Genomic DNA, 56082 nt, shown 5'->3' with positions numbered 1-56082 from the left:
GCGCTTCGAGGAGCATCACGGCGTCAAGTATTCGTCGGGTGCGCTGTCGGCCGCGGCCGAGTTGTCGGCACGCTTCATCACCGACCGTCACCTGCCCGACAAGGCGATCGACGTGATCGACGAAGCGGGCGCCGCGCAGCGCATCCTGCCGAAGTCGAAGCAGAAGAAGACGATCGGCAAGAGCGAGATCGAGGAAATCATTTCGAAGATCGCGCGCGTGCCGGCGCAGAGCGTGTCGCAGGACGATCGCAGCAAGCTGCAGACGCTCGATCGCGACCTGAAGAGCGTCGTGTTCGGCCAGGATCCGGCGATCGACGCACTCGCGGCGTCGATCAAGATGGCGCGCGCGGGCCTCGGCAAGATGGACAAGCCGATCGGCGCGTTCCTGTTCTCCGGCCCGACGGGCGTCGGCAAGACCGAAGTGGCGCGCCAGCTCGCGTTCACGCTCGGCATCGAGCTGATCCGCTTCGACATGTCGGAATACATGGAGCGTCACGCGGTGAGCCGCCTGATCGGCGCGCCGCCGGGCTACGTCGGGTTCGACCAGGGCGGCCTCCTGACCGAAGCCGTCACGAAGAAGCCGCACTGCGTGCTGCTGCTCGACGAAATCGAGAAGGCGCATCCGGACATCTTCAACGTGCTGCTGCAGGTGATGGACCACGGCACGCTGACGGACAACAACGGCCGCAAGGCGGATTTCCGCAACGTCATCATCATCATGACGACGAATGCGGGCGCCGAGTCGATGCAGAAGGCGACGATCGGCTTCACGACGCGCCGCGAGACGGGCGACGAGATGACCGACATCAAGCGCCTGTTCACGCCGGAGTTCCGCAACCGTCTGGATGCGATCATCAGCTTCCGCTCGCTCGATGAGGAAATCATCATGCGCGTGGTCGACAAGTTCCTGATCCAGCTCGAGGAACAGCTGCACGAGAAGAAGGTCGACGCGCTCTTCACCGACGCGTTGCGCAAGCATCTCGCGAAGCATGGCTTCGACCCGCTGATGGGCGCGCGGCCGATGCAGCGGCTGATCCAGGACACGATCCGTCGCGCGCTGGCCGATGAACTGCTGTTCGGCAAGCTCGTCAATGGCGGTCACGTGACGGTCGACGTCGACGAAAACGACAAGGTGCAGTTGTCGTTCGACAAGCTGGCGAATCCGCCGCACAAGCCGAACGAAGAGACGGTCGAAGTCGAGTAAGCGATAATTCGTTGTTCATGCGAACGGCGCGGGAAGTTTTCCGCGCCGTTTCGCTTTATCTGGCGCCGGTGGCGCGATGGTGGTGCAGGGGAGTGGTAACGCGGTGACACAACAACAACGGTCGTTCGACAACATCGTCGCGCGCGAACAAGGATTGCGCCACGCGCTGACGTCGGGGCAGATGGCGATGATCGCGATCGGCGGTGCGATCGGCACGGGGCTGTTCCTCGGCAGCGGGTTCGCGATCGGGCTCGCGGGCCCGAGCGTGCTGGTTTCGTACGCGATCGGCGCGCTGATCGCGCTGCTGCTGATGGGCGCGCTCGCGGAAATGACGGTCGCGCATCCGACGGCCGGTTCGTTCGGTGCGTACGCCGAGCATTACGTCGGCCCGCTCGCGGGCTTTCTCGTGCGCTATGCGTACTGGTTCGCGGTCGTGTTCGCGATCGGCACCGAGATCAGCGCGATCGCCGTCTTCATGAAGTACTGGTTCCCCGCCGTCCCCGGCTGGTACTGGGTGATCGGCTTCTCCGCGCTGCTGATCGCGGTGAACCTCGCGAGCGTCACGCTGTACGGGGCGGTCGAATATGCGTTCTCGTTGCTGAAGATCGCGGCGATCGTCGTGTTCATCGCGCTCGGCGCGTACCTCGTGTGGTCGGCGCCGGCGGCTTCGGGCATCGGCTTCGCGAACTACACCGCGCACGACGGCTTCATGCCGAAAGGGCCGTGGGGCACCTGGGTCGCGGTGATCGTCGCGATCTTCAGCTACATGAGCATCGAGGCGGTCGCGATCGCGGCCGGCGAGGCGCGCGATCCGCAGCATGCGGTCACGCGCGCGTTCCGCTCGACGGTGTTCCGGCTCGTGCTGTTCTATCTGCTCACGCTGTCGCTGATGCTCGCGATCGTGCCCTGGACGCAGGCCGGCACCGACGAAAGCCCGTTCGTGAAGGTGATGGCCGCGACGCACGTGCCGTATGCGGCCGGCGTGATCAACTTCGTGTTGCTGATCGCGGCGCTGTCGGCGATGAACAGCCAGCTCTACGTGACGACGCGGATGATGTTCAGCCTGTCGCGCGCGCAGCTAGCGCCGGCCGTGTTCGGCCGGCTCGGCAACAACGGCGTGCCGCGTGCGGCGCTGTGGATCTCGACCAGCGGCGTCGCGGTCGCGGCGGTGCTGGTCGCGCTGTCGCCGGATACCGCGTTCACCGTGATGATGGCGATCGCGATGTTCGGCGCACTGTTCACATGGCTGATGATCTTCGTCACGCACCTGCGTTTTCGCGCGCAATATCGCGGCCCGGCGCTCGCGTTCCGGATGTGGGGGCACCCGTTCGGCAGCCTGCTCGGTGCGGGGCTCGTCGGCGCGATCCTGCTGACGACCGCTTTCACGCGCGAATTCCGGATGACGATGGTGGTCGGCGTCGTGTTCGTCGTGCTGCTGACGCTCGCGTACGCACTGCACTACCGGCACCGGCACGCGCGTTGACGCGTGGCTGCGCGCGCCGCGGCCGCGCGGCGCTGCCACACCGCTAAGGTTCCGTTAAGCCGGCGGCGACTACATTCGAACCTGTCCACGATCGGGCTGGCGCACGCCAGTCCGTCGCCATCTGTAAAAAGGGGTTCGAATGAACAAACTTCCTGAAATTACGCTCGCGTTCTGGATCATGAAGATCTGCGCGACGACGCTCGGCGAGACCGGTGGCGACCTGCTGTCGATGACGCTGAACGTCGGCTATGCGGTGAGCTCGATCCTGCTGTTCGGTTTCTTTCTCGTGACGCTGGGCGCCCAGCTCAGAACGACGCAGTATCGCCCGGCGATCTACTGGGCGGTGATCGTCGCGACGAGCACCGCCGGCACGACGATGTCCGATTTCATGGACCGGACGCTCGGCCTCGGCTATGCCGCCGGCTCGTCGATTCTCGTCGCGATCCTGCTGGCGATCTTCGCGGTATGGCGGCTGAGCGGCGAATCGCTGTCGGTCGACCTGATCCGCACGCGCAAGGTCGAACTGCTGTACTGGATCGCGATCCTGTTCTCGAACACGCTCGGCACCGCGCTCGGCGATTTTCTCGCGGACAGCTCGGGCCTCGGCTTCGGCGGCGGCGCGCTGCTGATCGGCGGGCTGCTCGCACTGATCGTGCTGGCCCACTATTTCACGCGCATTTCGGGCGTGCTGCTGTTCTGGGCCGCGTTCGTGCTCACGCGTCCGTTCGGGGCGACGGTCGGCGACCTGCTGACGAAACCGGTTGCCAAGGGCGGGCTCGCGCTCGGCACCGTCGGATCGTCGGCGGTGCTGCTCGGCGTACTCGTCGCGATGGTGATCTACGCGATCATCGTGCAGGCGCGGCGACGCGAGCTCGTGCCCGCGTGGATTGCGCAGACGGCCGATCGGTGAACGGTCGCGGAAAAAGGAAAGGGGCCGCGAGGCCCCTTTTTTTCACGGCGTCGTTCAGTGTCGGCCGGTGCTGCCGAAGCCGCCTTCGCCGCGATCGCTTTGCGCGAAGTCGTCGACGATGTTGAATTGCGCTTGCACGACCGGCACGATCACGAGTTGCGCGAGCCGCTCGAACGGGTTCAGCACGAACTCGGTTTGGCCGCGGTTCCACGTCGAGATCATCAGTTGGCCCTGGTAGTCGGAATCGATCAGGCCGACGAGGTTGCCGAGCACGATGCCGTGCTTGTGGCCGAGGCCCGAGCGCGGCAGGATCAGCGCCGCGTAGCCGGGATCCGCGAGGTGAATCGCGAGGCCGGTCGGCACGAGCGTCGTTTCGCCCGGCTGCAGCGTGACGGGCGCGTCGAGACACGCGCGCAGGTCGAGGCCCGCGCTGCCGGTGGTGGCGTAGGCGGGCAGGTAGTCGCGCATGCGCGTGTCGAGAATCTTCAGATCGAGTTTCATGCGGTCGTCGAATCGGTCGGGAAGGGCGCGGCGGCGCGGGCCGCCGCGCGGGTGATCAGATCAGGCGGTTGTCCGGCAGGCGCTTCGCGATTTCCGCGACGAGCACGTGCGCGAGTTCGTCCTTCGGGGCGCGCGGCAGGCGCGTGAGGCCGGCCGCCTCGAACAGCACGACTTCGTTGTCGTCGCGGCCGAACGTCAACGGGCCGAGATTGCCGACCAGGAGCGGCACGTTCTTGCGCTTGCGCTTCTCGTCGCCGTGCACGTCGAGGTCGCCGCTTTCGGCCGCGAACCCGACGCAATACGGCGGATCGGGCAGCGCCGCGACCGACGCGAGGATGTCCGGGTTCTCGACGAACGCGAGCGCCGGCATCTTGCGGTCGGCCGTCTTCTTCATCTTGTGCTCGGCCGGATGATCGACGCGCCAGTCGGCAACCGCGGCCACCGCGATGAAGATGTCGGCGTCGGACACGGCTTGCATCACCGCGTCGTACATCTGCTGTGCCGTCTGCACGTCCTGGCGGTAGACGCCCCACGGCGTGTCGAGCGCGACCGGCCCCGCGACGAGATGCACGTCGGCGCCGGCCTGCTGCGCGGCGCGCGCGAGCGCGAAGCCCATCTTGCCGCTCGAGCGGTTCGTGAGGCCGCGCACCGGATCGAGCGGCTCGAACGTCGGGCCGGCCGTGATCAGCACGCGACGGTGCGCGAGCACTTTCGGCGCGAAGTGCGCGACGATCGCTTCATAGATCGCCTCGGGTTCGAGCATGCGTCCGTCGCCGACTTCGCCGCACGCCTGCGCGCCCGAATCGGGGCCGAGCACCGTCACGCCGTCGGCGCGCAGTTGCGCGGCGTTGCGCTGCGTGGCCGGGTTCTGCCACATCTGGCGGTTCATTGCAGGCACGACGAGCAGCGGGCAGTCGCGCGCGATGCACAGCGTCGACAGCAGGTCGTCAGCGAATCCGTGCGCGAGCTTCGCGAGGAAATCCGTCGACGCGGGCGCGATCACGATCGCGTCGGCTTCGCGCGACAGGTCGATGTGCGCCATGTTGTTGTCGATGCGCGCATCCCACTGGCTCGTGTAGACGGGCCGGCCGGACAGCGCCTGCATCGTCACGGGCGTGATGAACTGCGTGGCGGCTTCGGTCATCGCGACCTGCACGGTCGCGCCCGCCTTCGTCAGCAGCCGGGTGAGCTCGGCGATCTTGTAGCAGGCGATGCCGCCCGTCAGGCCGAGAACGAGGTGTTTTCCTGCGAGTTCTGCGTGTGCCAACTCAGGCCTCCAAGGGTCAAACGGAACGGCCGGCGCGAAGCCGGCCGTCGACACCGAGTATGCGCGCTCAGCGCGAGCCGCGCACGCGACGCAGTTCGTCGTAGATCAGCAGCACCGCACCGATCGTGATCGCGGAATCGGCAAGGTTGAACGCCGGGAAGTGCCAGGCGCCGAGGTGGAAATCGAGAAAGTCGATCACGTGGCCGTAGATCAGCCGGTCGATCACGTTGCCGAGCGCGCCGCCGAGGATCAGCGCGAGCGACAGGCTGAACAGCCGCTGCTGGCCGTGACGGCGCAGCAGGAAGCAGATCACGAGCGTCGCGCCGATGCCGAGCGCGGTGAACGCCCAGCGTTGCCAGCCGCTCGCGGTCGACAGGAAGCCGAACGCGGCGCCGCGGTTGTACACCAGCACGAGGTTGAAGAACGACGTCAGCGCATGCTGCGCGCCGTACGCGAACGTTTTCAGGATCGCGATCTTCGACAGCTGGTCGAACAGGATCACGATCAGCGAAATGCCGAGCCAGGGCGCGAGCGCGCCGCTGGCCGGTTTCGACACAGTCTTCGCCATATTCAAGCAGCGCTCCGGTTTTCGCCGTTTTCAAACAGGTTCGAGAAGCAGCGGCCGCATAGCGTCGGGTGATCGGCGTGCGCGCCGACGTCCTCGCGGTAGTGCCAGCAGCGTTCGCACTTCTGGTACTTCGACGCCGCGACGTCGACGCTTTCCTGCGCTTCGTCGTCGACCTTCACGACCGTCGCCGCCGACGTGATCAGCACGAACTTCAGGTCTTCGCCGAGGCTCGCGAGGGCGTCGTAGCGCGCACCGCTCGCATGCACGGCCACTTCCGCCTGCAGCGACGAACCGATGCGGTTCGCGGTGCGTGCCTCCTCGAGCGCCTTCGTCACGTTGCCGCGCACGTCGCGCAGCAGCGCCCACTTCTCGATCAGCGCGGCCGCGCCGGCGACTTCCGGATACGTGTAGTAGGTTTCCGTGAACACGGTGTCGCTGGCCGGCTGGAACACCTTCCACGCTTCTTCCGCGGTGAACGACAGGAACGGCGCGAGCACGCGCAGCAGCCCGTGCGTCAGGTGGTACAGCGCGGTCTGCGCGGAGCGACGGGCGCGCGAATCGGGCGCGCTCGTGTACAGGCGGTCCTTCAGCACGTCGAGGTAGAAGCCGCCGAGGTCTTCCGAGCAGTACGTCTGCAGCTTCGCGACGACCGGATGGAACTCGTACTTCTCGTAGTGGCCGAGCAGTTCCGTCTGCAGTTGCGCGGAGAACGCGACCGCGTAGCGGTCGATCTCGAGCCATTCGCCGACCGGCACCGCGTGCTGCGCGAAGTCGAAATCCGACAGGTTCGCGAGCAGGAAGCGCAGCGTGTTGCGGATGCGGCGATAGCCTTCCGTCACGCGCTTCAGGATTTCCTCGGAGATCGCGAGCTCGCCCGAATAGTCGGTCGACGCGATCCACAGGCGGATGATTTCCGCGCCGAGACGGTTCGCGACTTCATGCGGATCGATGCCGTTGCCGAGCGACTTGCTCATCTTGCGGCCTTCGCCGTCGACCGTGAAGCCGTGCGTGAGCAGGCCCTTGTACGGCGCGCGGCCGTCGATCATCGACGCGGTCAGCAGCGACGAGTGGAACCAGCCGCGGTGCTGGTCCGAGCCTTCGAGGTACAGGTCGGCCGGGAACTGCAGCTGATCCTTGTGCGAGCCGCGCAGCACGTGCCAGTGCGTCGTGCCCGAGTCGAACCACACGTCGAGCGTGTCGCGGTTCTTTTCGTACAGGTTCGCGTCGTCGCCGATCAGCTCGCGCGGGTCGAGCGTCTGCCATGCCTCGATGCCCGACTGCTCGACGCGTTTCGCGACTTCCTCGAGCAGCTCGAGCGTGCGCGGGTGCAGCTCGCCGGTTTCCTTGTGCACGAAGAACGCCATCGGCACGCCCCATTGGCGCTGGCGCGACAGCGTCCAGTCGGGACGATTCGCGATCATGCTGAACAGGCGCTGCTTGCCCCACGACGGATAGAACGCGGTCGCCTCGACGCCTTCGAGCGCGGTTTCGCGCAGCGTCTTGCCGTCGTCGCGCGGCTTGACGTCCATGCCGGCGAACCACTGCGACGTCGCGCGATAGATGATCGGCGTCTTGTGGCGCCAGCAGTGCATGTAGCTGTGCGTGTACTTCTCGCTGCGCAGCAGCGAGCCGGCTGCGTTCAGCGCGTCGACGATCTTCGGGTTCGCGTCCCAGATCGACAGGCCGCCGAACAGCGGCAGCGATTCGATGTAGCGGCCGTCGCCCATCACCGGGTTGATGAAGTCCGAATCGGTCATCCCGTGCGCCTTGCACGACTGGAAGTCCTCGATGCCGTAGGCCGGCGACGAGTGCACGACGCCGGTACCCGTGTCGGTCGTCACGTAGTCGCCGAGGTAGACGGGCGCGGTGCGTTTGTAGCCGGGGTGGGCCGATGCGAGCGGGTGGTGGAAGCGCAGGTTCGCGAGCTTCACGCCGGGCGCGGTCGCGACGACGCGGCCCGCCAGCTTGAAGTCGGCCATGCAGGCTTCGACGCGTTCTTCCGCGATGATCAGCAGCCCGCGCTCGGTGTCGACCAGCGCGTAGACGATTTCCGGATGGAGGTTGAGCGCCTGGTTGGCGGGGATCGTCCACGGCGTGGTGGTCCAGATCACGATGCCGCCCTCGGCGCGCGGCAGCGCCGGCAGGCCGAACGCCTGCGCGGTCTTTTCCGGTTCCGCGAACGCGAACATCACGTCGATCGTCGGGTCGGTGCGGTCCTTGTACTCGACTTCCGCCTCGGCGAGTGCCGAGCCGCAGTCGAAGCACCAGTTCACCGGCTTCAGCCCGCGATACACGTAGCCCTTCTCGATGATCTTGCCGAGCGCGCGGATCTCTTCCGCCTCGTTGACGAAGTTCATCGTCTTGTACGGGTTCGACCAGTCGCCGAGCACGCCGAGGCGCTTGAAGCCGACCTTCTGCTTCTCGATCTGCTCGGTCGCGTACGCGCGCGCCTTGCTCATCACTTCGGCCGCCGGCAGCGACTTGCCGAACTGCTTCTCGATCTGGATCTCGATCGGCATCCCGTGGCAATCCCAGCCCGGCACGTACGGCGCGTCGAACCCGGCCATGTTGCGCGACTTCACGACGATGTCCTTCAGGATCTTGTTGACCGCGTGACCGAGGTGGATGTCGCCGTTCGCATACGGGGGGCCGTCGTGCAGGATGAACTTCGGCCGGCCCTGGCTGGCCGCGCGGATCTTGTCGTAGATGCCGCGCTCTTCCCATTCCTTGACCCACTGCGGTTCGCGCTTGGGCAGGTCGCCGCGCATCGGGAACGGCGTGTCGAGCAGGTTGACCGGATACTTGGCCTGCGGTTTCGAATCGGCTTTCTTGTTGCTCATGATGGGATCGCTATCTAAATCGGGGGACGCTCGTGCGTCGTGAATCGGGGATGCGCGCGTGTCGGCGGCGCGAGGGTGCGGCGCGGGGCGCCGCCGGCCGGATCAGCTAATTCGGTCGGTCGCCGATGTCGCGAAGCCGGTCGCGCGGCTGCCCGGCGCGCGGTCGCGCTCGATGAAGTACGCGCGCGCGTTCGCGACGTCCAGCGCGATCGCGCGCGACAGCGCCTCGAGATCGTCGAACTTCGCCTCGTCGCGCAGCTTCTTCAGGAATTCGACGCGGATGAGCTTGCCGTACGCGTCGCCGTGCCAGTCGAGCAGGTGGACTTCGAGCAGCACGCGGCCGGAATCGTCGACGGTCGGGCGCAGCCCGAGGCTCGCGACGCCCGGCAGCGGGGCGGGACCCAGGCCGTGCACCTGCACGACGAAGATGCCCGCGAGCGCCGGCCGCTTGTGTGCGATCGGCAGGTTCAGGGTCGGGAAGCCGAGGTCGCGGCCGAGCTTCAGCCCGTGCGCGACGTGGCCGCTGATCGCGTAGCCGTGGCCGAGCGCCTGCGCGGCCGCGTCGAGATCGCCCGCGGCGAGCGCGGCACGCACGCCCGAGCTGGAGATGCGCGTGCCGTCGCTGCCGGCGACCGTGCCCATCTGCTCGACCTCGAAGCCGTACTGCTCGCCGGCCGCCTTCAGTGTGTCGAAGGTGCCCGCGCGCTTCGCGCCGTAGCAGAAATCGTCGCCGACCATCATCCAGCGCGTGTGCAGCCCGCCGACCAGCGTGCGTTCGACGAACGCCTGCGGCGACTGGCTCGCGAACGTATGGTTGAAGTGCTCGACGACGACGCGGTCGACCCCGTGTTCGCGCAGCGCTTCCAGCTTGTCGCGCAGCATCGCGATGCGCGGCGGCGCGCCGGCCGGGTTGAAGAATTCGCGCGGATGCGGCTCGAAGGTCATCACGCACACGGGCAGGCCGCGCGCGTCCGCTGCCGCGCGCACGCGCGCGAGCAGGGCCTGGTGGCCGCGATGGACACCGTCGAAGTTGCCGATCGTCAGCGCGCACGGCGCGCGGCTCTCGGCGTTGGGCAGGCCGCGGAAGACTTTCACGATAGCGGATGCAGCGTCGGGGGAATGGGCGGTGGGATGCCGCAAAGCAGAAGATTATAAACGTTCGGGCGGCCCGGCGGCCGAGAAGGGGGGGAAACGCGGGGGCGAATGGTAAAATTCGCGGATGAAAAAACTCGTGATCCTGATTTCCGGTCGCGGCAGCAACATGGAGGCCATCGTCCGCGCGTGCGCGCAGGAGCGCTGGCCGGCCGAGGTCGCCGCCGTGATCGCCAACCGGCCCGACGCGGCCGGCCTGGCTTTTGCCGCGTCGCACGGGGTGGCGACCGCGGTGGTCGACCACCGGTCGTTCGACAGCCGCGACAGCTTCGACGCGGCACTCGCCGCCGAAATCGACCGCTTCGCGCCCGATCTCGTCGTGCTCGCCGGCTTCATGCGCATCCTCACGCCCGATTTCGTCAGACGATATGAAGGCCGGCTGCTGAACATCCACCCGTCGCTGCTGCCGAGCTTCAAGGGCATCCACACGCACCAGCAGGCGCTGGATGCCGGCGTCGCGCTGCATGGCGCGAGCGTGCATTTCGTGATTCCCGAACTCGACAGCGGCGCGATCGTCGCGCAGGGCGCGGTGCCCGTGCGCGCCGGCGACGACGCGGCCGCGCTCGCGCAGCGCGTGCTGACGGTCGAGCACGTGCTGTATCCGCGTGCGGTGCGCTGGTTCGTCGAGGGGCGCCTGCGCCTCGAGAACGGCCGGGCAGTGGTGGCGCCGGAAGAGGCGCGCTGGATTTTCGCGGATCAACCGCATACCGAAACGAGCGAGGGCGTATGAAGCTGCACGGATTCCTGATTGGCCAGACCGAGACCTTGCTGGCCGAGGTGCTGAAATTCACCGGCCCCGCCGACGCGACCACGAGCCGGTTCTTCCGCGCGCACCCGAAGCTCGGCCACGCCGAACGCGGCGTGATCGCCGAGGCGGTGTTCGCGGTGCTGCGCCGGAAGATGGAGTTTTCGCACCTGGCCGAGAGCGGCACGGGCAGCCCCGCGCGGCGCCTGACGTTGCTCGGCCTGATGCAGACGCTCGGCCGCAATGCGCTCAAGCCGTTCGTGTCCGACACCGAGGCCGCGTGGCTCGAGCACGTGTCGAAGATCGATCCGGCGAGCCTGCCGGTGCGCGTGCGCACGAACCTGCCGGACTGGATCTACCAGGCGCTGTCGGCCCGTTTCGACGCCGAGGAGCTCGCGCAGCTCGCCGCGGCGCTGAACTACCCGGCGCCGCTGGACCTGCGCGCCAACGCGCAGAAGGCGACGCGCGAACAGGTGATCGACGCGCTGCGCGCGAACGGCATCGACGCGGGCGAGACGCCGTTCGCGCCGCAGGGCGTGCGCGTCGTCGGCAAGCCGGCGCTCACGCGCCTGAAGCTGTTCGAGGAAGGCCAGATCGAGGTGCAGGACGAGGGCAGCCAGCTGCTGTGCTCGCTGGTCGCGCCGCGTCGCGGCGAGATGGTCGTCGATTTCTGCGCGGGCGCCGGCGGCAAGACGCTCGCGCTCGGCGCGATGATGCGCTCGACCGGGCGCCTGTATGCGTTCGACGTGTCGGAAAAGCGCCTCACGAAGCTGAAGCCGCGCCTCGCGCGCAGCGGGCTGTCGAACGTGAATCCGGTGCTGATCGACAGCGAGCACGACGCGAAGATCAAGCGGCTCGCCGGCAAGATCGACCGCGTGCTGGTCGACGCGCCGTGCAGCGGCCTCGGCACGCTGCGCCGCAACCCCGACCTCAAGTGGCGCCAGACGCGCACGTCGATCGAGGAGCTCACGCCGAAGCAGGCGTCGATCCTCTCGAGCGCGGCGCGTCTCGTGAAGAAGGGCGGCCGGCTCGTCTATGCGACCTGCAGCGTGCTCGACGCGGAGAACGAAGCGATCGTCGAGCAGTTCCTGGCTGACCATCCGGACTTCGTGCTGGTGCCCGCGCAGAAGGTGCTGGCCGACCAGCGCATCGCGCTCGAGACCGGCGACTACCTGTCGCTGTGGCCGCACCGCCATGCGACCGACGGCTTCTTCGCCGCGGTCCTCGAACGACGCGCGCAGTAACGGCAGGACCCACGGATGATGCAGAACCGCCTGCTGTCGCACCGGCTCGCGTCGGTGATCCGCGACTTCAACCAGCCCGTGATGATCTGGCAGGCGGCGATCCTCGTCGGCGCGCTGTGTTTCGCGTGGGTTGCCGCGCGCTTCGTGCACGGCCGCATCGACGCGCGCCGGCGCGCGGCCGGCCGGACGCCGGGCGCCGGTGCGCAAAGCCTGAAGCGCGCGCTGTTCCCGCTGTTCGGCGGCCTGTTCGTGCTGGCCGCGCAGCTTGGGTTCGACCCGTTCATGTCGACGTCGCTGCTGTCGCTCGCGCTCGTGCCGCTGTTCGGCATCGGGCTCATCTACGTGCTGTTCTTCTTCGCGCGGCGCGTGTTCGCGCGCGACGGCCATACGCATGCGTGGCTGTCGATCGTCGAGAAGATCGTGTCGGTGATCGTGTGGGCGGCGATGGTGCTGACGGTGCTCGGGATCCAGCGCGACGTGATCGCGTGGCTCGACAGCGTGCAGTTCCGCGTCGCGAATGCGCACCTGACGCTGCTGTCGGTGATTTCCGGCGCGTTGTGGGTGTGCGTGACGCTGATGGTCGCGATGTGGCTCGGCTCGGTGCTGGAGGAGCGCCTCGCGCGCGCCACCACGCTCGACGCGAACCTGAAGGTCGTGATGTCGCGGGTTGGCCGCGCGCTGCTCGTGTTCGCGGCGATCCTGATCGGGCTGTCGCTCGTCGGCATCGACGTGACGGTGCTCGGCGTGTTCGGCGGCGCGGTGGGCGTCGGCCTCGGCTTCGGGCTGCAGAAGATCGCCAGCAATTACGTGTCGGGCTTCATCATCCTGCTCGACCGCTCGCTGCGGCTCGGCGACGCGATCAGCGTCGGCGGGCTGCAGGGCGTCGTCACGCAGATCCGCACGCGTTATACGGTCGTGCGCGGCCTCGACGGCAACGAGACGCTGATCCCGAACGAGAAGCTGATCACCGACGTCGTGCAGAACCAGTCGTCATACCTGACGCGCGGCTACGCAAAGGTCGCCGTGCAGGTTGCCTATACCAGCGACGTCGAGCAGGCGCTCGCGGTGCTCGCGGAAGCCGCGAAGGACGTGCCGCGCGTGCTCGCGGACCCGGCGCCGGCCCCGTACCTGGTCAGCTTCGGCGCGGACGGGATCGATCTGGAGCTCGGCTTCTGGATCGAGGATGCGGCGAAAGGCACGTCGGGCGTGCGTTCGTCCGTGAACCGGAACATCTGGCGGCTTTTCAGCGAGCACGGAATCTCGATTCCGTTCCCGCAGCGCGAAGTGCGCGTGGTCGGCCTGCCGGACGGTCTGGGCGCGACCGGCGCGGTGGCGGACGGGATGCCCATGGCGGTGGTCGGCGGTGCGGCGGATGGGCGGGCGTCGGCGGCCTAGGCGCGAATCGGGCGAATCGGGCGAATCGGGCGGTCAGAACCGGATCGTGGCGCTTTCCCGGTCCGCCGATGGACTGTTTGCGTTGCGTCAAGACAAGAAAATATTCATTTTTTACAAAGACTTGGAACGGTTGAAGTAAAATTCCGGTCTACACGCGGTATGCTTTCATTTTTATGACGTCGGCTTGCGCCGGCATCGCTCTCACCACAGGTAACTGCCTTGTTGAATTCCCTGCTCGATTTTCTTTCCCACGGGCTCCTGCGCTTTTCGTGGTGGCAGGTCGCGTTGTTCGCGCTCGCCGTCACGCACGTCACGATCATCGGTGTGACGGTCTACCTGCACCGCTGCCAGGCGCACCGCGCGCTGGAGCTGCACCCGATCGCGAGTCACTTCTTCCGTGCCTGGCTGTGGATGACGACCGGCATGCTGACGGGCCAGTGGGCCGCGATCCATCGCAAGCACCACGCGAAGTGCGAAACCGAGGAAGATCCGCACAGCCCGCAGACGCGCGGCATCTGGAAGGTGTTCCTCGAAGGCGCCGAGCTGTATCGCGCGGAAGCGAAGAACGAAGAAACGATGCGCAAGTTCAGCCACGGCACGCCGAATGACTGGATCGAGCGCAATCTGTACTCGAAGTACCCGATCCTCGGCGTGAGCCTGATGATGGTGATCGACATCGCGCTGTTCGGCGTGCTCGGCCTGACCGTGTGGGCCGTGCAGATGGTCTGGATCCCGTTTTGGGCCGCGGGTGTCGTGAACGGCTTCGGCCACTTCTGGGGCTACCGCAACTTCAACTCGGCCGATGCGAGCACGAACCTGTTCCCGTGGGGCATCGTGATCGGCGGCGAAGAGCTGCACAACAACCACCACACGTTCGCGACGTCGGCGAAGCTGTCGAACAAGTGGTACGAGTTCGACATCGGCTGGATGTACATCCGCATCATGTCGGCATTCGGTCTCGCGAAGGTGAAGAAGGTTGCGCCGACGCCGCGTCTGAACAAGCCGAAGACGGTGCTCGACCAGGAAACGCTGCAGGCCGTGCTGTCGAACCGTTACGAAGTGATGGCGCGCTACGGCAAGGCCGTGAAGCGTGCGTACCGCCAGGAGCTCGCGCATCTGAAGGAACTCGGTTCGAGCGAGAAGTACCAGCTGATGCGCGGCGCGCGCAAGTGGTTCCACAAGGACGCCGACGGCCTCGACGAGCCGCAGAAGAAGCTGCTGCCGGAGATTTTCGCGAACAGCCAGAAGCTGCATACGTACTTCCAGCTGCGCCAGGATCTGGCCGCGATCTGGGATCGCTCGACCGCCTCGCGCGAACAACTGCTCGCGCAATTGCAGGATTGGTGCCATCGCGCGGAACAAAGCGGCATCAAGGCGCTGCAGGAATTTGCGACGCGCCTGCGTCGCTACGCCTGATTCGAAATCGATTAGAATCTCAGGACGTCACAAACCCCGCGTTGGCGGGGTTTTTTCATTTGGGCGGCCGGTTTTCGAAGGGCGACCCGACGTGCCGGAATTCGCATGAGGCTCGGGGCCGCGCCGACGTGGCGCCCCGGGGCAAGCGTAGAGGATGGGGCCAGAGCAGGTGCTCACGCGCTAGCTCTGGTCGACAGGAGATATGGAGATGCAATCGACGATCAAACCCGTCGAGTACGACCGGCCGGTCTCGGCAGGGACCGTCTGCGGCGTGGGCCAGGCGTGGGCCAAGGTGCCCGAGGCACCGTCCGCCGAAGAACGCACCGCACTGAAGACGCGCATCAAGGCGCTGCTCGCGCGTGAAAAGGCCGTGCTCGTCGCTCACTACTACGTGGATGCCGAGCTGCAGGAACTGGCCGACGAAACCGGCGGCTGCGTCGCCGATTCGCTCGAAATGGCCCGCTTCGGCCGCGACCACGACGCACAGACGCTCGTCGTCGCCGGCGTGCGCTTCATGGGCGAAACCGCGAAGATCCTGAGCCCCGGCAAGCGCGTACTGATGCCCGATCTCGACGCGACCTGCTCGCTCGATCTCGGCTGCCCGGTCGACGAATTCTCCGCGTTCTGCGATGCGCATCCCGACCGCACCGTCGTCGTCTACGCGAATACCAGCGCCGCCGTGAAGGCGCGCGCCGACTGGATGGTCACGTCGTCGATCGGCCTCGAGATCGTCGCCGACCTGCACGCACGGGGCGAGAAGATCATCTGGGCGCCCGATCGCCATCTCGGCAGCTACATCCAGAAGAAAACCGGCGCGGACATGCTGTTGTGGCAGGGTTCGTGCCTTGTCCACGACGAATTCAAGGGCATCGAGCTCGACCTGCTGCGCGCCGAGTATCCGGACGCGAAGGTGCTCGTGCATCCCGAGTCGCCGGAAAACGTCGTCGCGCAGGCGGACGTCGTCGGCTCGACGACGCAGCTGATCGACGCTGCCGTGAAGTTCGACGCGACGCACTTCATCGTCGCGACCGACCTCGGCATCCTGCACAAGATGCAGCTCGCGGCGCCCGGCAAGACCTTCATTGCCGCGCCGACGGCCGGCAACAGCGCGACCTGCAAGAGCTGCGCCCATTGCCCGTGGATGGCGATGAACGGCCTCGCGAACCTCGCCGACGTGCTCGAGCGCGGTCACAACGAGATCTTCGTCGATCCCGCGATCGGCGCGCGCGCGCGTCTGCCGATCGACCGGATGCTCGATTTCGCAGCGGCGCACAAGAAGCGCGTGCAGGCGAGCGGCGATCTGCAGCGCGATCAGCAACTGTTTGCGAACGTGGGGGCTGCATGACCAGCGCAGTCTCTCCGTTGTTCGAAGCCGTGCGCGCCCAATACGGCACGGCATTCGACGAAGCGATCGCGCGCAACGTCGCCGATGCGATCGCCGAAGACGTCGGCACCGGCGACCAGACCGGGCGGCTCGTGCCGGCAGGCGAGCGGCGCCGTGCGCGCATCATCGTGCGCGAGGAGGCGGTGTTGTGCGGCGTGCCGTGGTTCGAGGCCGTCGTCGCGCGGATCGATCCGTCGATCGTCGTGCAGTGGCAGTATCGCGAAGGCGACCGGATGACGCCGGATTCGACGGTCTGCGAACTCGAAGGGCCGGCGCGCGCGCTGTTGACGGCCGAGCGCAACGGGCTGAACTTCCTGCAACTGCTGTCGGGCGTCGCGAGCGCGACGCGTCGTTACGTCGATCGCGTCGAAGGCACGCGCGCGAAGATCCTCGATACGCGCAAGACCCTGCCGGGCCTGCGGCTCGCGCAGAAGTACGCGGTGCGCGTCGGAGGCGGCGAGAACCAGCGTCTCGCGCTGTACGACGGCATCCTGATCAAGGAAAACCATATCGCGGCGGCCGGCGGTGTCGGCGAGGCGCTCGATGCGGCGTTCGCACTCGATGCCGGCGTGCCGGTGCAGGTCGAAGTTGAGACGCTCGCGCAGCTCGACACGGCGCTCGCGCATGGCGCGCAGTCGGTACTGCTCGACAACTTCACACTCGACATGATGCGCGAGGCGGTGCGCGTCGCGTCCGGCAAGGCCGTGCTCGAGGTGTCGGGCGGTGTCAATTTCGATACGGTGCGCACGTTCGCGGAGACGGGCGTCGACCGCATCTCGATCGGCGCGCTGACGAAGGACGTGCACGCGACCGACTATTCGATGCGGATCGTCGACTGACCGCACGACATACCATCTGACGAAAAAACGCCGCTGGCGCTCAAACGCCAGCGGCTTTTTTTCGTGGGCTGCAAGCCGGAAGGGCGTGCCGCTCAGCGGCGCGAGCGGGGCGTGAGCACGCTCGGCAGCGCCTTCGGCAACGTGTGCGGCCAGTCGCGGCTGTAGTGCAGCCCGCGGCTTTCGCGGCGCGAATACGCGCTCTTCACGATCAGCGTCGCGACGTCGACAAGATTGCGCAGTTCGAGCAGGTCGCGCGTCACGCGGAAGTTCGCGTAGTACTCGTGGATCTCGTCGCGCAGCAGCGACAACCGGTGCTTCGCGCGCTCGAGACGCTTGTCGGTACGCACGATGCCGACGTAGTTCCACATCAGCCGGCGCAGTTCGTCCCAGTTGTGCGCGACGACGACTTCCTCGTCCGCATCCGACACGCGGCTTTCGTCCCATGCGGGCAGCGTGCCCGGCGTGTCGGCGTCGAAGCCGGCCGCCTCGATTGCCTCGGCCGCCGCGCGGCCGATCACGAGACATTCGAGCAGTGAATTGCTCGCAAGCCGGTTCGCGCCGTGCAGCCCCGTGTACGACGTCTCGCCGACCGCATACAGGCCCGCGAGATCGGTGCGTCCCGCGAGGTCGGTGACGACGCCGCCGCACGTGTAGTGCGCGGCCGGCACGACCGGAATCGGCTGCTTCGCGATGTCGATGCCGAATTCGAGGCAGCGCGCGTGGATCGTCGGGAAGTGTTCGCGCAGGAAGGCTTCCGGCTGGTGGCTGATGTCGAGGTACACGCAGTCGATCCCGCGCTTCTTGATCTCGAAGTCGATCGCGCGCGCGACGATGTCGCGCGGCGCGAGTTCCGCGCGCGGATCGTGCGCGGGCATGAAGCGCGTGCCGTCCGGCAGCTTCAGCAGGCCGCCTTCGCCGCGCACGGCTTCCGAAATCAGGAACGATTTCGCGTACGGATGGAACAGGCAGGTCGGGTGAAACTGGATGAATTCCATGTTCGACACGCGGCAGCCCGCGCGCCACGCCATCGCGATGCCGTCGCCGGTCGCGGTGTCGGGGTTCGTCGTGTACAGGTAGACCTTGCCGGCGCCGCCGGTCGCGAGCACCGTGTGCGGCGCCTCGATCGTGATCGTGCGATCGTTGTCGACGTCGAGCGCATACAGCCCGTGACAGCGGCGGCCGGGCAGCCCGAGCCGGTCCGACGTGATCAGGTCGATCGCATGGTGGTTTTCGAAGAACGTGATGTTCGGATGCTGGCGCGCGCGGTCGGAGAGCGTCGCGAGCACCGCATGGCCGGTCGCGTCGGCCGCGTGGATGATTCGACGGTGGCTGTGGCCGCCTTCGCGCGTCAGATGGAAACCGAGTTCGGCCGCATCGTCCTTCGTGAACGGCACACCCTGCGAGATCAGCCACTCGATCGCTTCGCGGCCGTGCTCGACGATGTAGCGCGTCGCGCCTTCGTCGCACAGGCCGCCGCCGGCGACCAGCGTGTCGTCGACGTGGTTCTCGATGCTGTCCGCCGAATCGAGGACGGCCGCGATGCCGCCTTGCGCGTTATCGCTTGCCCCCTCCATCATCGAACGTTTCGCGATCAGCGCGACACGTCGCGTGCTGGCCAGGTTGAGTGCGACCGACAGCCCTGCCAGGCCGCTGCCGACGATCGCCACGTCGAATTTCATGCTGCATCTCCATCGTTACGCTTTAGCTCTTGTGCGTTCCGTCGGCCGTGGCCGCGGAAAGGGGAGAGCATACCGCGTCGGGCCCGCGCGTGCGCGCAAAACAAAAAGCCCCGCATGTGCGGGGCTTTTTGGTCGCCGTCAGGCTGGCAGAAACCGGAGATTACTTGATCTTGGTTTCTTTGTATTCCACATGCTTGCGGACGACGGGATCGAACTTCTTGATCGCCATCTTTTCCGGCATGTTGCGCTTGTTCTTCGTGGTCGTGTAGAAGTGACCCGTACCAGCGGTCGACTCGAGCTTGATCTTGTCGCGTGCGCCTTTTGCCATGATTGTGCTCCTTGGGCTTAGGCTTCGCCGCGTGCGCGCAGGTCAGCGAGCACGGAATCGATGCCGTTCTTGTCGATCAGGCGCAGGCCGGCGTTCGAGACGCGCAGGCGCACCCAGCGGTTTTCGCTCTCCACCCAGAACCGGCGGTTTTGCAGGTTCGGCAGGAAGCGGCGCTTCGTCTTGTTGTTTGCGTGGGAAACGTTGTTGCCGCTCATCGGCGCTTTCCCAGTTACTTGGCATACGCGTGCCATGAGAGCACTCCTAATACGCTAAATTCGGGGTTCGATCGCCGATGAAGGTTCCATCGTACCGCCACGTGATCCATGGCTGCACTCAGAACGCCGAAGCCTTTACAGACAAGGCCCTTCGATGGCTAGAACTGGTTGGAAAAAAGACAGACGACGATTCTAGCAGAAAAAGTTCAGAAAAATCAAACCCAATTTCGCTTCGTCGTTGCGGCCACCCCGGGCGGGTCGCCGGGCCACAGTCTACAGCCAACCGGCGCGTGCGAACGAAAATGTATCGGCGGTGCCGACGACCACGTGATCGAGCAGCTTCGCGTCGACGAGCGTGAGCGCTTCGTGCAGCATGCGCGTCAGGCGGCGATCCTCCGCGCTCGGCTGCACCGCGCCCGACGGGTGATTGTGCGCGATGATCAGCGCGGCGGCATTCAGCATGAGCGCGCGCCGCACGATCTCGCGCGGATAGACGACCATTCGCGTCAGCGAGCCGCGGGCGCTCTCCTCCACGTCGATGAGGCCGTGACGGGCGTCCAGATACAGCGTGACGAACACCTCGTGCGGACGCGTGCCGATCCTGAGCCGCAGATAATCCTCGACCGCGCCTGGCGAGCCGATCTGCATCCGCTCGCGGGCTTTCTCGGCCAGCGCGCGCCGCACGATCTCGGTCACCGCGATCAGCACCGCCGAGCGCGCGGGGCCGATGCCGGGGTGCATGGCGAACGCGTCGGGCTCCGCGTCCAGCATGTCGCGCAGCGAATCGTCGAAACGTGCGAGCAGCGCGCGGGCGCTGGCGAACACGTCGTGGCCGCCGCCGCCCGTGCCGAGCAGCAGCGCGATCAGTTCCGCGTCGGTCAGCGCGGCCGGCCCGCGTTCCAGCAAGCGCTCGCGCGGCAGATGGGGTTTCCAGTTTCGCGGGCGGCGCTTGCCCGGCGGCCTGGCTGCGTCGACGAGGCGGGCCGGAGCGACGGGGGCATCGGCGGTGTCGCGACATTCGGTCGCCGGGGCGGCGGGACAGGGTGACAGCATGATCGAAACTCCATTGGCGGCGGGCGCGGGCGCGATGTCGTCGCACTTTCAGCCTTGCGCGCTCAGGTGACTTACAATATTGGCTTTGCGCCGGGCCTTTCGGCCAGTTCGGGCGCCGACGAACACGAGTCATTCATGAGCATCATCGATCTATCCGAAGTGAAGCCCGGTTCCCATGTCACGCTGCATTACCGGCTTGCATTGGCCGACGGCGCCGACATCGTCAACACCTTCTCCGACAAGCCTGCCACGCTGCTGCTCGGCGCGGGGCAACTGGCGCCCTCGCTGGAACAGATTCTGATCGGGCTCAGGGTGGGCGACCATTCGACTTATCAGCTAACGCCCGAGCAGGGGTTCGGTCCCCGCAATCCCGACATGCTCCAGCGCGTGACGCTGTCGACGCTGCGCGAGAACGGGATGGTCGGCGACGATTTCACGCCGGGCGACCTGATCGAGTTCAACGCGCCGGACGGCGGCCGCTATGCAGGGGTGCTGAAGGAAGTCAGCGAAACCTCGGCGCTGTTCGACTTCAATCATCCGCTCGCGGGCCAAGCGCTCACGTTCGAAGTGAAAATCATCGGAATCCTGTAATCATGAGCACCACCGATACGCTGTCCGGGCAGACCGTCGCCGCCGATGCCGAAATCCTGCTGGCCCAGCCGCGTGGCTTCTGCGCGGGCGTCGATCGCGCGATCGAGATCGTCGAGCGCGCGATCGCGATGCACGGTGCGCCGATCTACGTCCGTCACGAAATCGTCCACAACAAGTACGTGGTCGAGGATCTGAAGAAGAAAGGCGCGATCTTCGTCGAGGAACTCGAGGAAGTGCCGGCCGGCAACACCGTGATCTTCAGCGCGCACGGCGTGTCGAAGGCCGTGCGCGACGAGGCGGACGTGCGCGGGTTGCGCATTTACGACGCAACCTGCCCGCTCGTCACGAAGGTGCACGTCGAAGTGGCGAAGATGCGCCAGGACGGGGTCGACATCGTGATGATCGGCCACAAGGGCCACCCGGAAGTCGAAGGCACGATGGGGCAGGTCGAGCGCGGCATGCATCTCGTCGAAAGCGTCGAGGACGTGCAGAAGCTCGAGCTCGCCGATCCCGAGCGCATCGCGCTCGTCACGCAGACGACATTGTCCGTGGACGACGCCGCCGAGATCATCGGCGCGCTGAAGGCGAAGTATCCGAAGATTCGCGAACCGAAGAAGCAGGACATCTGCTACGCGACGCAGAACCGCCAGGATGCGGTGAAGTTCATGGCGCCGCAGTGCGACGTCGTGATCGTCGTCGGCAGCCCGAACAGCTCGAATTCGAGCCGCCTGCGTGAAGTGGCCGAGAAGCGCGGCGTGGCCGCGTACATGGTCGACGCACCCGATCAGATCGATCCGGCATGGGTCGCCGGCAAGCGCCGCATCGGCGTGACGGCCGGCGCATCGGCGCCGGAAGTGCTCGCCCAGGCCGTGATCGCGCGGCTGCGCGAGCTCGGCGTGCGCAACGTCCGCGCCCTCGACGGCATCGAGGAAAACGTGTCGTTTCCGCTGCCGCGCGGGCTGAACCTGCCGCCTGCCGCCTGATTGCCGCATCGCACCCGTGGTACCCCGAAGCGCGCCGTTTGGCGCGCTTTTTTTTGCGTTGCGAAAATGCGATCGCAACCATTATTCACACCAATGGTGCAACCCGGTTGCTATCGCCGCGCTTAACCGCCTCTCAAAAATGGTTGCAATGCAGGAAAACCCCATCGAATCAGGATTATTGGCGTCCTATAAATGGAGTTACAATGCGCCCGTTTTCAGGCCGGAATGGCTTTGAAATCGGGTTTTGGCAAGGCGCGGGAGACCTACTCGATGCATGTGAAGTTGGCTTACGCCATGTCCGTCGCCGCACCGGTTGCAATGCTTGCCGGCTGCAGCAAAAAGAGCGACGACGAGGCGGGCAGGGACGCTGCGGCACGCGCAGTACCGGCTGCCAGCGACGTGCGCGCTGCCGGAACCGGTCGTGCGGTGCCGTCGGCGTGCCGCGTTGCGCAATCGGACAGTGACAAGGACAACGGGGCACGTTTGGCGATCGAGGAAATCAACGCGCAGGGCTCGAAGATCGGCATGCATTCGGCACGGCGGGCAGCACGCGCCGGCGGCGCTGCCATCGACCGGGCGACGGGCATGCAGATTGTCCGACAACGAGCCGCGGACCGTGATGCGGCAACAGCAGGGCGCGTCGAACGACGGACGCCCGGGTTTCGGGGCAACGCAGGCGACGTGCGGATGTCACTGATCCCCTTTCATTTCGATTCGACGAAACAGCGTGTCGCCGCGACCCATCGCGTCGCGGCGGGCGGGCTGCTTCGTTTCACGGATTCCGACGCAGTCCTGACGAAAGTCGGGCGCCACCTTTGCGATGCCGGTTCGGGCGCCGCGTGGGCGGCGGCGGACGGCCCGCTTGCAGCGCAGGCGACGGCGTCCGGCATCGGAGTGCAAATCCTTGGCGACAACGGCATGTGCGCCGCCAAGGTGGTCGAGCCCGCGGGCGACGCGGCGCGGAACCTGATCTGCCCGGATGCAGGGTTCGCCCCGGCCCGGACGGAAAAAGGCACGGCGTTCGGGCAACCGGACACCGTTGCGGCACGCTGCCCTACGACTTCAAGGAGGCCAAGTACACCGTCCTCGATGTCGTGACGATTTAGCGACGGGACTCACGATGGCACCGGAACAGTGCGGTGCCGTTTCTGTATCCGCTCCGGCGGCAGGTCCGGCCGTACAGGCCGGGCGGCGCGCGCCGGGACGATCCACCCTTACCGGTATCGACTAGTACCCGCAGTGTCGCCGAGAAGGCGCGATTCCTCGCTTACCCGCGGGGCGCAACGTCCTCCGGCAGCATGGGCCAAGGAGCTTTAAATGGATATTTTCATCCAGCAGATCCTCAACGGGCTGGTGCTCGGCAGTGTGTACGCCATCATCGCGTTGGGTTACACGATGGTGTACGGCATTCTCGGCATCATCAACTTCGCGCACGGCGACGTGCTGATGATCGGCGCGATGGTCGCCCTGTCGGCGATCACCGTGCTGCAGAACCATTTCCCCGGACTCGGCAACGTCGCGACGCTGACGATCGGCCTTGGCATTGCCGCCGTCGTCTGCGCGTGCGTGGGCTACACGATCGAACGTGTCGCGTACCGGCCGCTGCGCCGTGCGCCGCGTCTCGCCCCGCTGATCACCGCGATCGGCGTGTCGATCCTGCTGCAGACGGCCGCGATGATCATCTGGTCGCGCAACCCGCTGCCGTTCCCGCAATTGCTGCCGACCGATCCGATCAACGTGATCAAGGCGACCGACACGACGCCCGGCGCCGTGATCTCGGTGACTGAAATCGTGATCATCGCGGTGGCGTTCATCGTGATGGCAGGCCTCCTGCTGCTCGTGCACAAGACCAAGCTCGGCCGCGCGATGCGCGCGATCGCCGAAAGCCCGAACACCGCGAGCCTGATGGGCGTGAACCCGAACTTCGTGATTTCGGCGACGTTCATGATCGGCTCCGCGCTCGCCGCGCTGGCCGGCGTGATGATCGCGTCCGAATACGGCAACGTGCACTTCTACATGGGCTTCATCCCCGGCATGAAGGCGTTCACGGCGGCGGTGCTCGGCGGGATCGGCAACCTCGGCGGCGCGATGGTCGGCGGCGTGGTGCTCGGCCTGATCGAGCAGCTCGGCGCGGGTTACATCGGCAACCTCACGGGCGGCGTATTCGGCAGTAACTACCAGGACGTGTTCGCATTCATCGTGCTGATCATCGTGCTGGTGTTCCGTCCGTCGGGCCTGCTGGGTGAACGTGTCGCGGACCGCGCGTAACGGAAGGGGAGCAAACAACATGACATCCATTCAACCGATCGAATCCTCGACGTCGCTCGTCGAAGAACGCAACACGACGAAGACCGTCGTCATCGGCATCCTGACCGCGGCCTTCGTGATCGCGGCGCCGATCATCATCGGCTCGGCAGGCGGCAATTACTGGGTCCGCGTGCTCGACTTCGCGATGCTGTACGTGATGCTCGCGCTGGGTCTGAACGTGGTGGTCGGCTTCGCCGGCCTGCTCGACCTGGGCTACATCGCGTTCTACGCGGTGGGCGCGTACACGGCGGCGCTGCTGAGCTCGCCGCACCTGACCTCGCAGTTCGAGTGGATCGCGGCGCTCGCGCCGAACGGCCTGCACATCCCGTTCCTGATCATCGTGCCGATCGCGATGGCGCTGGCGGCGACCTTCGGGATCCTGCTCGGCGCGCCGACGCTGCGCCTGCGCGGCGACTACCTCGCGATCGTGACGCTCGGCTTCGGTGAAATCGTCCGGATCTTCATGAACAACCTCGACCGTCCGGTGAACATCACCAACGGCCCGAAGGGGATCACGGGCATCGATCCGGTGCACGTCGGCGGCTTCAACCTGTCGCAGACGCACTCGATCTTCGGCTTCCAGCTGCCGTCGGTCTACATGTACTACTACCTGTTCGTGCTCTGCGCGCTGCTGGTGATCTGGGTCTGTACGCGCCTGCAGCACTCGCGTATCGGCCGTGCATGGGCCGCGATCCGCGAAGACGAAATCGCCGCGAAGGCAATGGGCATCAACACCCGTAACGTGAAGCTGCTCGCGTTCGCGATGGGCGCGTCGTTCGGCGGCCTGTCGGGCGCGATGTTCGGTGCGTTCCAGGGCTTCGTGTCGCCCGAGTCGTTCACGTTCTGGGAATCGATCGTCGTGCTCGCCTGCGTGGTGCTCGGCGGCATGGGCCACATCCCCGGCGTGATCCTGGGCGCGGTGCTGCTCGCGATCTTCCCGGAATTCCTGCGTTCGACGATGAGCCCGCTGCAGCATGCGATCTTCGGTCACGACATCGTCGATACCGAAGTGATCCGTCAGGCGCTGTATGGCCTCGCGATGGTGATCATCATGCTGTATCGCTCGGAAGGCCTGTGGCCGGCGCCCAAGCATGAGGACAAGATCGCGAAACTGGCGAAGCGCAACAGCAAGAAGCCGGTGCGCGCTTAACCAACGGACAAGGGGATATCACACATGAGCGACAAGCAAATCCGACTGTCCGTCAAAGGCGTGAACAAGCGCTTCGGCGGCTTGCAGGCACTGTCCGACGTCGGCCTCGAGATCAAGGAAGGCGAGATCTACGGCCTGATCGGCCCGAACGGCGCCGGCAAGACCACGTTCTTCAACGTGATCACGGGCCTCTACACGCCGGACTCCGGCGAGTTCAAGCTCGACGGCACGGAATACAAGCCGACCGCGGTGCACCAGGTCGCGAAGACGGGCATCGCGCGCACGTTCCAGAACATTCGCCTGTTCGGCGGGATGACCGCGCTCGAGAACGTGATGGTGGGTCGCCACGTGCGCACCAAGCACGGGCTGCTCGGCGCGGTGTTCCAGACGCCGGCCGAACGCCAGGAAGAGCGCGAGATCAAGGAACGCGCGATCGAGCTGCTCGAATACGTCGGCGTGCTGCAGTACGCGGACTACACGTCGCGCAACCTGTCGTACGGCCACCAGCGCCGGCTGGAAATCGCCCGCGCGCTGGCGACCGACCCGAAGCTGCTCGCGCTCGACGAGCCGGCGGCCGGGATGAACGCGACCGAGAAGGTCGAACTCACGCGCCTGCTCGACAAGATCCGCTCGGACGGCCGCACGATTCTGCTGATCGAGCACGACGTGAAGCTCGTGATGGGACTGTGCAACCGGATGACGGTGCTCGATTACGGCAAGGTGATCGCCGAGGGTCTGCCGCAGGACGTGCAGAAGAATCCGAAGGTGATTGAGGCATATCTCGGCGCAGGGGTGCACTGATGGCAGCGGCAATGTTGAAAATCAAGGGCTTGCAGGTCAACTACGGCGGCATCCAGGCCGTCAAGGGCGTTGACATGGAAGTCCGCCAGGGCGAGCTCGTGACGCTGATCGGCGCGAACGGTGCCGGCAAGACCACGACGATGAAGGCGATCACGGGTCTCAAGCCGTATTCGGCAGGCGACATCGAGTACGACGGCAAGTCGATCAAGGGCGTGCCGTCGCACGAACTGCTCAAGCGCGGCCTCGCGATGGTGCCGGAAGGCCGCGGGATCTTCGCGCGGATGTCGATCATCGAGAACATGCAGATGGGCGCGTATCTGCGCAACGACAAGGAGCAGATCAAGAAGGACGTCGACCGGATGTTCGGCTTCTTCCCGCGTCTGAAGGAGCGTGCGACGCAGCTCGCGGGCACGCTGTCGGGCGGCGAGCAGCAGATGCTGGCGATGTCGCGCGCGATCCTGTCGAAGCCGAAGCTGCTGCTGCTCGACGAGCCGTCGATGGGCCTGTCGCCGATCATGGTCGAGAAGATCTTCGAAGTGGTGCGCGAGATCTCGAAGGAGGGCATCACGGTGCTGCTGGTCGAGCAGAACGCACGCCTCGCGCTGCAGGCGGCCGACCGCGGTTATGTGATGGACTCGGGCACGGTCACGATGGAAGGCGACGCGAAGCAGATGCTCGACGATCCGAAGGTGCGGGCCGCGTATCTGGGTGAATGACCGAGGCCGGTGTGGCGCGGCGGCGGATGCCGGCGTGCCGCGCAAGGGCTTTCGAAAAGCTGTCACGGGATGCCGTGGCGGCTTTTTTTTCGTGCGGCGCGCCCGGCGGCGAACTTGTGCGTGCGGAGGCGACTCCATTCATTCGGCGGTGACGCCGACCATGCGGCGCGGGACGCGGCAACCGGCCGTCCGCGACCGGCCGTCCGCGACCGGCCGTCCGCAACCGGCCCTCCGCAAACCGACACGCGGGCCGCGTAGCATGGTCGATCCATCGGGACACGGAGAGCACGCATGAGTCTGGACTACGGTTTCGTGAAGGCGAAGGTGACGTCGGTGGCGCAGCTGAAGGGCTCGCCGCACGGCAGCGAGATCCAGTATCACATCCACCTGACACTCGCACTGCCGACGGGCGACTGGGACGTCGCGATCAACGTCGGCACCAACGACGCGGACGACTTGCTGAACTACAAGCTCGTCTACGATTTCCATCATCCGGTCACGGCGACGCTCGCGGCCGCGGCCGAGGGCTACACCGATCTCACCGGGCAAACCGCGCTGCCGGCGCTCGACTATCTGCGCAGCGACATCCTGAACGAGACCGGCGCATGGCGCGCCAGCGCGGTGATGGACGGTACCGAGAACGCGGAGCCGATCCCGTCGCTGCTGCGGCTCGTCAACGCCGCGCAGTCGCAGGGGCTCGACGTCGTCGTGTTCGGCCGCACGTATTCGGAAGGCAACGGCATTCACGACACGCACATGAACCAGGGGTCGACGGGCTCGCACTATCTGCACCGCGCGGGCGACGACCACAACGATCACAACGACGTCTGGCAGGACGGCGCGTTGATCGTGCGCGTGAGCGAGTCGCAGTGGGCCGCGTATTTCGCGGCGTTCGAGCAGCAGGCCGTGCCGACCGACGCGCTCGGCAATCCGCTGCCGGACGCGGGGCCGATCACGCGCTGATGGGGGCTGCCGGCGTCAGGCGGCCGGCAGCGTCTTGCCGAACGAAATGCGTTCCTCGACGCGATAGCCGAGCGCCGCATAGAAGCGGCACGCATCGTCGTTGCCGGGCAGCACCTGCAGATTGATCTTCAGGCAGCCGCGCGCGGCGAGCGCGCGTTCCGCATGCGCGATCAGCGCGCGGCCGATGCCGAGTCGCCGTGCATCGTTCGACACGCCGAACGAGTAGAGCCAGCCGCGATGTCCGTCGAAACCCGCCATCAGCGTGCCGACGATCCGCGCGCCGCTGGTCGCGACGAAGAACAGTTCCGGCTGCGTCGCGAGCTTCAGCTCGATCGATCGCAGCGGATCGCGGTGCGGCGGCGCGCCGGCTTCGTCGTACTGCGGGAACGCGTCGCGCCAGACCGCGAGCACGGCGTCGGTGTCGGCGCGTTCGAACGGGCGGATAGCGACAGCATCGGCGGCGGCATCCATCGCGGCGGTCTCCTCAGAGCGTGTCGAGGATCGACCGCAGCATCGCCATCATCTGGTCGATTTCCTCGGTCGTGACGTTCAGCGCGGGCATGAAGCGCAGCAGGTTCGGGCGCGCCGCGTTCAGCAGCAGGCCGTCGGGCTGCATGTCGCGGGCCTTCTCGACGATCTGCGGGCCGATGTCCTTGCCGAGCAGCAGCGCGCGCAGCAGGCCTTCGCCGCGTTCGCCCTCGAAACCGCGCTCCTCCGACAGCTCGAGCAGCTTGCGCTTCAGGTATTCGCCGCGCGCGCGCACGCCTTCGAGGAAGCCGGGCGCGACGAGCTGCGAGATCACCGAATGGCCGACCGCCGTCATCAGCGGGTTGCCGTTGTACGTGCCGCCCTGGTCGCCGGCCTCGAACACCGCGACGTCGGCCTTCGACAGCAGCGCGCCGAGCGGTGCGCCGCCGCCGATGCCCTTCGCGAGCGTCATGATGTCCGGCTCGATGCCGGACAGCTCGTACGCGAACAGCGTGCCCGCGCGGCCGCAGCCGCTTTGTACTTCGTCGACGATCAGCAGCAGGTCGTGCTGCTTCGTCAGCGCGCGCAGCGCCTGCATGAATTCACGCGTCGCCGGAATCACGCCGCCTTCGCCCTGGATCGGCTCGAGCATCACCGCGACGGTCTTGTCGGTGATCAGCTTCTCGACCGAGTTGATGTCGTTCAGCTCGGCCTTCGGGAAGCCCGGCACCTGCGGTGCGTAGATCGTGTCCCAGCCCGGCTTGCCGCTGGCCGACATCGTCGCGAGCGTGCGGCCGTGGAAGCTGTGGTCGAACGTGATGATCTCGTACGCGCCGTTCTTGAACTTGCGGCCCCATTTGCGCGCGAGCTTGATTGCGCCTTCGTTCGCTTCCGCGCCGCTGTTCGTGAAGAACACCTTGTCGAACACGCTGTGCTGCGTCAGCAGCCCCGCGAGCTTCGCCATCGGTTCGTTGTAGAACGCGGGCGACGGGTTCAGCAGCTTCTCGGCCTGCGTCTTCAGCGCTTCGACGATGCCGTCGTTGCAGTGGCCGAGACTGTTGACGGCCCAGCCCTGAATGAAGTCCAGATAGCGCTTGCCGGTGTGATCGTAGAGCCACGAACCCTTGCCGTGCGTAAACACGATGTCGGGGCGGTTCGTGATGTACATCAGCGAGTCGATCGGGTAATCGTTCAGGGACATGACAGCGGACTCCAGCGGACGTTGAAAGGGAAACGGGCAATAAAAAAGCCACGGAAGGCCGTGGCTGGTAGGTCGAACAGCTTGTGCGTAACCGGTGAAGCGGAGGGAGGGTTACGCGCGAGTCCGTGACGAGCCGGCGGCATCCGGGCGGAGCGGCGAGCGGCGACGTCGGAGAGCGGACAGGAAGCGGTTCATGTGCGCAAGCATAAGGCATCCCGCGCCCCACTGTAAACCGCCGCGATGCCACGGATGTGACACGGCGGCGCGCAGCGGGGACGCGGGCGCGCCCGGTGCTCAGACCGGGTGCGCGAGATCGGCGGCGCTCGTGAACGAGTCGGCGTAGAACTCGTCGGCCGGCAGCGCGTGGTGCTGCGTGAAGTCGCGCTGCGCGGATTCGACCATCACCGGCGCGCCGCACGCGTACACCTGGTGGCCCGACAGATCGGGCAGGTCCTCGATCACCGCGCGGTGGACGAAGCCGGTGCGGCCCGTCCACTGGTCGGCGTCGTCCGGCTCGGACAGCACCGGCACGTACTTGAAGTTCGGGATCTCGCGCGCCCATTGCTCGGCGAGCTCGCCGAGGTAGATGTCCTTCTTGCGGCGTGCGCCCCAATAGAGCGTCATCGGGCGCGTGATGCCGGAATGCCTGACGTGCTCGATGATCGCCTTGATCGGCGCGAAGCCGGTGCCCGACGCGAGCAGCACGATCGGCTTGTCGGAATCCTCGCGCAGGAAGAACGTGCCGAGCGGGCCTTCGAAGCGCAGGATGTCGCGCTCCTTCATCGCGCCGAACACATGGTCGGTGAACTTGCCGCCCGGCATGTGGCGGATGTGCAGCTCGATCGGGCCTTCCTCGTGCGGCGCATTCGCCATCGAGTAGCTGCGGCGCGAGCCGTCCTTCAGGATGAACTCGACGTACTGGCCCGCGAGGTATTGCAGGCGCTCGTTGGCGGGCAACTGCAGCTTCACGACCATCACGTCGTCGGCGCGGCGCTCGAGCGCGGCGATCCGGCACGGCAGCTTCTTCACCTGCACGCCGTCGACGCCGGCGATTTCACGCACGTCGATCTCGAGGTCGCATTGCGCCTTCGAACAGCAGAGCAGCGCGAGGCCGCGCGTGCGTTCGTCGTTGGACAGTGCCGACGCGGCGTGCGGGCCCTGTTCGATCTGGCCCGACACGATCTGGCCCTTGCAGGAGCCGCACGCGCCGTTCTTGCATCCGTACGGCAGGTGGACGTTCTGGCGCAGCGCCGCCGCCAGCACGGTTTCGTCCGACTCGACCTGGAACTGCCGGCCGCTTTGCTTGAGAGTAACGTTGAATGCCATAGAACCAAATAGAACAAAATGTGGGGACCGTGCATGTCGGCACGGCAGCTACAATGCAAACCCGTTGCGCGCCGCGCAACGGTGGCTACTGATTTCGCAACCATCATGATCGCGACTCGAATCCTGCGCCGGCCGCGCGCACTGATCGTCGGCTGCGGCGACGTCGGCCTGCGTTGCGTCGCGCAATGGCGCGCCGCGCGCCGCAACCTGCGCATCGTCGCGCTGACGAGCCATCCGGGCCGCTTCGACGAATTGCGCGCGGCAGGCGCGACGCCGATCGTCGGCGACCTCGATCGCCGCGCGACGCTCGGACGTATCGCGGGGCTCGCCCGCACGATCCTGCATCTCGCGCCGCCGCAATCCGACGGCCGCGACGATCGCCGCACCCGCGCGCTGATCGCCGCATTGTCCGTGCCTGCACGGCGGCCATCCGCACCGCCGGTGTCGCCGGTCGGCCGGCTCCGCACGCTGCGTGCCGCGACCCGGCAGGCCGGCGTGCCGGCGCGGGCAGCGCGTATTGTACCCGACGCCCTTCGCGCGCCGACGCTCGTCTACGCCAGCACGACGGGCGTATACGGCGATTGCGGCGGGGCGCGAATCGACGAGACGCAGCCGCTGCGCCCCGCGAATCCGCGCGCGTTCCGGCGCGTGTCGGCCGAGCGTCAGTTGCGCGCGGCGACGGTGCGCGGCGTGCTGTCCGCGCGCATCGTGCGCATTCCCGGCATCTACGCGGCGAACCGGCTGCCGCTCGCGCGGCTCGAGCGCGGCACACCGGCGCTCGACGCGGCCGACGACGTCTACACGAACCATATCCACGCGGACGATCTCGCGGCGATCCTGCGGCGCGCGGCCGTGCGCGGCAAGCCGGCGCGCGCCGTGCACGCGTCGGACGACAGCGAACTGCGGATGGGAGAGTATTTCGACCGGGTCGCGCAGGTGTTCGGCTTGCCGCTGCCGCCGCGGATCAGTCGCGCGGACGCCGAACATCGGCTCGAACCGACGCTTCTGTCGTTCATGCGCGAGTCGCGGCGCCTGTCGAATGCGCGGCTCAAGGGCGAATTGTGCGTGACGTTGCGCTATCCGACCGTAGACGAATTCCTTCAAACGCTCGCGCCGCGCGGCGCGTCAGGTGAGCGCCGGTAACGCCTCGATCAGCAGGAAGCACAGCAACGCGCCGATCAGCGCGCCGATCAGGTTCGGATGATATTTGTGCTTCATGTGCATCGTGGCCAGCAGCCCGCCGATCACGATGGCGCCCACGACCGCGAAGGCGATCGTCACGTACGACAGTTCGAAAGAATGGTTGATGTTCATGATGTCTCCCCTGCATTGCTGCTCGTACAGCTTGTGATTTCAGTATAGCGGGGGATCGTGCGGCCGCGACGCGGCCGGACACCGAACGATCGTGCGGATTTTCCCTTACAGGGTTTTGACGGAATTGCGCAGGGCTGAAAGGTCGTCTTCCCCGAGCCAGCGCCATGCGCCCGGCGCCAGGTCGTCCGGCAGCGTGAAACCGCCGATGCTTTCGCGATGCAGTGCCTCGACGCGGTTGCTGGCCGCGGCGACCATGCGTTTCACTTGATGATATTTGCCTTCGAGGACGGTCAGCGCGAGTGCGTGCGTGTCGCGCGCGGCGGCGGCGACCGCCGCGATCGGCTTCGGCTCGCCGTGGAGCTGCACGCCGGCGCGCAGCGCGTCCAGCTGGGCATCGTCGAGCGGGTGGCGCACGGTCGCGACGTAGGTCTTCGGCACCTTGCGCTTCGGAGACGTGTACGCATGCACGAACTGGCCGTCGTCGGACAGCAGCAGCAGGCCTGTCGTGTCCTGGTCGAGGCGGCCGACGCACTGCACGCCGCGTGCGACGAGCGGCGCGGGCAGCAGGCTGAACACGCTGGCGTGGTGTTGCGGGTCGCGCGAACATTCGTAGCCGGCCGGCTTGTTGAGCGCGAGATACGCGCGGGCGTGGAACGGCCAGGCGGTGTCGTCGACCGTGAACACGAGGCCGTCGGTGTCGAACGACGCGTCGGGATCGGTCGCGCTCGCGCCCGCGACGGTGACGCGGCCCGTTTCGATCAGGCCGCGGCACTGGCGGCGCGAGCCGAAGCCCTGCGTGTAGAGAATGCTTTCGAGATCCATAGCGCGCGCATTCTATCAAGCGGCGCGCCGGTGCCGGCACGAACTCGCCCGCGCTGGTAAGCTGCGGAGCGCTGGGCGCGACGTGGGGCACGTTCCTTCTTCATGGAAAGTGGACATCGCACGCAAGGTACGTACGGCTCCAGCGTGAAGCAGTGCCACCGCGGCGGCGGGTCCGTGCCAGGGCTGTTGCCGTCTTCACCCGACACGGAGTTTGCCGCATGAATCCGACGACGCTCGATGCACTCGCCGATTTTCCCCGCCAGCTCGAAGTCCATTTCGCCGCCGTGCCGGACGGCTATGCACGCTGGACCCCCGACGACTGGAACGGCATCCCGAGCGAGCACTTCTCGCCGCTCGGGCAACTCTGCCACGTGCGCGACATCGAGATCGACGGCTACCACGTGCGGTTGAGGCGGATGCTCGATGAGGATCATCCGCTGCTCGTGTCGGTCGACGGCGACGCGCTCGCGATCGAGCGCCGCTACGACGCCGCGAACGCGTCCGACGTGCTCGCGGCGATCCGTGACGCGCGGCGCGAGACGCTCGACGTCGTGTCGCGCCTGACGCCCGGGCAGCTTGCACGCACCGGCGAGTTCGACGGTTACGGCGCGCTCACCGTGCGCGGCCTCGTTCATTATCTGTGCAGCCACGACCAGCAGCATCTGGCCGGGATGCAGTGGCTGCTCGGCAAGATCGACGCGGCGCTTTACGCACGCTGACTCACGCGTGCGCGGTGGCCGTGCGACGTGTCGCGCCAAGGCCAAGCAGATTTCGCCGCCCGCGTCGGTGGGGCAGCCCGCCATTTCGGATGCCTGATTGGATCGTTTTTCTGGATAATTCATCCAGCCATGCCCGGCTGACCGGCGCGTCGCGCGTGCCTACACTCCTAGCTTCACCCAACGCAAAAAGGAGTCAACCGTGGCTACTCACACGCTCGCAGACAAGGTCGTCCTGATCGCAGGCGGCGCCAAGAATCTCGGCGGCCTGATCGCCCGGGATCTGGCCGGCCACGGCGCGAAGGCGGTGGCGATTCACTACAACAGCGCGGCATCGCAGGCGCAGGCCGAAGAGACGGCCGCCGCCGTGCACGCGGCCGGCGCGCAAGCCGCGACGTTCCAGGCCGATCTGACGACGGCCGCCGCGGTCGAGAAGCTGTTCGGCGACGCGAAGCAGCGCTTCGGCAAGATCGACATCGCGATCAACACCGTCGGCAAGGTGCTGAAGAAGCCGTTCACCGAAATCTCCGAGGCCGAATACGACGAGATGTTCGCGGTGAACAGCAAGTCCGCGTTCTTCTTCATCAAGGAAGCGGGGCGGCACCTCGAGGATCACGGCAAGCTCGTCACGCTCGTGACGTCGCTGCTCGGCGCGTTCACGCCGTTCTATGCGGCCTATGAAGGATCGAAGGCGCCCGTCGAGCACTTCACGCGCGCGGCGTCGAAGGAATACGGCGCGCGCGGCATCTCGGTGACGGCGGTCGGGCCGGGCCCGATGGACACGCCGTTCTTCTATCCGGCCGAAGGTGCCGACGCGGTCGCGTATCACAAGACGGCGGCCGCGCTGTCGCCGTTCAGCAAGACGGGCCTCACCGACATCGAGGACGTCGTGCCGTTCATCCGCCATCTCGTGACCGACGGCTGGTGGATCACCGGTCAGACGATCCTGATCAACGGCGGCTATACGACCAAGTAACGGGCCGTGCCGGCGGTCGCCGCGTGCGCGCGGCGACCCGCAATGGACCGTTTGCATGGACAATGGACGGGCGCGCGGGCACAAGGCCGCGCGCCCGTTTCTTCTGTGCCGCCGGGATCGGCCGCGACGCGCGGCGCTTGCCGGTGACGGTCGTCCGAACCCACGTTTTCCGCCCGCCGATGGACAAGCTGGACCAGGTCAGAATCTTCCTTCAGGTTGCCGAGATGGGCAGCTTCATCAAGGCCGCGCATGCGCTCGACGTGCCGCGCGCGACGGTGTCGGCCGCCGTCCAGCAGCTCGAGACCGCGCTCGGCACGCGCCTGTTGCACCGTACGACGCGGCAGGTGCAGCTGACGGCCGACGGCGCGCTGCTGCTGGAGCGTGGCCGGCGCCTGCTCGCGGAAGCCGATGAGCTCGACCGGCTGTTCCGGCGCCGCGATCGCGACGTGATCGGGCGGCTGAACGTCGATGCGCCAAGCCGGATCGCGCGCCGCGTGATCGCGCCCGCGCTGCCGTCGCTGTTTCGCCGCTATCCGAAGCTGCAACTGTCGCTCGGCTCGACGGACCGCTCGATCGATCTCGTGCAGGAGGGCGTCGACTGCGCGATCCGGGTCGGGCGGCTCGCGGACAGCAGCCTCGTGGTACGGCCGCTCGGCCAGTTCGCGCTGATCAACTGCGCGAGCCCCGACTACCTGCGCGAATGCGGCGTGCCCGAGCACCCCGATGCGCTCGCGCACGGGCACTGGGCGATCGGCTATGCGTCGCCGACGACCGGCCGCGAGCTCGGCTGGGAATACTGCGCGGACGGCGAGCACCGCACACTGGCGCTGCCGAGCCGCGTGATCGTCAACAACGCCGAAACCTATATCGCGAGCTGCATCGCCGGGATGGGGCTGATCCAGATTCCGCGCTTCGACGTCGTGCATCTGCTCGACAGCGGGGCGCTGGTCGAGGTGATGCCCGGCCATCGGGCCGCGCCGATGGACGTGTCGGCCGTCTATCCGCATCGCCGGCACCGGTCGAGGCGGCTCAATGCGTTCGTCGAATGGTTCGCGGAGTTGATGACGGATGCGCTGAACGACACGGGCGCGGCCGCGGCCGGCGACTGAAAAGGGCGCCGCGCATTCAGTCGGCGTGTGCCGAGAATTGCCGTGTGCACCCGGTGGCCCGCACCGCGTCGATCAGCGCGGCGCCGGCACCGCCGGGCTTCGATGCGAACGCGTAAAAGCGTGCGGCCGGCAACGTCGGCAGGCCATCGCGCGGCCCGCATGCGCGCAGGCCGTCGCGCAATTGGCTGCGCGCGAGCGCCGTGACCGCGAAGCCGGCGAGCGCGGCCGACACGCAGCCGGCCATGCTCGCGCTTTCGAACTGCACGCGAAAGCGCCGCAGTGCGGCCGCGAGCGCGGATACCGCGGCTTCCCGGTACACGCATGGCTCGGGAAACAGCGCGAGCGGCACGTCGCTTTCGGCGTCGAGCGGCGTATCCGACGCGAACGCCCATACCAGCGGCTCTTCCCACAGCAGTTCGCCCGGCGCGTCGACCTGCCGGCATTGCTTGCCGAACACGACGTCGAGCCGGCCCAGCGTCTGCTCGCGCAGCAGCGCCGCGGTGATGCCGACCTTCAGTTCGATCGACGTGCGCGGATGGCTGTCGCGGAACGTGCGCAACACCTGCGGCAGCCACGTTCCCGCGAAGTCTTCCGACGCGCCCACGCGCAGCCGGCCATACGCCGACGCGCCGCGCAGCCGGGCGCGCACTTCGCGCTCCATGTCGACGATGTTGCGTGCGTACGCGTACAGCGTATCGCCGGCCGGCGTGAGCGCGATGCGGCGCGTGGTGCGCGCGAGCAGCACCGTGCCGGCCGCCTGCTCGAGCCGCTTGATGTGGCCGCTGACCGCGGACGGCGTCAGCGCGAGCCGTTCCGCGGCCGGCGCGAAGCCGCGGCTGTCGACGACTTCGAGGAAGGTGCGCAACAGCGCGATGTCGAGTGCGGTCGACGCGGGATCGGTCAGCGGTTCCATGGATGATTCAACGCGATATTCGAAGAATGAATGATGATACGCCGCGAATCGTGATGAAAGGCGGGTCTACCATGGGCTGTTCAGGCTGACTCACCGGAGTGCACATGACCGCTTATCGATATGCGACGACCGCGTCGCTCGAACTTGCCTATCTCGAATGGAATCCGCGCGGCGAACGCGTGGCCGTGCTGCTGCATGGCTGGCCGGACAGCCCGGTCGGCTGGGAAGCCGTGGCCGAAACACTGGCCGCGCAAGGCTACCGCGTGCTCGCACTCGCGCTGCGCGGCTTCGCGCCGACCCGCTTTCGCGATCCCGCGACGCCGCGCAGCGGCCAGCTCGCGGCGCTTGGCCGCGACCTGCTCGAATTCATCGACGTGCTCGGCATCGAACGGCCGGTCCTGGTCGGGCACGATTGGGGTGCCCGCGCGGTTGCGAACGCGTGCGGATTGCGCGACGGCGCGGCCTCGCATCTGGTGATGCTGTCGGTGGGATACGGCACGAACGACCCGGCCCAGCCGCTGTCGCTGCCGCAGGCGCTGTGCGACGATCGCCGTGCGTTCGCGCGCCTGATGTGGGACACGTGGTCGCCGGCCGGCTGGTACGACGCGCGCGACTTCGATGCGGCGGCGACTGCCTTCGACGGGCCGGACTGGATCGACGTGGTCCTGCATTCGTACCGTTATCGCTGGGGATTCGTCGACGGCGGGGCCGCTTATGCGGACGACGAAGCGCAACTGACGCCCGCGCCCGTGCTGTCGGTGCCGACGCTGGTGCTGCACGGCGGCGCGGATACCTGCAACGGGCCGGAGACTTCGGCCAGGCGCGAGCGGTTCTTCACCGGCCGCTATGAGCGGACCGTGCTCGATGGCGTCGGGCACTTTCCGCAGCGCGAGGCGCCGGCGGCCGTCGCGGACGCGATTCTGCGGTTCTGCGAGCAGGGTTGAACGTGCGGCGCGCGCCTTGGGGCGAGGTCGGTCGAGCCGGTCACTCGGTGCGGTGCGGAATGTTGTCCGGGAACGGGTAGGGCGCATGCGGCCCGGGCCAGTCGGGCACGGGCGGCTCGCGGAGCAGATCGCATCCGCCCAGCACGATCGACAGCAGCGCGACGAGCATGCCGCGGCCAATCCGGCTCGAAAAGACGACGCGCGTGGACATGAGCGGCCTCCGTGCTTGCGTGTCCTGATGCTTGGACTGTCGGCGGAGGGTGCGCGTTGCGGCGTGCGATGCGCGCGGGAAAAACGCACGGCAAAAACAAAAAACCCGCGAAGCGGCGAGCTTGCGCGGGTTTCGACAGGTGCAGCGCATGACGCTGCGAAATACTGGTGCCCAGGGCCGGAATCGAACCGGCACGCCTTGCGGCGGGGGATTTTGAGTCCCCTGCGTCTACCAATTTCACCACCTGGGCTTTGATCCTGGCCGCGCATGTGATTGTGCGCGGCGAAACGCGGATTATGGCGGAAAACGGGGCACCGGGCAAGCTGTCCGGCGATCGTCCTTGCGTTACTGGCTCAGATAGACGAACTGGCCGTGCTTCACGATTCCCATCACGCTCGCGCGTTGATCGAGCCCCACGTGATCCTTGTCGCTGGTGTTGACGACGCCGTTCGGCACGACGAGCTCGTGCGCCCGCTCGAGCTCGCGCCGCAGCGCCGCGCGGAAGGCCGGCGTGCCGGGCTGCGCGGCCTTGAGCGCGCGGCCGACCGCGTCGGCGAGGCGCGGATAGACACCCGCCGCGTCGCCCGCGAACTGCGTGACGGTGCCGGCGCCGTATTTCGCTTCGTACGCATCGACGAACGCGAGCGCGGCCTTGCGGGCCGGATGGTCGGCGGGCAGCGTGCGCGCGACGACGACCGGCTGGGTCGGGAACAGCGTCCCGTCGACGTCCTTGCCGCCGAGCTTGATGAATTCGGGCGTCGCGATCCCGTGCGTCTGGTAGATCGCGCCCTTGTAGCCGCGCTCGATCAGCGTGCGCTGCGGCAGCACGGCCGGCGTGCCCGAGCCCGCGATCAGGATCGCGTCCGGCTTCGCCGCGATCAGCTTCAGCGCCTGGCCGGTGACGCTCGCGTCGGTGCGGTTGAAGCGCTCCGTCGCGATCACGCGGATCTTGCGGACTTCCGCGAAGCGTGTGAATTCATTCAGCCAGCTGTCGCCGTAGCTGTCCGCGAAGCCGATGAAGCCGACCGTCTTCACGCCGTGGTTGGCCATGTAGCGTGTCATCACGTCGGCCATCGCGCTGTCGCTCTGCGCCATCTTGAATGCCCAGGTCCGCGCGCCTTCCTGCGGCTCGACGATCGCGCCGGAGCCGACCAACGTGATCATCGGCGTCTGCGCGGCCGCCACCGCGTCGAGCGCCGCGAGCGCGGCCGGCGTGATGTTCGGCCCGACCACGACGTCGACGTGATCCTCGTCGACCAGCTTGCGGATGTTGCGCACGGCGGCGCCCGGGTCGGACGCGTCGTCGAGCACCGTCACCTGCAGCGGCTGCCCGGCGATCGTTTTCGGCCACATCAGGATCGCGTTCTTGCTGGTGATGCCGATCGCGGCGGCCGGGCCGGTCGACGACAGGTCGACGCCGACCTTCAGGTCGGCATGCGCGGCCGCGCAGGCGAGCACGAGGGCGGCGCCGGCGGCGCGGCGCAACAAGGCGGGAAGCGTCATGCGGGAATCTCCGTCGGGCAATAAAAAGGGGCGCGATTTGCGCCCCTGTGTTTATACCTGTCCTTCAAAGCTCGTACGATTCGGATTCGCCCTTGAGCGCCTGTTCGATCAGCTTGCGGTTCAGCGTCGGCGACAGCAGCTCCACGAGCGTATACACATAGCTGCGCAGGTAGGCACCTTGCTTGAGCGCGACGCGCGTCACGTTGCTGCCGAACAGGTGGCCGACCGGAATCAGCCGCAGGTTGCGGTCGCGCTCCGGGTTGAACGCGATGTCGGCCATGATCCCGACGCCGAGACCGAGCTCGACGTAGGTCTTGATCACGTCGGCGTCGATCGCCTCGAGCACGATGTCCGGCGACAGCCCGCGCAGCGCGAACGCATGGTTGATCTTCTTGCGGCCGGCGAACGCGTCGTCGTACGTGATCAGCGGGTATTGTGCGAGATCGTCCAGCGTGACCGGCTTGCGTTCGAGCAGCGGGTGGTCGGCCGGCACCACGGCCGCGTGATGCCACTGGAAGCAGGGCAGCGACACGAGTTCCTTGTAGTCGGCGATTGCCTCGGTCGCGATCGCGAGATCGGCCTGGTCGTGGATCACCATCTCGGCGACCTGCGTCGGGCTGCCTTGCAGGATCGACAGGTGCACCTTCGGGAAACGCTTCTTGAATTCGGCGATCGCGGCCGGCAGCGAATAGCGGGCCTGCGTGTGGGTGGCGGCGATCGTCAGGTTGCCCTGATCCTGCGCCGCATAGTCTTTTCCGACCCTTTTCAGGCTTTCAACTTCCTGCAGGATCCGCTCGACCGACGCGAGGATGATCCTGCCCGGCTCGGTGAGCGAGCGCACGCGTTTACCGTGCCGCGTGAAGATCTCCACGCCGAGCTCGTCCTCGAGCTCGATGATCGCCTTCGACACCCCCGGTTGCGACGTGTAGAGCGCCTTGGCGGCCTCGGTGAGGTTGAAATTCTGCCGGACGGCCTCGCGCACGAAGCGAAATTGGTGCAGGTTCATTTATAACCCTTCCGCATATCAACAGAATTTTTTAGTCGTTTGAAATATAAGGCGAGTTTATTACGATTCACCGGAGTTTTTCAAATATGGATATCTGTTTTCGTCATTAGCAATCCAGCCGGGCCGCGGAAGGCCGGCGGTGGCGGCGGAACGGAGATTCGGGCGCGACGTGGCTAGGACGTCGCGCGGTCACCACGAAAACCCTGGGGTCCCCGAATGTATCAGTACGACCAGTACGACCAGACGATCGTCGACGAGCGAGTCGCGCAGTACCGCGATCAGGTGCGCCGCCGCCTGTCGGGCGAGTTGAGCGAAGACGAGTTCCGTCCGCTGCGCCTGCAGAATGGCCTGTACATGCAGCGCCACGCGTACATGCACCGCATCGCGATTCCGTACGGCAACCTGCGCAGCGAGCAGCTCCGCATGCTGGCGCGCATCGCCCGCGAACACGACCGCGGCTACGGCCACTTCTCGACGCGCTCGAACATCCAGTTCAACTGGGTCCAGCTCGAGGAAACGCCCGAGATCCTCGCCAAGCTCGCGTCGGTGCAGATGCACGCGATCCAGACGTCGGGCAACTGCATCCGCAACATCACGGCCGACCAGTTCGCCGGCGTCGCTCAGGACGAGGAGATCGATCCGCGTCCGTGGTCGGAAATCCTGCGCCAGTGGTCGACGTTCCATCCCGAATTCGCATGGCTGCCGCGCAAGTTCAAGATCGCGGTGTCCGGCTCGAAGCACGACCGCGCGGCCGTGCAGATCCACGACCTCGGCGTGTACCTGAAGAAGAACGCGCAGGGCGAAGTGGTCGCGAGCATCCTCGCGGGCGGCGGTCTCGGCCGCACGCCGATCGTCGGCGCGGTGATCAAGGAAGACCTGCCGTGGCAGCACCTGCTGACCTACTGCGAAGCCGTGCTGCGCGTGTACAACCGCTACGGTCGCCGTGACAACCTGTACAAGGCGCGTATCAAGATCCTCGTGAAGGCGCTGTCGCCCGCGAAGTTCGCGCAGCAGGTCGAGGAAGAGTGGCAGCACCTGAAGGACGGCCCGTCGACGCTCACGCAGGCGGAAGTCGACCGCGTGTCGCAGTACTTCTTGCCGCCCGTCTACGAGAAGCTCGCCGACACCGACGCGTCGTTCGAACAGCACCTGCTCGAGAACAAGGCGTTCGCGCGCTGGGTCGAGCGCAACGTCGCGCCGCACAAGGTGCCGGGCTATGCCGCCGTCACGCTGTCGCTGAAGGATCACCGCGTGGCCCCGGGCGACGCGACCGATGCGCAGATGGACCTGGTGGCCGACTGGGCCGACGCGTACTCGCTCGGCGAACTGCGCGTGTCGCACGAGCAGAACCTGATTCTCGCGAACGTGAAGAAGCGCGACCTGTTCGCGGTGTGGGAAAAGGCGAAGGCGGCCGGCTTCGCGACGCCGAACGTCGGCCTGCTGACCGACATCATCGCGTGCCCGGGCGGCGACTTCTGCTCGCTCGCGAACGCGAAGTCGATCCCGATCGCGCTGGCGATCCAGCAGCGCTTCGACGATCTGGACTACGTGTACGACCTCGGCGACCTGTCGCTGAACATTTCCGGTTGCATGAACTCGTGCGGTCATCATCACGTGGGCAACATCGGCATCCTCGGCGTCGACAAGGACGGCGCCGAGTGGTACCAGGTGTCGCTCGGCGGCGAGCAGGGCACGGGCCGCAACGGCGCGCGCCTCGGCCGCGTGATCGGGCCGTCGTTCTCCGCGGAGGAAGTGCCGGACGTGATCGCGAAGCTGATCGACACGTTCGTCGAGGCGCGCATCGACGGCGAGCGCTTCATCGACACGTACGACCGCATCGGCATCGCACCGTTCAAGGAGCGCGTGTATGCGGCGCGCCAGGCAGTGAACGCGTAACCAACCGGGTAGAAGGAATTTGCAGATGGCTTCGATTATCAAGAACCGCGCAGTGATCGACGACGCATGGCAGGTCGTGCGCGCGGCGGAAGACGGTGCGCTGCCCGCGGTCGACGCGTTGCCGGCCGGCAAGGTGCTGGTGCCGTTCGCCCTGTGGCAGGCCGAGCGCGCGGCGCTCGTCGCCGCGAAGACGAAGGACGAACTCGGCGTGTGGCTCGCGCCGGACAGCGAGCCGGCCGATCTCGTGGCCGACTTCGGTGCGATCTCGCTGATCGCCGTCGATTTCCCGCGCTTCGCGGACGGCCGCGGCTACAGCATCGCGCGCCTTCTGCGCGAGCGCCACGGCTGGACCGGCGAGCTGCGCGCGATCGGCGACGTGCTGCGCGACCAGTTGCTGTACATGTCGCGTTGCGGCTTCGACGCGTTCGCGGTGCGTGCCGACAAGGACATCCGCGACGCGCTGAACGCGTTCGGCGAATTCACGCAGCGTTACCAGGGCGCGTTCGACGAGCCGGCGCCGCTGTTCCGCCGCCGCGATGCCGCGGCCGACGCCAAGGTGAGCGCATGAGCACCGCGATCGCACTGACGCCGGAACTCGCCGCGAAGGTCGAGCGCCTCGACGCGCTGCTCGCGCAGATCGGCGCGCGCCACGAGAAGGTGAAGTTCGCGAGCAGCCTCGCCGCGGAAGACATGCTGCTCACGCACGCGATCCTGTCGAAGGGCGTGTCGATCGGCATCTTCTCGCTGAACACCGGCCGCCTGCACGCGGAAACGCTGGGCATGATCGACCGCGTGCGCGAGCGCTACGGCTACGAGATCGAGCAGTTTCACCCGCGCCAGGACGCGGTCGACCAGTACGTCGCCGAGCACGGCCTGAACGCGTTCTACGAAAGCGTCGAGCTGCGCAAGTCGTGCTGCCACATCCGCAAGGTCGAGCCGCTGAACCGCGCGCTGGCCGACGTCGGCGCGTGGGTCACGGGCCAGCGCCGCGAGCAGTCGGTCACGCGTGCGGAACTGCACGAGGAAGAACAGGACGAAGCGCGCGGGATCGCGAAGTACAACCCGCTCGCCGACTGGACGGAAGCGGACGTGTGGGCGTACCTGAAGGTGTTCGACGTGCCGGTCAACCCGCTGCATGCGCGCGGCTACCCGAGCATCGGCTGCGAGCCGTGTACGCGCGCGATCCGCCCCGGCGAGGACAGCCGGGCGGGCCGCTGGTGGTGGGAGTCGCGCGACACGAAGGAATGCGGGCTGCACATCACGATCACGCCGATTCCCGCGAACGCCGAAGCCGGCGCCGCGCACTGAAAGCCGACAAGAAACCGAATATTGCGCCGCCCGCGACAGCGGGCGGCACGAACCCAGAAGAGAAGGACTGAAATCATGAGCACGACGCTCGAGCAATCCGCCTTTGCCCCGCCCACCGGCGCCGACGACCGCATGGGCCACCTCGACTGGCTCGAAGCCGAGTCGATCCACATCCTGCGCGAACTCGTTGCCGAATGCAGCAAGCCGGCGCTGTTGTTCTCGGGCGGCAAGGACTCGGTCGTCGTGCTGCACCTCGCGCTGAAGGCGTTCGGCCTCGGCGCGAACCGCAAGACGACGCTGCCGTTCCCGCTCGTGCACATCGATACGGGCCACAACTACGAGGAAGTGATCGACTTCCGCGACCGCCGTGCGCAAGAGCTCGGCGCCGAACTGGTGGTCGGCCACGTCGAGGATTCGATCAAGCGCGGCACGGTCGTGCTGCGCCGCGAAACCGATTCGCGCAACGCCGCGCAGGCCGTCACGCTGCTCGAGACGATCGAACAGCACGGCTACACGGCGCTGATCGGCGGCGCGCGCCGCGACGAAGAGAAGGCGCGCGCGAAGGAGCGGATCTTCTCGTTCCGCGACGAATTCGGCCAGTGGGATCCGAAGGCGCAGCGCCCGGAACTGTGGAGCCTGTTCAACGCGCGCCTGCACAAGGGCGAGCACCTGCGTGTGTTCCCGATCTCGAACTGGACCGAGCTCGACGTGTGGCAGTACATCGCGCGCGAGAATCTCGAACTGCCGTCGATCTACTACGCGCACCAGCGCGAGATCGTGCGCCGCAATGGTCTGCTCGTGCCCGTCACGCCGCTCACGCCGATGCGTGACGGCGAGACGAGCGAACTCGCGCAGGTGCGCTTCCGCACGGTCGGCGACATCAGCTGCACGTGCCCGGTCGAGAGCGACGCGGACGACGTCGAGAAGATCATCGCCGAGACGGCGGTGACCGAGATCACCGAACGCGGCGCGACCCGGATGGACGACCAGGCATCCGAAGCCGCGATGGAACAGCGCAAGAAGCAAGGTTATTTCTGAAGCACACGAGGACATTCACATCATGAGCATCATCGAGAACACCGAAGACCTCGGCGTGTTGCGCTTCATCACCGCGGGCAGCGTCGACGACGGCAAGAGCACGCTGATCGGCCGCCTGCTGTACGACAGCAAGGCTGTGCTGTCCGACCAGCTGTCCGCGCTGTCGCGCGCGAAGAACAAGCGCACGGTCGGCGACGAGATCGACCTCGCGCTGCTGACGGACGGGCTCGAAGCCGAGCGCGAGCAGGGCATCACGATCGACGTCGCATACCGCTACTTCGCGACCGCGAAGCGCAAGTTCATCATCGCCGACACGCCGGGCCACGAGCAGTACACGCGCAACATGGTGACGGGCGCATCGACCGCGCATGCGGCGATCATCCTGGTCGACGCGACGCGCGTGACGGTCGAGAACGGCGTCGCGGAACTGCTGCCGCAAACGAAGCGCCACAGCGCGATCGTGAAGCTGCTCGCGCTGCAGCACGTGATCGTCGCGATCAACAAGATGGACCTCGTCGACTACAGCGAAGCGCGCTTCAACGAGATCCGCGATGCGTACGTCGCGCTCGCGAAGCAGCTCGGCCTGAAGGACGTGCGTTTCGTGCCGGTGTCGGCGCTGAAGGGCGACAACATCGTCGGCGCAAGCGAGCGCATGCCGTGGTACGCGGGCGAGCCGCTGCTCGACGTGCTCGAATCGCTGCCGGTCGAGACGCAGGCGCATGACGCGCTGCGCTTCCCGGTGCAGTGGGTCGCACGCCAGGACGGCAGCTCGGCCGACGATTTCCGCGGCTACATGGGCCGGATCGAATCGGGCGAGGTGAAGGTCGGCGACGAGATCGTCGTGCTGCCGTCGAATCGCACCGCGACGATCGCCGAGATCGTCGCGCCGGTGCCGGGCGGCACCGCGTCGGTTGCGCATGCATTCGCGGGCCAGACGGTGACGATTCGCCTCGAACAGGACGTCGACGTGTCGCGCGGCGACATGTTCGTCACGACCGCCGAGACGGTCGCGCCGGCGAAGAAGCTCGAGGCGGACCTGTGCTGGTTCGACGAGACGCCGCTGTCGCCGCAGCGCAAATACCTGCTGAAGCAGACCACGAGCACGGTGTTCGCGAAGATCGGCGCGGTCAAGGAAGTGCTCGACGTGCATACGCTGTCGCACGCGACCGACCGCCAGGAACTGAAGATGAACGACATCGGCCGCGTGGCGCTGACGCTGCAGAAGCCGATCGTCTGCGACACGTACGACGCGCATCCGGGCACGGGCGCGTTCGTGCTGATCGACGAGGCGACGCATCATACGGTCGCCGCCGGCATGATCCGGGCGTTCTCGGCGTAACCGGCGTTTCGCGCCGCCCGTGCGGGCGGCGCGCGCCGGTCGCCGTTCACGGGCAGGACAAGCGAAGCGACAAACATGGGCAAGGTGTATCTGATCGGAGCAGGGCCGGGCGCGGCGGACCTCATCACGGTGCGTGGCGCGCGGCTGCTCGAGCAAGCCGACGTCGTGCTGCACGACGCGCTCGTCGAGCCGGCGATGCTCGACTATGCGCCGAACGCGCGGAAAATCGCGGTCGGCAAGCGCTGCGGGCAGCGTTCGACCGCGCAGCACTTCATCAACAAGCAGATCGTCGACGCGGCGCGCGAGCATGCGTGCGTCGTGCGCCTGAAGGGCGGCGATCCGATGCTGTTCGGGCGCGCCGAAGAGGAAATGCGCGCGCTCGAGGCGGCCGGCATCGATTACGAGGTCGTGCCGGGCATCACGGCAGCGCTGGCCGGCGCGGCGACGCTGAAGCGCTCGCTGACGTTGCGCGGCGTGTCGCGCAGCGTCGCGTTCGCGACGCACAGCCGCGCACCGGGCAGCGACGAGATTCGCGAGGCCGCGCGCGCCGATTCGATCGTCTACTACATGGGCCGCGACAGCGCGCCGGGCATCGCCCGCGAACTGATCGACGCGGGACGTGCGCCCGCGACGCCGGTCGCGATCGTCGAGGCGTGCAGCACCGCGCGCGAACGTACGCTGACGCTCACGCTTGCGCAGATGGCGGCGGGCGACGCACAGGCGTGGCTCGACCCGGCGGAGCCGAGCCTGCTGATGATCGGCGATGCGTTCGCCGAACGCGTGCGGCGCGTGAAAGAGGGCGATGCGCTGCAGGACGCCGCTTGAGTCGAGCGCGTGGTTCGCAGGCGTAAAAAAAGCGCTGGCTTTCGAAGCCAGCGCTTTTTTGTTTGGGCTCGCCGATTCGCTTACGCGTCGGGGCCGACCTGGTCGATGCAGTAGCGTGCGATCGCATCGAGCACGCCGTCGTCTTCACCGACGGCCGTCGCGCAGCGGATCTCGATGCCCGGATGCACGGCGCGGCACGCGTCGACGAGCTGCGGCAGGTCGCGGCGCACATGGCCGCCCTGGCCGAAGAACACGGGCACCACGGTGATGCGCGTGCAGCCGGCCGCGACCTGCGCGGCAACGGCCGTATCGAGCGACGGCGTCATCAGTTCGAGAAACGCAAGCGACACGTGCGGGGCAGGGGAGCCGGCCGCGCGCAGCCGCGCGGCGAGCCGCTCGAACGGCTCGGCCCAGCGCGGATCGCGTGCGCCGTGGCCGAACAGGACGATGCCGTGCGAACTCATGTCGAAGCCTCCGTCGTGACGGCGCTCAGTGCCGGTCGACCCACTTGAGCGCGAACAGGCCGAGCGCGAGATAGATCAGGCCCGGTGTCGCCGCGGTCAGCGGCGCGGGCCACGTGTTCAGCGTACCGATGTGCGAGAACAGCGTGTTGAGCAGCTGGAAGCTCATGCCGAGCATGATGCCGCCGAACACCTTCACGCCGACCACGCCGGCACGCGTATGCAGGTACGCGAACGGCAGCGACAGCACGAGCATCACGAACACCGCGAACGGGTAGAGCAGCTTGCGCCACAGCGCGATGTCGTAGCGCTGCGTGTCCTGCTGGTTTTCGCGCAAGTGCTGGATGTAGCGGAACAGGTTGATGAGCGACATCCGTTCCGGCGACACGAGCAGCACCGACAGGATCTGCGGCGTCAGGTCCGAGCGCAGCCGGTATTCGGGCAGCGTCACCTGCTGCGACCGGTACACGGGGTTCAGCGCGTCGGCCGGTTCGCCGCTGATCGGCTTGATCGGCGTCAGTTCGGTTTCCGTCACGCCCGTGAGCAGCCAGTGGCCGGGCGGTTCGTAGCGGCCCGTCTGCGCGATCCGCACGTTCTGCAGCTGGAATTTCGAGTCGAATTCGTAGATGCGCACGTTGCTGATCGTCGAATCGGGCGACAGGCTGCCGACGTTGACGAAGCGCGTGACCTGCTCGCCGTTCTCGCGGGCCGCGAGCGTGTCCTTCACCCACACGCCCGACTGGAAGTTCGACGACACCGACGCGCCGAGCGCCTGCAGGCGCACGCGTTCGGACAGCTGGTCGGCGTACGGGCCGACGAATTCGCCGATCAGGTAGGTGATGATCACGAGCGGGATGCCGATCTTCAGCAGCGAGCGCAGCGCCTGGTTGGTCGCGAGGCCCGACACGCGGAAGATCGTGAATTCCGAGTTCGCGGCCATCTGCGCGAACACGTAGATCGCGCTGATCAGCGCGGCGACCGGGATGATCTCGTAGAAGCGCGACGGGGTCTGCAGCGCGACGCGCAGCACCGCGTAGCCGAACTTGTAGTTGCCGTGCCCGACCGAGTTCAGTTCGCTGATCAGGTCGAAGAAGAAGAACAGGCCCGAGAACGCGAACAGGATGAAGATGAACGTGACGTAGATCTGCCGCGCGAAGTATTTTTCATAGAGCCGCATCGATCATGCTCCCGAGCGGCCGAACAGCGCGCGTGTAAACAGCGGACGATTGCGCACGCGCAACCAGAAGATGAACGCGACGATCGCCGCGACCACCAGGTGCAGGCCGACGAGACCGACGCCGAACGACATCTTGCCCTGTTCGATCTGCGCCTGCACGACGTTCAGCAGGTTCGAATACGTGAGGTAGATCAGCACGGCCATCACGAGGTTGATCGTGCGGCTGCGGCGCGGGTTCTGGTACGACAGCGGAATGCCGAGCACCATCAGGTTGATGGCGATCAGCGGCAGCCCCGCGCGCCACGCGAATTCCGCGAGGTTGTCGCGCGTCGGGTTGCGCAGCAGGTCGGGTGTCGGCGTGCTGTTGGTGGTCTGCACGTTGGTGACCGGCGTGCTCGTGATCTTCACGCCGTAGCGCTGGAACTCCATGATCTTGAAATTCGGCTGGCCGGGCGTGCCGTCGTAGCGGCGGCCGTCCTCCAGCACGACGAAGCGATCGCCGTCCTTCGTTTCCGTGTGGCCCGTGTGCGAGACCACGACGTTGACCTTGCCGTTCTCGGTCGACGTGACGAACACGTTCTGCACCTTGCTCTGGTCCGGCGACATCTTCTCGATGAAGAACACGCGATGGTTCGACGCCGATTCGCGGAACTGGCCGGGCGCGAGCAGCGAGATTTCGTCGCGCTGCTGGAAGCGCGCCTTGATCATCTTGCTCTGCTGGTTCGACCACGGCCAGCCGACGAACGCGAAGAACGCGATCAGCAGGACGATCGGCGTGGCGAACACGCCGATCGGCTTGATCAGGCGCGTGAGGCTGACGCCCGACGCGAGCCAGACGACCATTTCGGAATCCCGGTACCACCGGGTCAGCACGAACAGGATCGACACGAACAGCGTGACGACGAGCATCACGGCGAGATAGCCGATCACGGTCAGGCCGATCAGCACGAGCACGTCGCGCGGATCGATTTCGCCGGACGCGGCATAGCCGACGATGCGGATCATCATCGTCGTGAGCATGATCGTGAGCAGCACCATGAACACGGCGCCAGCCGTATACGCAAGCTCGCGCTGGAGGGAGCGTTCGAAGATCATTCTTGATGAGAAGAGGGCGGGAGGCTGCGCACGCGTGGTGGAGCGCTCGCGCCGCCACGGGAAAAATAGCGGATAATTGCGGCTTTCATCCTTAGCCCAGATTTTATCCGAGGACAAGCGCGATGGACTTTAGCATAAAAGGCTGTGATTGGAGCAAAGGCGAGGCCAAGGGGTTCCTGACCGGGAAGTCCGACTGCATCGTGCTCGGCATCTTCGAAGCGCAGACTCTCTCGGGCGCGGCGCTCGACATCGACACGGCCACCAAGGGGCTGATCTCGCGCGTGGTGAAGGCCGGCGACATGGACGGCAAGCGCGGCAAGACGCTGTTCCTGCACGAGGTTTCGGGCATCGGTGCGTCGCGCGTGCTGCTCGTCGGCCTCGGCAAGCAGGATGCTTTCAATCAGAAAGCCTACAACGACGCGGCGACGGCCGCATGGCGCGCGCTGCTGGCGACCAAGGTCGTCCAGGTCACGTTCTCGCTCGCTCAACTGCCGGTCGACGAGCGCGGCTCCGACTGGGGCGTGCGTGCGGCGATTCTCGCGCTGCGCAACGAGACCTACCGCTTCACGCAGATGAAGAGCAAGCCGGAACCGGCGTCGCATACGCTCAAGCGCGTCGTGTTCAGCGTCGATCCGGCCGATGAAAAGGCGGCGAAGCTGGCGGCCAAGCAGGCCGTCGCGCTGGCGAACGGGATGGACCTCACGCGCGACCTAGGCAACCTGCCCGGCAACGTGTGCACGCCGACCTATCTCGGCAACACCGCGAAGAAGATCGCGAAGGATTGGGGTCTGAAGGTCGAGGTGCTCGGCCTGAAGCAGATCCAGGCGCTCAAGATGGGCTCGTTCCTGTCGGTCGCGCGCGCGTCGGTCGAGCCGCCGCAGTTCATCGTGCTGCATTACCAGGGCGCCGCCGCGAAGGCCGCGCCGGTCGTGCTGGTCGGCAAGGGCATCACGTTCGACACGGGCGGCATCTCGCTGAAGCCGGGCGAGGGCATGGACGAGATGAAGTACGACATGTGCGGCGCGGGCTCGGTGCTCGGCACGATGCGTGCGGTCGCCGAAATGGGCCTGAAGATCAACGTCGTCGCGATCGTGCCGACCTGCGAGAACATGCCGGGCGGCAATGCGACGAAGCCGGGCGACATCGTCACCAGCATGAAGGGGCTGACGATCGAGGTGCTCAACACCGACGCCGAGGGCCGCCTGATCCTGTGCGACGCGCTCACTTATGCGGAACGCTTCAAGCCGGCGGCCGTGATCGACGTGGCGACGCTGACGGGCGCTTGCGTGATCGCGCTCGGCGGCCACAACAGCGGCTTGTTCTCGAAGGACGATGCGCTCGCGGGCGAGCTGCTCGACGCCTCGCGCGAAGCGAACGATCCGGCGTGGCGCATGCCGCTCGACGACGAATACCAGGAACAGCTGAAGTCGAATTTCGCGGACATCGCGAACATCGGCGGACGTCCGGCCGGCGCCGTGACGGCGGCGTGCTTCCTGTCGCGCTTCACCGACAGCTATCCGTGGGCGCACCTGGACATCGCCGGCACGGCGTGGAAGGGCGGCGCGGCGAAGGGCGCGACCGGCCGTCCGGTGCCGCTGCTCGCGCAGTTCCTGATCGACCGCGCCGGCCAGTGATGGCGGGTCTCACGACGATGCGGGTGCGCGGGCAATGACGCGAATCGATTTCCATTCGAACGTCGGCGATTCGCTCGCGTACGCATGCCGGCTGCTGCGCAAGGCCTACCTGGCCGGGCAGCCGGTCGTCGTGCTCGCGGAACCGGCGCGCCTGCGCGCGCTCGACGAGCGGCTCTGGACGTTCTCGCCGCTCGATTTCATTCCGCACTGCGGCGTCGACAGCGCGCACGCGGCCGGCACGCCGATCGTGCTGACCGCTGATCTCGACCAGGCGCCGCATCACCACGTGCTGCTGAACCTCGGCGCGGCCGTGCCCGCGCAGTTCGCCCGCTTCGAGCGCCTGCTAGAGGTGGTCGGCAATGCGCCGGACGAGCTGGCCGCGGGCCGCGACCGCTATCGCTTCTACCGCGATCGCGGATACGCGCTGAACAACTACAAGCAAGGCAGCTAGCCGAAACCGTCGACGGAGCGTCCCCGTGACACAAGCCGAATCCTCTTCGATCCCGACGCTGACCGACGTGCTGGTGCCGGGCAAGCCGATGCCGGCGCGTTCGTCCGCGACCGATGCGCCGCCGCGCGACGATGCCGCCGTGCCGGAACACGCGGGAATCGACCCCGAATTCGTGGTGATCGAGCCGGTGCCGACGCCGGATGTCCCGGCCGTCGAACTGCCGGGCGACAGCGATGCACCGGCGCAACCCGGTGCCGCCGGGCACGTCGTCGCCGAGGAGTCGGCTGCGGCACAGGCGCCGTTGCGCTCCGCGCTGGCCGACGACGAAGGCCAGCAGGCCGGTGTCGCCGCGACGCCGCGCGACGCCGGCGAAGCGATGCCGTCTCACGCGGTCGCAACGGCTGCCGACGAACTGGCCACCGATCATCTGGTTCGCGCAGTGCACCCGGAGTCGCATGCGGCTGCCGCGCTGACGCCGGAGGACGCGCAACATATCGCCGAGCGTCTACGTAATCGGCTGACGAATTATCTGACCGGGGAAGGGCGCGAGGCCATCGAGGCACGCTGCCGCGACGCGCTGCACGACCATACGGCCTGGCTGGTCGGCCAGATCACGCGCGAAGTGGCGCTGGCGCTCGAAACCGAAGTGATGGAATGGGTTCGCGACGCGGTCGACGAAGAGATCGCTCGCCGCCAAACCGGACGTTCAGGCTGAGCGCACGGCGCGTTTCGTGCGCGGGTGCCGCGGGCGCGGCTCCTGTCGCAACGAGAAGCATGGCGCCGTGCCGGGCGCAAAGCGCGGCGCGCGTGCACGCCGCCCGGTCATCCGGTTCAGCGCAGCGACAGCACCCATTGCGCGAGCGTGTGTGCTTCGCCGCTCGTCAACTGCGTATTGGCGGGCATCGGCACGCCGCCCCACACCCCGACGCTGCCCTTCACGATCGATTGCGCGAGGTAATCGACGGCGTCGGCACGTGCGGTGTACTTGCCGGCGATGTCGTGGAACGACGGGCCCATCAGCGGCTTGCCGACCGCATGGCAGGCCATGCAGTTCTTGCGCTGCGCGAGCACGAGTCCGTCGCCGGCCTGGTCGGCGTGTGCCGCCGCCGCTCTGCCGGTCAGCAGCGCCACGAGCAGCGCACGCGATATCGTCTGTTTCATGCGGTTCTCCGCCGGCGGGAACGGCCGGCTTCACGGTCCGCGCATTATAAAAGCAAAGGGAAAGCGCGTTTTGCGCATTTCCCCGGTGGCCGTCCGAAAAGGGGTCGCATGACCTGCGTGCCGCATCAGCCGGTCACGGCACCCTTGTTCGCCGGGCGCGCGAGGGCCGCGTACTTGGCGAGCACGCCGCGCGTGTAGCGCGGCGCCGGTTGCTTCCACGCGGCGCGTCGGCGCGCGAGCTCGGCGTCGTCGACGTTCAGCTGCAGCACCAGCCGGTGCGCATCGATCGTGATCGAGTCGCCTTCCTGCACGAGCGCGATCGTGCCGCCGACGAAGGCCTCGGGCGCGACGTGCCCGACCACCATCCCCCAGGTGCCGCCCGAGAAGCGGCCGTCGGTGATGAAGCCGACCGATTCGCCGAGCCCCTTGCCGATGATCGCCGACGTCGGCGCGAGCATTTCCGGCATGCCGGGGCCGCCTTGCGGGCCGAGATAGCGCAGCACCAGCACGTCGCCCGCGCGGATCCGGTCGCCGAGGATCGCGTCCATCGCGCTTTGCTCGTCGTCGAACACGCGCGCCGGGCCCGTGATCACCGGGTTCTTCAGGCCGGTGATCTTCGCGACCGCGCCGTCTTCCGCGAGGTTGCCCTTCAGGATCGCGAGATGCCCTTCCTTGTACAGCGCGCGATCGATCGGGAAGATCACCTTCTGGTCCGCGCCCGGCACGCCCGGCACATCCTTCAGCTCCTCGGCGATCGTGCGGCCGGTGATCGTGATGCAGTCGCCGTGCAGCAGCCCCGCATCGAGCAGGATCCGCAGCACCTGCGGGATGCCGCCGGCCTGGTGCAGGTCGGTCGCGACGTACTGGCCCGACGGCTTCAGGTCGCAGATCACCGGCACGCGCTTGCGGATGCGCTCGAAGTCGTCGATCGTCCAGTCGACCTCGGCCGCATGCGCAATCGCGAGATAGTGCAGCACCGCGTTGGTCGAGCCGCCGGTCGCCATGATCAGCGACACCGCGTTCTCGATCGACGCCTTCGTGATGATGTCGCGCGGCTTCAGGTCGCGCTTCACGGCCTCGACCAGCACGCGCGCCGATTCGGCGGCCGAGTCGACCTTCTCCTGATCGGGGTTCGCCATCGTCGACGAGTACATCAGCGACATGCCGAGCGCCTCGAACGACGAGCTCATCGTGTTCGCGGTGTACATCCCGCCGCACGACCCCGACGTCGGGCACGCGTTCTGCTCGACTCCTTCGAAATCTTCCTGCGACATCCGGCCGGCGGTGAACTCGCCGACCGCCTCGAACGACGACACGATCGTCAGGTCGCGGCCCTTCCAGTGGCCGGGGCGGATCGTGCCGCCGTACACGTAGATGCCCGGCACGTTCAGGCGCGCGAGCGCGATCATCCCGCCGGGCATGTTCTTGTCGCAGCCGCCGACCACCACCACGCCGTCCATCCACTGGCCCTGCACGCAGGTCTCGATGCAGTCGGCGATCACTTCGCGCGACACGAGCGAGTACTTCATGCCCTCGGTGCCCATCGACATGCGGTCCGAGATCGTCGGCGTGCCGAAGATCTGCGGGTTCGCATCGGCCGCCTTCACCGCCGCGACGGCCGCGTCCGACAGCCGCTGCAGGCCCGAGTTGCACGGCGTGATCGTCGAGTGGCCGTTCGCGATGCCGATCATCGGCTTGTCGAAATCGTCCTTCCGGTAGCCGAGGGCGTAATACATCGAGCGGTTCGGCGAACGGGCCACGCCTTGCGTGATGTGCTTCGAGCGACGGTTGTACGGCATGGGGGACTCCATCGTTGTATTGGCGACGCCCGCGAACGGCGCGCCGGTTCGGATCAATCAAGAATGGAGTTTCCGGTTTGGGATGTCCAATATATTATTTGTCGCTTATTAAGTCGTTTTGCGAATGAGTGAAATATGGCTGACCCGACGCCCGATCTGCGCCAGTGGCGCTATTTCGTGACCGTTGCCGACGAGCGCCATTTCGGCCGTGCGGCCGAGCGCCTGTCGATGACGCAGCCGCCGCTGTCGCAAGCGATTCGGGCGCTGGAGGACGCGCTCGGCGTCGCGCTGTTCGCGCGTACCAAGCGCTCGGTCGCGCTGACGGCGGTCGGTGCGGCGCTGCTGCCCGACGTCCGCCGGCTGCTCGCGTCGGCCGACGCGCTGCCGCCGCTCGCGCGGCGTCTCGCGCGCGGCGAAGCCGGCTCGCTGTCGCTTGCGTTCGTGTCGACCGCCGATTACGGGCTGTTGCCGTCGCTGCTGCGCGCGTTCGGCGCACGCTATCCTCAGGTGCGGCTGCAACTCGCGGAGGCGACGAGCGACGTGCAGATCGACGAACTCGTCGCGGGCCGCATCGACGCGGGGCTCGTGATTCCGCCGGTGCCGCCGCGCCACGCGGCCGGGCTGTCGTACCTGCCGGTCGTGCGCGAGCCGCTGGTGGTCGCGATGCCGGCGGCCGCGGCGCCCGGCGTGCCCGAAGACGAACCCGTGCATCTGGCCGAGCTGGCCGCGCTGCCGCTCGTCATCTTCCCGCGTCGTTTGGCGCCCGGCTTTTATGACATCATTACGGGCTGCTACGGCGCGGCGGGGGAAACCCCGCGCATCGGCCAGGAGGCGATCCAGATGCAGACGATCGTCAGCCTCGTGTCGGCCGGCATGGGCGTCGCACTGGTGCCGCAGTCGTTGCGTAACCTGCGGCGCACCGGCGTGGTCTACCGGCCGCTCGCCGGCGACGCGCCGGTCGTCGAGACGGGCCTCGTGTGGCGCACGGGCGATGTCAGCCCCGTGCTCGCCGGCTTCATCGACGTCGTGCGCGCGCACGGTCTCGCCGCATGATGCGAACGATGGCGCGCCGGCGCCGTCCAATGCGCGGTGCGGCGCCGGTGGGCGCGCCGTACCGCATTCGAAAACTTCATCGCTAACCCATGATCATTCACCCGAATTTCGACCCCGTAGCGATCCATCTCGGGCCGCTGGCCGTGCGCTGGTACGGCCTCATGTATCTCGTCGGCTTCATCGCGGCGATCGTCGTCGGCCGGATCCGCCTGAAGCTGCCGCACGTCGCGGCGCAGGGCTGGACCGCCAAGGACATCGACGACATGATGTTCTACGGCGTGCTCGGCACCGTGCTCGGCGGCCGGCTCGGCTACGTGCTGTTTTACAAGGCCGACTTCTACTTCTCGCATCCGCTCGACGTGTTCAAGGTGTGGGAAGGCGGGATGTCGTTCCACGGCGGCTTCCTCGGCGTGACGCTCGCGATGGCGCTGTTCGCGTGGCAGCGCAAGCGCCACTGGCTGCAGGTCACCGATTTCGTCGCGCCGATGGTGCCGACGGGGCTCGCGGCGGGGCGGCTCGGCAACTTCATCAACGGCGAGCTGTGGGGCCGCGTGACCGATCCGAACGCGCCGTGGGCGATGTTGTTCCCGGGCGCGATGCGC

At 66.9% G+C, this 56082-nt stretch carries 55 protein-coding genes, 1 tRNA gene and 1 pseudogene (2 of these 57 running past the window's edge); 33 read left to right on the top strand and 24 right to left on the bottom strand.

Going from position 1 to position 56082, the window contains the following annotated elements:
* From clpA to WS49_RS10905, 3 genes are all read left to right on the top strand, one after another.
* A protein-coding gene (gene clpA, locus WS49_RS10915) for an ATP-dependent Clp protease ATP-binding subunit ClpA (RefSeq protein WP_059527738.1) crosses the window boundary here: on the top strand, positions 1-1204 show its 3' portion. The gene continues 1097 nt to the left of window position 1, outside the view; 1204 of the gene's 2301 nt are visible here — the last part of the coding sequence; the start codon falls outside the window, past its left edge; its stop codon occupies positions 1202-1204.
* Positions 1205-1307: 103 nt separating this feature from the next.
* A complete protein-coding gene (locus WS49_RS10910) occupies positions 1308-2687 on the top strand; it encodes an amino acid permease (protein WP_059528313.1) in 1380 nt (459 codons plus the stop codon).
* 139 nt (positions 2688-2826) lie between these two features.
* On the top strand, positions 2827-3597 hold the full coding sequence (locus WS49_RS10905) for a COG4705 family protein (RefSeq protein ID WP_059527736.1): 771 nt from the start codon (positions 2827-2829) through the stop codon (positions 3595-3597).
* 54 nt (positions 3598-3651) lie between these two features.
* Here the strand turns inward: WS49_RS10905 and dut are convergent, their stop codons facing one another.
* The 5 genes from dut to WS49_RS10880 all read right to left on the bottom strand — a co-directional run bounded on the left by dut (position 3652) and on the right by WS49_RS10880 (position 9868).
* Entirely contained in the window at positions 3652-4098 is a 447-nt protein-coding gene (dut, locus tag WS49_RS10900; RefSeq protein ID WP_059527733.1) for a dUTP diphosphatase, read from the bottom strand.
* A 55-nt stretch (positions 4099-4153) separates the two neighbouring features.
* On the bottom strand, positions 4154-5365 hold the full coding sequence (gene coaBC / locus WS49_RS10895) for a bifunctional phosphopantothenoylcysteine decarboxylase/phosphopantothenate--cysteine ligase CoaBC (RefSeq protein WP_059527730.1): 1212 nt from the start codon (positions 5363-5365) through the stop codon (positions 4154-4156).
* A 67-nt stretch (positions 5366-5432) separates the two neighbouring features.
* The gene (lspA, locus tag WS49_RS10890) at positions 5433-5933 is read right to left on the bottom strand and encodes a signal peptidase II (protein ID WP_059527727.1); all 501 of its coding nucleotides are present in this window, start codon (positions 5931-5933) and stop codon (positions 5433-5435) included.
* A 2-nt stretch (positions 5934-5935) separates the two neighbouring features.
* Positions 5936-8773 (bottom strand): isoleucine--tRNA ligase, encoded by a 2838-nt coding sequence (gene ileS / locus WS49_RS10885; protein WP_059527724.1) that lies wholly within the window; start codon positions 8771-8773, stop codon positions 5936-5938.
* Positions 8774-8875: 102 nt separating this feature from the next.
* Entirely contained in the window at positions 8876-9868 is a 993-nt protein-coding gene (locus tag WS49_RS10880; protein WP_059527721.1) for a bifunctional riboflavin kinase/FAD synthetase, read from the bottom strand.
* A 124-nt stretch (positions 9869-9992) separates the two neighbouring features.
* On the opposite strand from WS49_RS10880, the gene purN reads away from it, so the two are divergent.
* The 6 genes from purN to nadC all read left to right on the top strand — a co-directional run bounded on the left by purN (position 9993) and on the right by nadC (position 16948).
* Positions 9993-10655 carry a phosphoribosylglycinamide formyltransferase gene (purN, locus tag WS49_RS10875; protein WP_059527718.1) on the top strand — a complete coding sequence of 221 codons (663 nt, stop codon included), beginning with the start codon at positions 9993-9995 and terminating at the stop codon, positions 10653-10655.
* The gene (locus tag WS49_RS10870) at positions 10652-11914 is read left to right on the top strand and encodes an RsmB/NOP family class I SAM-dependent RNA methyltransferase (protein ID WP_059527715.1); all 1263 of its coding nucleotides are present in this window, start codon (positions 10652-10654) and stop codon (positions 11912-11914) included. The genes purN and WS49_RS10870 overlap by 4 nt, the downstream gene beginning before the upstream one ends.
* A 15-nt stretch (positions 11915-11929) precedes the next feature.
* Positions 11930-13309: a mechanosensitive ion channel family protein gene (locus WS49_RS10865; RefSeq protein ID WP_059527712.1), complete on the top strand. Its 1380-nt coding sequence runs from the start codon at positions 11930-11932 to the stop codon at positions 13307-13309.
* 219 nt (positions 13310-13528) lie between these two features.
* Positions 13529-14725, top strand: a complete 1197-nt coding sequence (locus WS49_RS10860) for a DesA family fatty acid desaturase (protein ID WP_059527709.1) — start codon at positions 13529-13531, stop codon at positions 14723-14725.
* 208 nt (positions 14726-14933) lie between these two features.
* Positions 14934-16070, top strand: coding sequence for a quinolinate synthase NadA (gene nadA, locus WS49_RS10855; protein ID WP_059528311.1), 1137 nt, complete (start codon positions 14934-14936; stop codon positions 16068-16070).
* A complete protein-coding gene (nadC, locus tag WS49_RS10850) occupies positions 16067-16948 on the top strand; it encodes a carboxylating nicotinate-nucleotide diphosphorylase (RefSeq protein WP_059527707.1) in 882 nt (293 codons plus the stop codon). The genes nadA and nadC overlap by 4 nt, the downstream gene beginning before the upstream one ends.
* Positions 16949-17040: 92 nt before the next feature.
* Here the strand turns inward: nadC and nadB are convergent, their stop codons facing one another.
* From nadB to radC, 4 genes are all read right to left on the bottom strand, one after another.
* Positions 17041-18627, bottom strand: a complete 1587-nt coding sequence (gene nadB / locus WS49_RS10845) for an L-aspartate oxidase (protein WP_059527704.1) — start codon at positions 18625-18627, stop codon at positions 17041-17043.
* A gap of 160 nt (positions 18628-18787) precedes the next feature.
* The gene (gene rpmG, locus WS49_RS10840) at positions 18788-18955 is read right to left on the bottom strand and encodes a 50S ribosomal protein L33 (protein ID WP_006478046.1); all 168 of its coding nucleotides are present in this window, start codon (positions 18953-18955) and stop codon (positions 18788-18790) included.
* 17 nt (positions 18956-18972) lie between these two features.
* Positions 18973-19206 (bottom strand): 50S ribosomal protein L28, encoded by a 234-nt coding sequence (gene rpmB, locus WS49_RS10835; protein WP_004186391.1) that lies wholly within the window; start codon positions 19204-19206, stop codon positions 18973-18975.
* Between the two features lie 237 nt (positions 19207-19443).
* The gene (gene radC / locus WS49_RS10830; protein WP_059527701.1) at positions 19444-20223 is read right to left on the bottom strand and encodes a RadC family protein; all 780 of its coding nucleotides are present in this window, start codon (positions 20221-20223) and stop codon (positions 19444-19446) included.
* A 135-nt stretch (positions 20224-20358) separates the two neighbouring features.
* On the opposite strand from radC, the gene WS49_RS10825 reads away from it, so the two are divergent.
* The 8 genes and pseudogenes from WS49_RS10825 to WS49_RS10790 all read left to right on the top strand — a co-directional run bounded on the left by WS49_RS10825 (position 20359) and on the right by WS49_RS10790 (position 27734).
* Positions 20359-20814 carry an FKBP-type peptidyl-prolyl cis-trans isomerase gene (locus WS49_RS10825; RefSeq protein WP_059468284.1) on the top strand — a complete coding sequence of 152 codons (456 nt, stop codon included), beginning with the start codon at positions 20359-20361 and terminating at the stop codon, positions 20812-20814.
* A 2-nt stretch (positions 20815-20816) separates the two neighbouring features.
* The gene (ispH, locus tag WS49_RS10820) at positions 20817-21797 is read left to right on the top strand and encodes a 4-hydroxy-3-methylbut-2-enyl diphosphate reductase (RefSeq protein ID WP_006488968.1); all 981 of its coding nucleotides are present in this window, start codon (positions 20817-20819) and stop codon (positions 21795-21797) included.
* Positions 21798-22067: 270 nt separating this feature from the next.
* Positions 22068-22903, top strand: a pseudogene (locus WS49_RS10815) (branched-chain amino acid ABC transporter).
* Positions 22904-23114: 211 nt separating this feature from the next.
* Entirely contained in the window at positions 23115-24065 is a 951-nt protein-coding gene (locus tag WS49_RS10810) for a branched-chain amino acid ABC transporter permease (protein WP_059468282.1), read from the top strand.
* Between the two features lie 19 nt (positions 24066-24084).
* Positions 24085-25254, top strand: a complete 1170-nt coding sequence (locus tag WS49_RS10805; RefSeq protein ID WP_059527698.1) for an ABC transporter permease subunit — start codon at positions 24085-24087, stop codon at positions 25252-25254.
* 24 nt (positions 25255-25278) lie between these two features.
* The gene (locus tag WS49_RS10800) at positions 25279-26055 is read left to right on the top strand and encodes an ABC transporter ATP-binding protein (protein ID WP_011352945.1); all 777 of its coding nucleotides are present in this window, start codon (positions 25279-25281) and stop codon (positions 26053-26055) included.
* Entirely contained in the window at positions 26055-26771 is a 717-nt protein-coding gene (locus WS49_RS10795; RefSeq protein ID WP_027785191.1) for an ABC transporter ATP-binding protein, read from the top strand. Before WS49_RS10800 ends, WS49_RS10795 begins: the two co-directional genes overlap by 1 nt.
* 291 nt (positions 26772-27062) lie before the next feature.
* Complete coding sequence (locus tag WS49_RS10790; RefSeq protein WP_059527695.1) at positions 27063-27734, top strand: DUF2278 family protein; 672 nt, start codon at positions 27063-27065, stop codon at positions 27732-27734.
* Positions 27735-27749: 15 nt separating this feature from the next.
* On the opposite strand, the gene WS49_RS10785 is transcribed toward WS49_RS10790, so the two are convergent.
* From WS49_RS10785 to WS49_RS10775, 3 genes are all read right to left on the bottom strand, one after another.
* Positions 27750-28205: a GNAT family acetyltransferase gene (locus WS49_RS10785; RefSeq protein WP_059527691.1), complete on the bottom strand. Its 456-nt coding sequence runs from the start codon at positions 28203-28205 to the stop codon at positions 27750-27752.
* A 13-nt stretch (positions 28206-28218) separates the two neighbouring features.
* Complete coding sequence (locus WS49_RS10780; RefSeq protein WP_059527689.1) at positions 28219-29403, bottom strand: acetylornithine transaminase; 1185 nt, start codon at positions 29401-29403, stop codon at positions 28219-28221.
* Positions 29404-29697: 294 nt separating this feature from the next.
* Positions 29698-30729, bottom strand: a complete 1032-nt coding sequence (locus tag WS49_RS10775) for a CDP-6-deoxy-delta-3,4-glucoseen reductase (protein WP_059527685.1) — start codon at positions 30727-30729, stop codon at positions 29698-29700.
* Between the two features lie 105 nt (positions 30730-30834).
* On the opposite strand from WS49_RS10775, the gene WS49_RS10770 reads away from it, so the two are divergent.
* Complete coding sequence (locus WS49_RS10770) at positions 30835-31872, top strand: NAD-dependent epimerase/dehydratase family protein (RefSeq protein ID WP_059527682.1); 1038 nt, start codon at positions 30835-30837, stop codon at positions 31870-31872.
* Here the strand turns inward: WS49_RS10770 and WS49_RS10765 are convergent.
* Both WS49_RS10765 and WS49_RS10760 read right to left on the bottom strand, forming a co-directional pair.
* Entirely contained in the window at positions 31855-32043 is a 189-nt protein-coding gene (locus WS49_RS10765; RefSeq protein WP_059527680.1) for a hypothetical protein, read from the bottom strand. The genes WS49_RS10770 and WS49_RS10765 overlap by 18 nt on opposite strands.
* Before the next feature lie 105 nt (positions 32044-32148).
* Positions 32149-32865: a pseudouridine synthase gene (locus WS49_RS10760; protein ID WP_059527678.1), complete on the bottom strand. Its 717-nt coding sequence runs from the start codon at positions 32863-32865 to the stop codon at positions 32149-32151.
* Between the two features lie 218 nt (positions 32866-33083).
* Between WS49_RS10760 and WS49_RS10755 the strand changes: the two genes are divergently transcribed.
* The 3 genes from WS49_RS10755 to WS49_RS10745 all read left to right on the top strand — a co-directional run bounded on the left by WS49_RS10755 (position 33084) and on the right by WS49_RS10745 (position 35666).
* On the top strand, positions 33084-33584 hold the full coding sequence (locus tag WS49_RS10755; protein WP_059527675.1) for a DinB family protein: 501 nt from the start codon (positions 33084-33086) through the stop codon (positions 33582-33584).
* A 199-nt stretch (positions 33585-33783) separates the two neighbouring features.
* Positions 33784-34557, top strand: a complete 774-nt coding sequence (locus tag WS49_RS10750) for an SDR family oxidoreductase (protein WP_059527672.1) — start codon at positions 33784-33786, stop codon at positions 34555-34557.
* A gap of 179 nt (positions 34558-34736) precedes the next feature.
* Positions 34737-35666 (top strand): LysR family transcriptional regulator, encoded by a 930-nt coding sequence (locus WS49_RS10745; RefSeq protein WP_059528309.1) that lies wholly within the window; start codon positions 34737-34739, stop codon positions 35664-35666.
* A 16-nt stretch (positions 35667-35682) separates the two neighbouring features.
* Here WS49_RS10745 and WS49_RS10740 read toward each other — a convergent pair whose 3' ends face one another.
* Complete coding sequence (locus WS49_RS10740) at positions 35683-36579, bottom strand: LysR family transcriptional regulator (RefSeq protein ID WP_059527670.1); 897 nt, start codon at positions 36577-36579, stop codon at positions 35683-35685.
* 104 nt (positions 36580-36683) lie between these two features.
* On the opposite strand from WS49_RS10740, the gene WS49_RS10735 reads away from it, so the two are divergent.
* Positions 36684-37523, top strand: coding sequence for an alpha/beta fold hydrolase (locus tag WS49_RS10735; protein WP_059527667.1), 840 nt, complete (start codon positions 36684-36686; stop codon positions 37521-37523).
* A gap of 40 nt (positions 37524-37563) precedes the next feature.
* Here the strand turns inward: WS49_RS10735 and WS49_RS35590 are convergent, their stop codons facing one another.
* From WS49_RS35590 to WS49_RS10720, 4 genes are all read right to left on the bottom strand, one after another.
* Complete coding sequence (locus WS49_RS35590) at positions 37564-37734, bottom strand: hypothetical protein (protein WP_179949271.1); 171 nt, start codon at positions 37732-37734, stop codon at positions 37564-37566.
* 165 nt (positions 37735-37899) lie between these two features.
* Positions 37900-37984: transfer RNA gene (locus WS49_RS10730), tRNA-Leu, on the bottom strand.
* A 95-nt stretch (positions 37985-38079) separates the two neighbouring features.
* Positions 38080-39237, bottom strand: coding sequence for an ABC transporter substrate-binding protein (locus WS49_RS10725; RefSeq protein WP_059527664.1), 1158 nt, complete (start codon positions 39235-39237; stop codon positions 38080-38082).
* Between the two features lie 64 nt (positions 39238-39301).
* Positions 39302-40243 carry a CysB family HTH-type transcriptional regulator gene (locus WS49_RS10720; RefSeq protein WP_009689198.1) on the bottom strand — a complete coding sequence of 314 codons (942 nt, stop codon included), beginning with the start codon at positions 40241-40243 and terminating at the stop codon, positions 39302-39304.
* A 216-nt stretch (positions 40244-40459) separates the two neighbouring features.
* Here WS49_RS10720 and WS49_RS10715 point away from each other — a divergent pair, with 216 nt between their 5' ends.
* From WS49_RS10715 to cobA, 6 genes are all read left to right on the top strand, one after another.
* Positions 40460-42139 (top strand): nitrite/sulfite reductase, encoded by a 1680-nt coding sequence (locus tag WS49_RS10715; protein ID WP_059527662.1) that lies wholly within the window; start codon positions 40460-40462, stop codon positions 42137-42139.
* A gap of 25 nt (positions 42140-42164) precedes the next feature.
* Complete coding sequence (locus tag WS49_RS10710) at positions 42165-42707, top strand: DUF934 domain-containing protein (protein ID WP_059527659.1); 543 nt, start codon at positions 42165-42167, stop codon at positions 42705-42707.
* Positions 42704-43447, top strand: a complete 744-nt coding sequence (locus tag WS49_RS10705) for a phosphoadenylyl-sulfate reductase (RefSeq protein ID WP_059527656.1) — start codon at positions 42704-42706, stop codon at positions 43445-43447. The genes WS49_RS10710 and WS49_RS10705 overlap by 4 nt, the downstream gene beginning before the upstream one ends.
* A gap of 75 nt (positions 43448-43522) precedes the next feature.
* Positions 43523-44485 carry a sulfate adenylyltransferase subunit CysD gene (gene cysD / locus WS49_RS10700; RefSeq protein WP_059527653.1) on the top strand — a complete coding sequence of 321 codons (963 nt, stop codon included), beginning with the start codon at positions 43523-43525 and terminating at the stop codon, positions 44483-44485.
* Positions 44486-44507: 22 nt separating this feature from the next.
* A complete protein-coding gene (locus tag WS49_RS10695) occupies positions 44508-45824 on the top strand; it encodes a sulfate adenylyltransferase subunit 1 (RefSeq protein WP_059527650.1) in 1317 nt (438 codons plus the stop codon).
* A gap of 75 nt (positions 45825-45899) precedes the next feature.
* A complete protein-coding gene (cobA, locus tag WS49_RS10690; protein ID WP_059527647.1) occupies positions 45900-46649 on the top strand; it encodes a uroporphyrinogen-III C-methyltransferase in 750 nt (249 codons plus the stop codon).
* A gap of 80 nt (positions 46650-46729) precedes the next feature.
* Here cobA and WS49_RS10685 read toward each other — a convergent pair whose 3' ends face one another.
* The 3 genes from WS49_RS10685 to lptF are packed head-to-tail and all read right to left on the bottom strand — an operon-like array spanning position 46730 to position 49382.
* Positions 46730-47113, bottom strand: a complete 384-nt coding sequence (locus tag WS49_RS10685; RefSeq protein WP_059527644.1) for a sirohydrochlorin chelatase — start codon at positions 47111-47113, stop codon at positions 46730-46732.
* A gap of 25 nt (positions 47114-47138) precedes the next feature.
* Positions 47139-48287 (bottom strand): LPS export ABC transporter permease LptG, encoded by a 1149-nt coding sequence (lptG, locus tag WS49_RS10680; RefSeq protein ID WP_059527640.1) that lies wholly within the window; start codon positions 48285-48287, stop codon positions 47139-47141.
* A 3-nt stretch (positions 48288-48290) separates the two neighbouring features.
* Entirely contained in the window at positions 48291-49382 is a 1092-nt protein-coding gene (lptF, locus tag WS49_RS10675; protein WP_059527638.1) for an LPS export ABC transporter permease LptF, read from the bottom strand.
* A 122-nt stretch (positions 49383-49504) separates the two neighbouring features.
* Here lptF and WS49_RS10670 point away from each other — a divergent pair, with 122 nt between their 5' ends.
* The 3 genes from WS49_RS10670 to WS49_RS10660 are packed head-to-tail and all read left to right on the top strand — an operon-like array spanning position 49505 to position 52182.
* Complete coding sequence (locus WS49_RS10670) at positions 49505-51016, top strand: leucyl aminopeptidase (protein WP_059527635.1); 1512 nt, start codon at positions 49505-49507, stop codon at positions 51014-51016.
* Positions 51017-51050: 34 nt separating this feature from the next.
* Positions 51051-51467, top strand: a complete 417-nt coding sequence (locus WS49_RS10665; RefSeq protein WP_059527631.1) for a DNA polymerase III subunit chi — start codon at positions 51051-51053, stop codon at positions 51465-51467.
* A gap of 25 nt (positions 51468-51492) precedes the next feature.
* A complete protein-coding gene (locus WS49_RS10660) occupies positions 51493-52182 on the top strand; it encodes a DUF2486 family protein (protein ID WP_059527629.1) in 690 nt (229 codons plus the stop codon).
* A gap of 116 nt (positions 52183-52298) precedes the next feature.
* On the opposite strand, the gene WS49_RS10655 is transcribed toward WS49_RS10660, so the two are convergent.
* Positions 52299-52628, bottom strand: a complete 330-nt coding sequence (locus WS49_RS10655) for a c-type cytochrome (protein WP_059527625.1) — start codon at positions 52626-52628, stop codon at positions 52299-52301.
* Positions 52629-52753: 125 nt separating this feature from the next.
* Positions 52754-54427 carry a dihydroxy-acid dehydratase gene (ilvD, locus tag WS49_RS10650; protein WP_059527622.1) on the bottom strand — a complete coding sequence of 558 codons (1674 nt, stop codon included), beginning with the start codon at positions 54425-54427 and terminating at the stop codon, positions 52754-52756.
* Between the two features lie 135 nt (positions 54428-54562).
* Between ilvD and WS49_RS10645 the strand changes: the two genes are divergently transcribed.
* Entirely contained in the window at positions 54563-55480 is a 918-nt protein-coding gene (locus tag WS49_RS10645; RefSeq protein WP_059527619.1) for a LysR family transcriptional regulator, read from the top strand.
* An 89-nt stretch (positions 55481-55569) separates the two neighbouring features.
* Positions 55570-56082 carry the 5' portion of a prolipoprotein diacylglyceryl transferase gene (gene lgt, locus WS49_RS10640; protein ID WP_059527617.1) on the top strand. Its footprint extends 378 nt past the window's final position, so only the first 513 of its 891 coding nucleotides appear in the window; the start codon lies at positions 55570-55572; its stop codon lies off the right edge, out of view.

The sequence above is a fragment of the Burkholderia sp. RF7-non_BP4 genome (assembly GCF_001521935.1).
Taxonomy (GTDB): domain Bacteria; phylum Pseudomonadota; class Gammaproteobacteria; order Burkholderiales; family Burkholderiaceae; genus Burkholderia; species Burkholderia diffusa.
The sequence above is the reverse complement of the archived record's forward strand: the minus strand, read 5'-3'. Positions and strand labels throughout refer to the sequence as shown.

Excerpts from the sequence above, each read along its gene's own strand:
- WS49_RS10870 (WP_059527715.1), top strand. The coding sequence starts at position 10,652 with ATGAAGCTGCACGGATTCCTGATTGGCCAGACCGAGACCTTGCTGGCC.
- WS49_RS10905 (WP_059527736.1), top strand. The coding sequence starts at position 2,827 with ATGAACAAACTTCCTGAAATTACGCTCGCGTTCTGGATCATGAAGATC.
- WS49_RS10715 (WP_059527662.1), top strand. The coding sequence starts at position 40,460 with ATGTATCAGTACGACCAGTACGACCAGACGATCGTCGACGAGCGAGTC.
- WS49_RS10670 (WP_059527635.1), top strand. The coding sequence starts at position 49,505 with ATGGACTTTAGCATAAAAGGCTGTGATTGGAGCAAAGGCGAGGCCAAG.
- WS49_RS10710 (WP_059527659.1), top strand. The coding sequence starts at position 42,165 with ATGGCTTCGATTATCAAGAACCGCGCAGTGATCGACGACGCATGGCAG.
- ilvD (WP_059527622.1), bottom strand. The coding sequence starts at position 54,427 with ATGCCGTACAACCGTCGCTCGAAGCACATCACGCAAGGCGTGGCCCGT.
- nadB (WP_059527704.1), bottom strand. The coding sequence starts at position 18,627 with ATGAAATTCGACGTGGCGATCGTCGGCAGCGGCCTGGCAGGGCTGTCG.
- WS49_RS10755 (WP_059527675.1), top strand. The coding sequence starts at position 33,084 with ATGAATCCGACGACGCTCGATGCACTCGCCGATTTTCCCCGCCAGCTC.
- WS49_RS10825 (WP_059468284.1), top strand. The coding sequence starts at position 20,359 with ATGAGCATCATCGATCTATCCGAAGTGAAGCCCGGTTCCCATGTCACG.
- WS49_RS10810 (WP_059468282.1), top strand. The coding sequence starts at position 23,115 with ATGGATATTTTCATCCAGCAGATCCTCAACGGGCTGGTGCTCGGCAGT.
- WS49_RS10685 (WP_059527644.1), bottom strand. The coding sequence starts at position 47,113 with ATGAGTTCGCACGGCATCGTCCTGTTCGGCCACGGCGCACGCGATCCG.
- WS49_RS10735 (WP_059527667.1), top strand. The coding sequence starts at position 36,684 with ATGACCGCTTATCGATATGCGACGACCGCGTCGCTCGAACTTGCCTAT.
- nadA (WP_059528311.1), top strand. The coding sequence starts at position 14,934 with ATGCAATCGACGATCAAACCCGTCGAGTACGACCGGCCGGTCTCGGCA.
- lspA (WP_059527727.1), bottom strand. The coding sequence starts at position 5,933 with ATGGCGAAGACTGTGTCGAAACCGGCCAGCGGCGCGCTCGCGCCCTGG.
- WS49_RS10745 (WP_059528309.1), top strand. The coding sequence starts at position 34,737 with ATGGACAAGCTGGACCAGGTCAGAATCTTCCTTCAGGTTGCCGAGATG.
- WS49_RS10765 (WP_059527680.1), bottom strand. The coding sequence starts at position 32,043 with ATGAACATCAACCATTCTTTCGAACTGTCGTACGTGACGATCGCCTTC.
- WS49_RS10790 (WP_059527695.1), top strand. The coding sequence starts at position 27,063 with ATGAGTCTGGACTACGGTTTCGTGAAGGCGAAGGTGACGTCGGTGGCG.
- WS49_RS10795 (WP_027785191.1), top strand. The coding sequence starts at position 26,055 with ATGGCAGCGGCAATGTTGAAAATCAAGGGCTTGCAGGTCAACTACGGC.
- nadC (WP_059527707.1), top strand. The coding sequence starts at position 16,067 with ATGACCAGCGCAGTCTCTCCGTTGTTCGAAGCCGTGCGCGCCCAATAC.
- WS49_RS10665 (WP_059527631.1), top strand. The coding sequence starts at position 51,051 with ATGACGCGAATCGATTTCCATTCGAACGTCGGCGATTCGCTCGCGTAC.
- cobA (WP_059527647.1), top strand. The coding sequence starts at position 45,900 with ATGGGCAAGGTGTATCTGATCGGAGCAGGGCCGGGCGCGGCGGACCTC.
- cysD (WP_059527653.1), top strand. The coding sequence starts at position 43,523 with ATGAGCACGACGCTCGAGCAATCCGCCTTTGCCCCGCCCACCGGCGCC.
- WS49_RS10695 (WP_059527650.1), top strand. The coding sequence starts at position 44,508 with ATGAGCATCATCGAGAACACCGAAGACCTCGGCGTGTTGCGCTTCATC.
- purN (WP_059527718.1), top strand. The coding sequence starts at position 9,993 with ATGAAAAAACTCGTGATCCTGATTTCCGGTCGCGGCAGCAACATGGAG.
- radC (WP_059527701.1), bottom strand. The coding sequence starts at position 20,223 with ATGCTGTCACCCTGTCCCGCCGCCCCGGCGACCGAATGTCGCGACACC.
- WS49_RS10780 (WP_059527689.1), bottom strand. The coding sequence starts at position 29,403 with ATGTCCCTGAACGATTACCCGATCGACTCGCTGATGTACATCACGAAC.
- WS49_RS10725 (WP_059527664.1), bottom strand. The coding sequence starts at position 39,237 with ATGACGCTTCCCGCCTTGTTGCGCCGCGCCGCCGGCGCCGCCCTCGTG.
- lptG (WP_059527640.1), bottom strand. The coding sequence starts at position 48,287 with ATGCGGCTCTATGAAAAATACTTCGCGCGGCAGATCTACGTCACGTTC.
- WS49_RS10805 (WP_059527698.1), top strand. The coding sequence starts at position 24,085 with ATGACATCCATTCAACCGATCGAATCCTCGACGTCGCTCGTCGAAGAA.
- WS49_RS10720 (WP_009689198.1), bottom strand. The coding sequence starts at position 40,243 with ATGAACCTGCACCAATTTCGCTTCGTGCGCGAGGCCGTCCGGCAGAAT.
- rpmB (WP_004186391.1), bottom strand. The coding sequence starts at position 19,206 with ATGGCACGCGTATGCCAAGTAACTGGGAAAGCGCCGATGAGCGGCAAC.
- WS49_RS10785 (WP_059527691.1), bottom strand. The coding sequence starts at position 28,205 with ATGGATGCCGCCGCCGATGCTGTCGCTATCCGCCCGTTCGAACGCGCC.
- WS49_RS10645 (WP_059527619.1), top strand. The coding sequence starts at position 54,563 with ATGGCTGACCCGACGCCCGATCTGCGCCAGTGGCGCTATTTCGTGACC.
- rpmG (WP_006478046.1), bottom strand. The coding sequence starts at position 18,955 with ATGGCAAAAGGCGCACGCGACAAGATCAAGCTCGAGTCGACCGCTGGT.
- WS49_RS10800 (WP_011352945.1), top strand. The coding sequence starts at position 25,279 with ATGAGCGACAAGCAAATCCGACTGTCCGTCAAAGGCGTGAACAAGCGC.
- WS49_RS10740 (WP_059527670.1), bottom strand. The coding sequence starts at position 36,579 with ATGGAACCGCTGACCGATCCCGCGTCGACCGCACTCGACATCGCGCTG.
- WS49_RS10655 (WP_059527625.1), bottom strand. The coding sequence starts at position 52,628 with ATGAAACAGACGATATCGCGTGCGCTGCTCGTGGCGCTGCTGACCGGC.
- WS49_RS10760 (WP_059527678.1), bottom strand. The coding sequence starts at position 32,865 with ATGGATCTCGAAAGCATTCTCTACACGCAGGGCTTCGGCTCGCGCCGC.
- WS49_RS10770 (WP_059527682.1), top strand. The coding sequence starts at position 30,835 with ATGATCGCGACTCGAATCCTGCGCCGGCCGCGCGCACTGATCGTCGGC.
- WS49_RS10775 (WP_059527685.1), bottom strand. The coding sequence starts at position 30,729 with ATGGCATTCAACGTTACTCTCAAGCAAAGCGGCCGGCAGTTCCAGGTC.
- ispH (WP_006488968.1), top strand. The coding sequence starts at position 20,817 with ATGAGCACCACCGATACGCTGTCCGGGCAGACCGTCGCCGCCGATGCC.
- WS49_RS10865 (WP_059527712.1), top strand. The coding sequence starts at position 11,930 with ATGATGCAGAACCGCCTGCTGTCGCACCGGCTCGCGTCGGTGATCCGC.
- ileS (WP_059527724.1), bottom strand. The coding sequence starts at position 8,773 with ATGAGCAACAAGAAAGCCGATTCGAAACCGCAGGCCAAGTATCCGGTC.
- dut (WP_059527733.1), bottom strand. The coding sequence starts at position 4,098 with ATGAAACTCGATCTGAAGATTCTCGACACGCGCATGCGCGACTACCTG.
- WS49_RS35590 (WP_179949271.1), bottom strand. The coding sequence starts at position 37,734 with ATGTCCACGCGCGTCGTCTTTTCGAGCCGGATTGGCCGCGGCATGCTC.
- lptF (WP_059527638.1), bottom strand. The coding sequence starts at position 49,382 with ATGATCTTCGAACGCTCCCTCCAGCGCGAGCTTGCGTATACGGCTGGC.
- WS49_RS10705 (WP_059527656.1), top strand. The coding sequence starts at position 42,704 with ATGAGCACCGCGATCGCACTGACGCCGGAACTCGCCGCGAAGGTCGAG.